The sequence below is a fragment of the Glaciimonas sp. Gout2 genome, from assembly GCF_035018905.1.
GTDB lineage: Bacteria > Pseudomonadota > Gammaproteobacteria > Burkholderiales > Burkholderiaceae_D > Glaciimonas.
This window is the reverse complement of the sequence record NZ_JASJXA010000035.1, coordinates 1-46,313: the sequence shown is the minus strand read 5'-3', so window position 1 is coordinate 46,313 and position 46,313 is coordinate 1. Positions and strand designations below refer to the sequence as shown.

Genomic DNA, 46,313 nt, shown 5'->3' with positions numbered 1-46,313 from the left:
CATCTATTGTCAATAAATAACTTTAAAATATTATTTAGATATCTGTGCCAGTAAATTTAAATTTTCCACGTATAAAAATTATCTTCAGGAAATATTATTTAAAATTTGCACGTATAAATGTAACGCGGGAAATAATTTCTTATATTTTCTTTAAAAAAATTTTTTTTAGGAAATATTATTCTTATCGATAGATTGTAAAAATGTTATACGGGAAATATTTTTAATAATATATGACGGGCCATAAAGAGACATAAAATAGACCATTAAGAAAATGTGCAAATAACCACTAATATTATCTTCACGTGATGATATTATCAAAAAATGTAAAGGTGCAATATTGTCAGAACTTAAGGGTGCTGAAACATTTTGAATGTCGCAAATTTTCGGCGACTTATCTGGAATGTTTAACGGATCGTACCCAATTCGATATTGCTATTGAGATAAGTAGCCTAAGGTTGTCCTGTGCGTATTCATGCATTGGCCACGGATTTTTTGGCCGAATTAAGTATGTATGGAGAACGTTAGCTTATGTTGGATTTAATACCTCGGCTTTTATCTTTTTCAGTCGTAATATGGAAATACAAGTGGTATGCGACCTCCATTGCATGGGTAGTTTTTTTGGTTGGTGGTGGTGTGATTTATGGACTACCTAATGATTTTCAGGCGTCTGCTCGCGTGTACGTCGACACCCAAAGTATCCTGAAGCCTTTGTTATCGGGAATGACTAGCGTCCCGAACGTTGAACAGCAAGTTTCAATCATGAGCCACACGCTGTTGAGTCGACCCAATCTTGAGCGTGTCATGCGTATGACAGACTTGGATATCAAGGCCAAAAATATTGACGACAAAGAGAAGTTGACTGATGAACTGGCCACACAAATTAAAATAACGCAAACAGGGCGCGATGACATTTACACCATCACTTATAACAATCAAAATCCTAAGCTTGGCAAAGATGTTGTTCAGTCCTTGTTGACCATTTTTGTAGAAGGTAGTGTCGGCGACAAAAAGCAAGACTCGGACAAGGCAGTACGTTTTATTGAAGAGCAGATCAAAGGCTACGAAGATAAGTTAAATGCAGCTGAAAATGCAGTAAAAGAATTCAAACAAAAAAATGCTGGTTTGCTGCCTCGTCAAGGTAGCGATTACGAGACGCAGTTGCAACTATCCGCTGATGCATTAAGTTTGGCCCAGCTCGATTTGAAAGAGGCAGAGCAAGCGCGCAATGCGATTAAACGTCAGGTCTCCGGCGAAGCGCCGGGCGGCAATCAAGAGAATGATCCTGCAATTGTATTAAATCCGCAGATGGATGCGCGTATCCAGTTGCTAACCAAGCGCCTGGATGATTTGCGTATGCAATTTACGGAACAATATCCAGATGTTATCGCTACTAAGCGCCTGATTGCCGAGCTTGAAACGCGTAGAGCTGAAGAGGCCAGAACAGGCAAGCGTGGGATTGACCCCGGTGCGAATTACAGCCCTATGTTGCAGCAATTGAGCGTCGCATTATCTGCGGCAGAGGCAAAAGTTGCCAGCATGAGAGCGCGGACAGGCGAGTATGCCGCTCGCTATGCGCGACTGAAGGCGCAAAACGGGGCTGCGCCCGATATAGACGCCCAGTTTGCCCAACTCAATCGTGATTATCAGATTAATAAAGAAAATTATGAAAAACTTGTTGGACGCCGCGACGCCGCCAAGTTATCTGGGGATCTTAGTTCGGCAACGGACTTGCTGACATTTCGCGTTATCGATCCTCCTACCGTTCCAATCTTACCTGTTGGTCCGAACCGACTTAAACTATTTTCGATTTTATTCGTCGCTGCCTTGGCAGCTGGCGTCGGATTGACGTTACTTATAAGTCAAATTCGACCCACCTTCCTAAGTCAGAGTGAACTTCTGGAAGCTACCGGTATTCCGGTATTAGGCGCAGTGACCATGAATTGGACTGTTGATGAAAGTGCCCGGCGCAAAAAAAGTGCCATCGGATTTAGTGCATCCTTTGCGGGATTCATCATTCTTTATTTCGGCGTGATGTTGGTGTTGTTATTCAAAGCACATGGCTAAGCAGACACCATCTGCTGCCATAAAACGGTCTAGCTTATCAGGCCAGGCGTACGGCCTAGCGTAATTGAACAAGATTGGGAGTTTGGATGAGCATTATTGAGAGAGCGGCGGCCCGGCTCGACGCAAAAAAAGGGATGGAACCTTCGCCCAGTAAAGTATCAAGAAGTCCGACGCTGCAAGTTATTGAGCCGAACGATGAGCCTATCACGCGGCTCCCTCAATTACCTGCGGGTAAGGTGATAGAAATTGATCTCGCAAGATTAAGTAAATTGGGTTTTATTACAGCGGGAGGTGCCAGTTCGCTGGTAGCGGAACAGTTTAGAGTCATTAAACGTCCGCTCATTAAAAGAGCATTTAATCCAAAAAGTAGCGCCACTAATCCCGGCAATCTAATCATGGTTACCAGCGCTTTACCTGGCGAAGGGAAAACGTTTTGCGCTATTAATCTGGCGATGAGCATTGCGATGGAGATGGATCATACCGTTTTGCTTGTTGACGCAGATATCGCGCACCCGTCGGTATTGAAAACCCTCGGCATAGAAGCAGATAGTGGCCTCCTGGACATACTGCTTGAACAGAATCTTAATGTCGCAGATGTGCTATTGAAATCCAACGTCGATACGCTGACGATATTGCCTTCTGGAAAAAGTAAACAGCATGCTACGGAGTTGCTGGCAAGTCACGCCATGAGTTTGTTGCTAAAAGAAATTGCCAGCAGGTATTCAGATCGGATCGTGATTTTTGATTCTCCGCCATTACTGCTGACCAGCTCCGCTCATGCATTAGCCAGTCAGATGGGGCAAATCGTGGTTGTGGTGGAAGCAGAAACGACAAGTCAGCATGCTGTGCAGGCATCTCTCAAACAACTTGAGGGATGTTCGAACGTCAATTTGGTGTACAACAAAAGTAGGGTGTTTCCTGGCCAGGAGAGCTATGGATATGGGGAATACTATTAGTAACCGGCCTTTCAGCAGGACTTATTTTCATCCTATGTTCCCACTGAAAATCATGTCAACCGCAGTTGCACTGGTTCTGTCTTCAGTCACCTTCGCCGCGGAGTGGTCCATCATACCCAGCCTGGGCGTCAATGAGACTTATACGGATAACGTTAATCTTGCTCCAAAATCGTTCGCAAAAAGCGATTATATTACTGAAATTTCGCCTTCAATTGTTTTGGTTAAGACTGGTCGATATTTAAGAGTGAATGTGGAAGATATCGTCCAGGAAGTTATTTATTCAGACAAAAGCACCGGTTCAAAATTTACCAATCAGCTGCATGCAACAGTCAAAGCTGAGCTGATTGACGAACTCTTTTTTGTCGATAGCGCGGCCTCAGAGAGTCAGCAAAATATTTCTGCGTTCGGTGCACAGCCGACGAATAACATCTACGCAACCAACAATCGTACTAATGTGCGAACGTTTAATTTTAGTCCTTACTTAGCGCATACATTCGATACGTTTGCTGCTGCAGAATTACGATATGCCGTTGATTCGGTGGCTGCCAGCAGCGGTGCCTTAGCAAGCAGTCACTCAGATACAACGTCGTTCCATGTGAACAGCGGACCTGCATTCCGACTACTTGGGTGGGGTTGGCAATATAGCGACCGCATCACGCATTACCCGACGTTGAGCAGCGTCAAGTTGGCAAGCACATCGGGTAACCTCAGCTATTTGCTTCTCCCAGTGTTGAAGTTGACTGCCACCGTCGGTTACGATCGTGACGACTACCCAAGCATAGGTAAATTAACCAATGGCTTTTCCTGGACGACGGGTTTTGCATTGGCCGTGAATCAGCGGACCAGTCTGGTGGCAACGGTCGGCCGGCGATATTATGGCGATACATTTTCGCTTGCCGCGACTACGCGCAGTCGCACCGCGATCTGGGATATCAGCTACAACGATACAGTCACGACGACACAGTCTCAGTTTGGACTGCCTGCCGCGATTGATACGTCCGCCTATTTGAATCGTTTATTGTCGGGGACGCTAGCCGACCCGGTGCAGCGACAGCAGGCGGTTAACAACATTATTCAGAATGCTGGTCTGCCCGGCTCTCTGAACAATTCAACCAACTACTTTACCAATGCCGTATTTCTCCAAAAACAGTTACAGGCATCCGTCGCGATCATCAGCCCCAAAACTACGCTAGTGGTCAGTCTTTTCGACGTCCAGCGCGAGCCCCTGTCAACTGCGCAAAATAACGGTATTTCTTTGAGCAATGACAAGACCAATCAAGTGGGTGGAAGTGTCGTGTTAGGTAGACGGCTTACTTCGCAAATAAACGCAAATATTAGCTTACTCGCCTCTCGGGTCGAGTCACTCACAAGCGGACGGGTTGATCACACGCAAACGCTGCGTCTGGACATCGTGAAACAGTTTTCTGCCAAGCTCAAAGGCACTGTCGAACTCAGTAGAAGTCAGGGCGAATCAAATCAGGCTGGTATTGGATATCGGGCAAATACGATTGCGGGATTTTTTAATGTCCAGTTATAACCGGAGTTTAGCAACCAATGTATGAAACATATTACGGCTTGCGAGATAAACCCTTTCGTCTCGTCCCTGATCCAGCTTTCTTCTTTGCTAGCAAAGGACACAAGCGCGCCTTGAGTTATCTCGAATACGGGATATCGCAAGGTGAAGGCTTCATCGTTATTACAGGTGAAGTCGGAGCAGGGAAAACGACGCTTGTACGTAATCTTTTCAAGAAATTTGAATCAACAAAAATCGTCGCAGCGCATCTGGCTAATACCCATCTTGATCCAGATAATATCTTGAAAGTGGTAGCGGGCGCATTCGGGATGTCATGTGAAGGCGTCAGTAAAGCGACTTTGTTGATGGAGCTCGAAAAATTCCTACAGCAATCCCATCTAAATGGGCTGCAGGCATTGCTGGTAGTTGATGAAGCTCAAAACCTTACGCCGAAGACGCTCGAAGAACTAAGGATGCTGTCTAATTTTCAGGTTGGCGACAAATCGTTACTTCAAACATTTTTGCTCGGACAACCAGAATTCCGTAAAACGCTTCATAGCCAGGGCATGGAGCAATTGCGCCAACGCGTGATCGCCACCTATCATTTGGGCCCAATGGATGTCGAAGAAACCCAGGCCTATATAGAGCATCGGTTACGTACCGTAGGCTGGCAGGGCGAACCGTCCTTTAGCAAAGAGGCATTCTTTGAGATTTTCGCTTATTCGGGAGGAATTCCTCGAAAGATCAATACCTTGTGTGACCGTCTTTTTCTGATGGGCTATCTCGAAGAGCTTCAAGCATTTGGCACGTCCGAAGTCAAGGAAGTGATTCGGGATATTGAACAGGAATTTAGTCTTCCTGTTGAGGCTAGCGATATCGAAGCAGGTACCACGCTTGTGGCGACGGAGAGCGTAAATCCTACTGATGGTCTGCAAGATATGTATGAAAAATTATACAAATTGGAGCAGACCATGCTCACTCTCTTAACGGCGCTTAACAGTATTAATTTCCCATCACCGATTGAAAATATTCCAGTCGAAAATAATCAATGAAATCTATTTCATCGGCTCAGAATTTTTTTTGGGGTGCGGTAGATATACGTATGGTGGACCCGTCCTTCACAGGGAAATGATATGAATCAGGCATCCAATAAAGCATTGATCCGCAATGCAATGACCATCGACGTGGAAGATTATTTCCAGGTATCGGCTTTTGCGTCGACTATTCCCAGAGATAGCTGGCCGTCGATATCTTGCCGGGTTGAGCGAAATATTGACCTGATACTGACAATTCTTAACGACCACAACATCAAGGCCACCTTTTTTACTCTGGGCTGGATTGCGGAACGCTATCCAGCGATGGTGAAGCGTCTAGTTGACAGTGGCCATGAATTAGCGAGTCATGGATATGGCCATCGCAGAGCGAGCGACCAGGACGCTGGCGCTTTTCTGTCTGATATTACGCGTAGCAAAAAGGTGCTGGAGGATATCGGTGGACAGCCTGTTTTAGGATATCGGGCGCCAAGTTTTTCGATTGCTAACGGCAATCTTTGGGCGTTAGATCTGTTACACGATGCAGGTTATCGCTATAGTTCCAGTATTTATCCGGTCAAGCATGATCATTACGGCATGCCGGATGCCCCGCGTTTTGCCTTTTATCCTAATGGCAAAGATGGATTGCTCGAATTACCCATTAGCACCGTGCGCGCGTTCAACAGAAATTTCCCTGCTGGTGGCGGCGGATTTTTTCGTTTCTTTCCTTATGCTATGTCGCGCTGGCTCTTGCGACAGGTCAATAGCCAGGATCAGCAGTCGGCGATATTTTATTTTCATCCTTGGGAGCTTGACCCTGCACAACCGCGCCAGAGGGGCATCGGCTTGAAAACCCATTTTCGGCACTACGTGAATCTGCATCGCACGGAGGCGCGAATTAATGCTTTGGCGCGTGATTTTCAATGGGATCGGATGGACCGTATTTTTCTGGATAACAAATGAACCTGATCGCAGAAGCTGTGCGGCCGACAGCGGCGCATTTGGTTCCATCAGCGCCTGTTTTTACAGTCCGTATGATGCAGCATGCGGACGTCGAAAAGTGGGATAAATTTGTGTTGGCATGTCCTCACACAAGTTTCTTCCACCGCGCTGGTTGGAAGCATGTTATCGAACGTGCATTTGGTCATCGAACATATTTTCTATATGTTGAATGCGAGGGTCGCATTCAAGGCGTACTGCCGCTGGCACAAATCAAGAGTCTTCTTTTTGGGCATTCATTGAGTTCCCTGCCATTTTGTGTTTACGGTGGAATTGCGGCAAGCTCACCTGCGGCGGCTGACGCATTAGATCGTGCGGCACAAAAGCTTGCCGAAAAATTAAATGTCGATTACCTCGAATATCGCCATCATCACCCTCAACATCCAGAGTGGCCTACAAAAAGTCTTTACGTGACCTTTCGTAAGGATATCTATGCGGATGACGAAAAAAATATGTTGGCCATTCCCCGCAAACAGCGCGCAATGGTTCGTAAGGGTATCAAGGCCAATTTACAAAGTAGCATTGATCGAAGTGTGAATCGTTTTTTTGCGGCTTATTCCGCCAGTGTGCATCGCCTCGGAACACCTGTATTTTCGAAGAAATATTTCCGACTGTTAAAAGAGACTTTTGCCGAAAATTGCGAAATCCTGACAATAACCAAGGAGGGGCGGACCATCAGCAGCGTCATGAGTTTTTACTTCCGTGATGAGGTGCTACCTTACTATGGCGGCGGCACCGCCGAAGCCCGGGACGTTGCAGGGAATGATTTCATGTATTGGGAGTTAATGCGATACGCTGTAAAAAAAGGTATTCGCGTTTTCGATTTTGGCCGTAGCAAGCAGGGCACGGGAGCTTTCGATTTTAAGAAAAACTGGGGATTCGAACCGCAACCGTTGCACTACGAGTACCAGTTGCGCCGCGCTCAGTCGATCCCTGATACCAATCCGTTGAATCCAAAATACCAGTTAATGATCAAGGTGTGGCAACGTTTGCCCTTGTGCGTTGCCAACGTGATCGGCCCGCATATTGTGAAGAATCTGGGATAAAGCGTGGAACATCTCCTCTTTTTAGTTCATCGTATTCCCTATCCCCCTAACAAGGGTGACAAAATTCGTTCCTATCATTTGTTAAAGCATCTGGCGCAGCGCTATCACGTGCATCTCGGCACTTTCGTCGATGATCCTGACGATTGGCAATACGTTGATAAGGTAAAACAACTTTGCGACGATACGCATTTTGCCGCGTTGAACTCGCGTATGGCGCGGCTGCGCAGCCTTGGTGCGCTCGGTGGGAATCGTGCACTCAGTCTCGATTACTATCGCGATCCCGGGTTACATGCATGGGTGAAGAGGGTATTGGCGAATAATCCGATTAGTCGGGTCCTCGTATTTTCGTCCGCGATGGCCCAATATGCAGGGAGCGCGCAATTGACTCGACGGGTTATTGATTTTGTCGATGTCGACTCGGATAAGTGGCGCCAATATTCGGAAAAAAAATCATGGTTTATGCGGTGGCTATATCGACGTGAAGCCCGCCAACTTCTATCTTACGAGCAACAAGTCTCTCGCAATTTCGATACATCCTTATTTGTGTCGGCACCCGAGGCTGATTTATTCCGCCAACTTGCACCCGATAGTGCGCACAAAATTGGGTTCTTCAATAACGGTGTAGATACAGATTATTTTTCACCAGAACATCTATTTCCGAATCCATATCAGCCAAACCAGCTAGTTATGGTGTTTACCGGGGCAATGGATTATTGGCCGAATATCGATGCAGTGCGATGGTTTGCGTATCACATCCTGCCAGCGATACGTGTCGAGAATCCAACCGCACTTTTCTATATTGTTGGGGCCAGACCGTCGCCGCAGGTGCAAGAACTGGCGAATTTTCCCGGGATACAGGTGACCGGCTCCGTGCCTGATGTACGTCCTTATTTGGCGCATGCACATTTAGCTGTGGCACCGTTGCGTATTGCGCGCGGTATTCAGAATAAGGTGTTGGAAGCAATGGCGATGGCGAAGCCCGTGCTGGTTTCTTCGCAAGCATTCGAGGGGATTGATGCTATGCCCAATCGGGAGCTTATGCTGGCAGAGAGCGCTGAGCAGTTCGTCACAATGGCGACAGACTTACTTCAGCGATGTAATGTCGAACACGACAATCTGGGCGCGCGCGCAAGGGAAAAAGTTAAAGCGACTTACGGCTGGGCGAACAAACTTAGCATTGTCGATGGTCTGCTCGACATAAATATGCCACCTACATTTATATAATTGATCGCCACTATATGCACTCTCAGACTTTGGTATACACCGATCGATCATTTATCCTAAAAGCAATCCTGATTGTTTTCACATTCCTTTTGCCATTTTTGATTTATTTCGATACGGCGCGATCGATTGTGATGATTTGGAATAGTTCGGAAACTTTCACCCATCAGTACAGTATTTTGCCGATTAGTCTTTGGCTGATCTGGCAGCGTCGAGAAGTCTTGGCGCAGATGAAGCCGGAACCATATTACCCAACAATGCTCCTTTTGGCATTCTGCGGATTTGTCTGGCTTTTGGGTAATCTGGCCGATGTTCAAGTGGTCCGGCAATTTGCCTTTGTGGTGATGATCATCCTTGCTGTCGTCTCCGTGTTGGGGCGCCGTATTTCCGCCTCGATTGCCTTCCCGTTGTGTTTTCTCTTGCTAGCGGTTCCGTTCGGTGAGATTTTTATCGCACCCTTAATCGAGTTTACGGCAAATTTCACCGTCGCAGCGTTACGTGTAACCGGTATTCCTGTATTGCGCGAGGGAAATAGCTTTTCCATTCCATCTGGTCGCTGGTCGGTAATCGAAGCATGCAGTGGCATTCGTTACCTGATTGCCTCTGCCACGCTAGGTTGCCTCTATGCGTATCAGACTTATCGGTCACCTGTGCGACGTGCCATATTTATTCTCATTTCAATTCTGGTTCCCATTATTGCAAATGGTTTGCGCGCTTACATGATTGTGATGATTGGGCACCTGAGCGGCATGAAGCTTGCGGTTGGCGTGGATCATTTGATTTATGGTTGGTTATTCTTCGGTCTTGTCATGTTCCTGATGTTCCAGATCGGTAGTTTTTGGCATGAGGGACCACAAAAAGTATCGGCAAAAATAAAATCAAATAACGCCATTCCTGCGCAGAGCAGTAGTCCTGGTCCCGTCCATATCGGAAAGTTAATAGTTTCCACTGCATGCATTCTGGTCTGCCTCGGGATATGGCCATTGTTTGCGCATATTATGGGGCAAACGAGGAACACTCCGCTACAGGCCGATCTGAGTAACGTGCATGTGAGCTGGCAGGATGCGCCTGCGTTCACAACCTGGAAACCGGCTGTCAATCCATCCAATGCAGAACTTTATCGTTTCTTTCGGAGTGGTACGCAGACGGTGGGAGTATCGATTCACTATTACCGCAACCAGCATCCAGGGGCGACACTCATTAGTTCCGCAAATCGCGTGCTGCCCGAAAAAGATGAAGTTTGGACGCAACTAAACGCGTCGAATCGTACGGAATCCATACTGGGACGTGAAATTTCGGTTCGGGAAGAGATGATTCAGAGCGCATCTGGCTCTGTGCTGATGTGGCGCTGGTACTGGATAAATGGGCATCTTACTGCGAACGACTACAAGGGGAAATTGCTTCAGGCTCAGGGCAAGCTACTCATGCAAGGCGACGATGGCGCGGCCTTGATTGTGTTCGCCCCGTATTCGGATAAACCTGAGATCGCGCGTCAGGCTTTGCATGATTTCCTGAGTGAAAATTTGACGCCATTGGAAACCACACTTGCCAATAATAAAAAACATTAGAGCCGGAATAGAGCCTGTGATCTTGACGACTAACATTCCCCTCGTGGTGCACCTGCTTTACCGGCTGGATTTCGGCGGTCTTGAAACATTGATGGTTGACTGCATCAATCGCATGCCTGCGGATAAATATCGCCATGCCGTTGTTTGCCTCACGGATTACACCGCGTTTTCTGAGAAGATTACTAAACCGAATGTGCGTATCTTTTCCCTGCATAAACCGGCTGGTCTGGGCCTAAGCGCACATCTGAAGTTGTGGCGTCTGCTACGTCAATTAAGGCCGACGATTTTGCATACCTATAATTTGTCTGCGCTTGAATATGGGGTGACTGCTGCGATGGCAAACGTACCCGTTCGCGTCCATGGTGAGCATGGCCGCGATGCCAGCGATCCAGACGGGACCAATCAAAGACATAACCGATTGCGGCGCTGGTTGCTGCCTTTTTACGACTGCTATTACGCGGTCTCGACGGATTTGTGCAATTGGCTCACAACGACCATCGGCGTGCCGGATAAAAAAAATCTCTTACTGGCAAACGGTATTGATACAGATACGTTCCACCCACCCTCGGGGGCGCAAAGTATGCTTTCTGAAAAACTGCCAGCGGGCAGCTTTGTAATCGGCACCGTGGGCCGGTTGCAGGATGTCAAAAATCATGCAGGATTGATTGATGCCTTCATTCTCTTGCTCACTCTGATACCCGAAAAAAAATCACAATTACGACTAGCGATTGTCGGCGATGGACCACTCCTACCTTTACTTAAGGAAAAAATTACCGCGGCAGGTCTCGCTGATCAGATATGGTTATCTGGCGCGCGCACCGACGTTGCGGAAATCATGCGGACATTTTCTCTCTTTGTCCTGTCCTCAATTGCGGAAGGAACGCCCATCACCATCCTGGAGGCGATGGCGACGGGCTTGCCGGTTCTCTCTACCCGGGTCGGTGGCGTGCCTGAAGTAGTGGTCGAAAATATCACCGGCACGCTGGTGTCCGCATCCGATCCAGTAGCGTTGGCCAACGCCATGGCGTGGTATGTCAATCATCCCGATCTTGTTATTCAACATGGGGTTGCCGGTAAAGCGCGTGTCGAAAAACAATATGGCATGGCAGCAATGCTGGCGTCTTACACCAACATGTATGACGACATGTCTACCGCAAAAAAAATCACTTTGGGACGTGGATAAATCATGTGCGGAATAGTGGGAATTTTTGATACGTCAGGTAAACGAATTATTGACCGTGCATTGCTCGTGCGGATGAACGAGACACAACATCATCGCGGACCGGACGCGGGCGGCTATCACGTTGAAGCAGGGATCGGCCTTGGCCACCGTCGCTTGGCTATCGTCGATCCTTCCAGTGGTCAGCAACCTTTGTTTAATGAAGATGGCAGCGTGGTCGTGACGTTCAACGGCATGATCTATAACTTCAAAGAGCTGATGACGGAACTAACCTCGTTCGGTCATGTGTTCCGCACACGTTGCGATACCGAGGTTATTGTGCACGCCTGGGAGCAATGGGGTGCAGCCTGTGTTACACATTTCCGCGGCATGTTTGCTTTCGGGTTATGGGACAGAAACCGACAAACTTTATTTGTGGCCCGTGACCGGCTTGGTATCAAACCGTTGTTCTATGGATTGTTACCGGATGGTCAGTTTGTATTTGGATCGGAATTGAAATCCTTGCTTGCGGTTTCTTCGTTACCACGCGCTATTGATCCCTGCGCGGTAGAAGATTATTTTGCTTACGGTTATATACCAGAGCCACGTACGATTTTCAAGGCGGTACACAAGCTTCAGCCAGGCCACACGATCACGTTGTCACCTGGCGATGCAATACCGCACCAGCGTGAGTATTGGGACGTCCCGTTCAGATTGGCAGCACCGCAGCCTCAAGCCGAGATGGAAGCAGAATTAATTGAACGCCTGCGCGAAACCGTGAGTGTCCATTTGGTCACGGACGTGGCGCTTGGTGGATTTCTATCGGGTGGTGTTGATTCCAGTGCGATAGTCGCCATGATGGCGCAGTTGACTAACACGCCAGTTACTACTTGTTCGATTGGATTTAGCGATTTGGCCTATGACGAATCGCACTATGCGGCGCAAGTTGCTGCGCAGTTCCAAACGCAACACACTACCGAGACAGTCAATAAAGATGACTACGGACTTATCGACATACTCGCCAATCTTTACGACGAACCTTATGCCGATAGTTCCGCGATTCCTACCTACCGTGTTTGTCAATTAGCCAGACAGCGCGTCAAGGTAGCCCTGTCGGGCGATGGTGGTGATGAAAATTTTGCCGGATACCGACGTTATAAATATGCTATGGCCGAACAGCGTGTGCGTTCATTACTGCCAACGGGCCTGCGCAAACCAGTTTTTGGCTTTCTTGGAAAACACTATCCTAAGGCTGATTGGGCACCGCGCGTACTGCGCGCCAAGACCACCTTTGAGGCACTGGCGCAGGATGCGGTGGAAGGTTACTTCCATGGGGTCTCGATTATGCCGGATCAAGTTCGCAAGCAGCTCTTTAGCAAACCATTCCGTCAGGATCTTCAAGGTTATCAAGCCATCGAAGTCATGCGTGGTCATGCAGCGCAAGCACCGACCGAGGATCCGTTATCGTTGCTCCAGTATCTGGATTTGAAGACTTATTTGCCCGGGGATATTCTGACTAAAGTAGATCGTGCCAGCATGGCGCATGCGCTCGAAGTGCGCGTGCCGTTGCTTGATCATACCTTTGTGGAATGGGTATCCAGTCTGCCATCGTCACTGAAATTAAATGGCAACGAGGGTAAATATATTTTTAAGAAATCGCTGGAGGCAACGCTTACCGATGATATTTTATATCGAAAAAAAATGGGTTTTTCTATCCCATTGGCAACTTGGTTTCGCGGCCCGCTTCGGGAGGTTATAAGCGAGACTTTACTCGGACCACTTCTAGCTGATACCGGAATTTTTGATATGCAATTTTTGAATAAGATGGTTGAGCAACACCTGGCCGGACGGCGTGACTACAGTACTCCGCTGTGGGCGTTGCTGATGTTTGCCTCCTTTCTGCGCAATGTGTTGAAAGAAAGTAGTAGTGATGTGGCGATTCTGTCTTCGGAACTTGCCTGATCTTTGCACTTATCTACAAAGAAACCATGCGAACTAACCATATTGTCGATCATGTGATTTTACAATCTCCGAGATGTCCGGCGGTCTATAAAGGTGTTAAGTAATTATGGGTATTAAGTGATAAAACTACTGACGTTTAGTACGCTGTTCCCGAATGCTGAACGGCCGCAACACGGTATATTTGTGCAAACTCGTCTGCGCCATCTGGTCGCCAGTGGTGAAGTAGTAGCGCGCGTTGTGGCCCCTGTGCCGTGGTTTCCATTTTCGCACCCACGCTTTGGAAACTACGCCCATTTTGCCAAAGTACCTCACCAGGAAACATTGTTTGGTATTGATGTCTCGCACCCGCGCTATTTGCTAGTACCAAAGATAGGTATGACAGTAGGTCCTTATCTTATGGCCCAAGCGATGAAGCCTGTACTGTCCCGTATCATCGATGATGGGTATGATTTTGATGTGATAGACGCGCATTACTTTTATCCTGATGGTGTTGCTGCGGCGATGCTTGGCCGTTATTTCAATAAGCCGGTTGTTATCACGGCGCGCGGTTCAGACATTACGCTGATTCCGCATCATCAAATACCCCGCAAAATGATCCAGTGGGCGGCAAATCAAGCTGCTGGTGTTATTACAGTATGCGAAGCGTTAAAAGCAGAAATAACGACGCTCGGTGTGAAAGCAGATCGTATCGTGGCTTTACGCAATGGGGTGGATCTCAATCTGTTTCAGCCGATAGATCGTGAAGCGACGCGCAAAGTACTTGGCCTGAATCAATTCACATTACTATCAGTGGGTAATTTGTTACCGGTCAAAGGACATGACTTGGTCATAGCGTCTTTGCCATTGCTAAAAGAGGCCCGATTGATGATCGCCGGCCGGGGTCCGGAACTACAGCGATTACAAGCGCTTGCTGCAGATCTTGGGGTTACCGAGCGGGTCACGTTTCTTGGTCCTTTGCCACAGGCTGAATTACGAACTTACTATGGCGCTGCTGATGCCCTGGTTTTAGCATCAAGCAGGGAAGGGTGGGCTAACGTATTGTTGGAATCGATGGCATGCGGCACACCCGTAGTTGCCAGCAATGTGTGGGGAACACCAGAAGTCGTCGCCTCCCCGGATGCTGGTGTGTTAATGCGTGATCGTACCGCGGCCGGTGTTGCAACAGCAGTGCGAGCACTGCAAGCTGGCTATCCGAACCGTGCTGCTACGCGCCGTTATGCTGAGCAGTTTAGTTGGGATCAGACCACTGCAGGACAACTTAAACTGTTTCGCAACATACTCAGAAATGGCGAAATATGAAGATCCTCTATCACCATCGAACTCGCTCAATGGATGGCCAAAATGTGCACATCGAAGAAATGATCGGTGCGTTACGTGCGCTAGGGCACGAGGTGATTATCGTCGCACCGCTCAGCGCGAAAATGGATGCATTCGGTGCTGATAGCGGACTAATGAGCTGGTTCAAGCGTCACCTACCGAAGTTTGTCTACGAACTGATGGAACTGGCGTATTCACTGGTAGCGTATCGCCAATTGGCGCAGGCTATACGGCTGCATAAACCTGATTGTTTATATGAGCGCTACAACCTGCTACTCCTGTCTGGAATCTGGATCAAGCGCAAATATCGATTACCCATGCTGCTCGAAATTAATGCGCCGATTTTTGAAGAGCGCGCACATTATGATGGACTTTCACTAAAATGGCTGGCACGCTGGTCGCAAACCTATGTATGGCGCGGGGCAGATTATGTATTGCCAGTCACTGGCGTACTGGCCGATATCGTTGCATCATATGGCGTGGACCGCAGTCGCATACTCGTGATACCGAACGGCATCAACGTCGACCGATTCGACCAGACGATGGATCCGCAAGTGGCTAAAACAGCGCTCGGATTACAGGACAAAATGGTGCTGGGTTTCACCGGATTCGTACGGGACTGGCATGGGCTGGATAAAGTAATTGCCATGCTCGCTCTGGGTGGGGAAGGAGCAGAAGACACCTTAACATCTAACAGGCATTTGTTAGTCGTCGGCGACGGCCCGGCCCGCGCCCAGCTCGAGCATCAGGCGGCCATGCTGAACATCAGCGACCGCATCACCTTTACCGGCGTTGTCAATCGTGACCAGGTTGCGCGCTATGTTGCTGCCTTTGATATCGCATTACAACCTGCGGTAGTGGCTTATGCGTCGCCCTTGAAACTGTTCGAATATCTGGCATTGGGCAAGGCTATTGTTGGACCGGATCAACCAAATATAACGGAGATACTTACTGACGGCTATAACGCTGTTTTGTTTGACCCGGACCATACGGATGGACTTCCTGTCGCTATCGAACGTCTATGCGCCGACATCGGACTACGTCACGAAGTTGGAGGAAATGCGCGTAGAACGATTGCAGACCAAGGCTTGACATGGAATGCCAACGCGGTACGCGTAGCAAAGTTATTTAAAAGTATGCTGGTTTATGCGTGACTACCTCCTATTCGGTGTTGTGTTCATATTGCTGTGGCGGACGTTTCAAAGCCCGATGATTGGCGTTTTGACCTTCACCTGGTTGAGCCTGATGAACCCGCACCGGCTAACATATGGCGCAGCCTATGACTTCCCGTTTGCGGCAATTGTCGTAGTGGTTACGTTGATCGCTCTCGTGTTTTCAAAGGACAAGTGGCGATTATCAATGACACCGGTGACGGTCACATTAATTCTATTCATGGTCTGGATGACGGCGACAAGTTTTGTTGCTTTGGAACCTGATCTGGTATGGACTGAATGGAACCGTGTTATGAAGACCCTTTTCATGACCTTGATTACGATCATCGTGATCAAATCCAAAAAGGACATCATTGCATTGGCTTGGGTAGTGGGACTCTCCGTAGCCTTTTACGGCCTGAAAGGTGGAATTTTTACGCTAGTCTCCGGAGGTAATTATCACGTCTATGGACCAGACGGCAGCTATATTGCCGATAACAACGCCTTAGCCTTGGCGTTCATTGCTATTCTCCCGATTGTGCGGTTTCTGCAACTTCAAGCTACCAAGGGATGGATGCGGTTGGGCATGGGCGGCGTAGCCATATTGACCGCTATTTCGGCAGCAGGGTCCTACTCTCGAGGGGCGCTGGTTGCGGCGGCGGCAATGTTTTTTTTCTTGTGGATCAAGAGTAAACAGAAATTTAAAACTGGTATTGCCCTTGTTTTGGTCGCGACCATCGTATTTATGGTGATGCCCGGGGAGTGGTTTGCAAGAATGCAGACCATCGATGACTACAAAACGGATGACTCTTCTTTAGGCCGTATCAACGCCTGGTATTTTGCATTAAATGTTGCAAAACAAAATTTTATGGGTGGCGGTTTTAGCATATTTACACCCAAAATGTTTTTCATCTACGCGCCTGATCCGCGTAACCATCATGCTGCCCATAGTATTTATTTCCAGGTGCTTGGCGAACATGGATATATTGGACTCATATTTTTTATTTTGCTGTTGATCTTTTCCTGGCGCACGGGTACTCGCATCCTTGCATTTTGCAAAGGGAAAGAAGGGCTGAAATGGGCATCTGATCTTGCTGCAATGTGCCAGGTCAGCATGGTCGGATTTGCGGTTGGTGGTGGATTTCTGGCCTTGGCTTATTACGATTTGTATTATTTTGTGGTCGCTTTATTAGTCGGACTTGAAAAATTGCTGCTTTTACCAACAAGGCAAGAGGCCAAAAATAAAGGTTTGCCGATTGTGGCAACCGACATCGGACGAAATGGCGAGGTGTTGGCAGATGAAAAAAATGTGTGACCCTTTTGCCGTGTTGAAAACTTTATCATGAATCGATTTTCTGTGAAACGTCTAGTCAAGCTTGTGCTACGCAAGGCACTCTATGATCTGGGATTACTCGGATTGCTCCATCGTTTTCGCAACTCCCGGACACTGACTACCTTCATGTTTCATCGCGTGCTGCCGCGAGACTCGGACGCTTATCGTCATGCGGAGAAAGAATTTACCTTTTCTGTTGAAGGGTTTTCCGCATGTCTGGACTTTATTCAACGACACTATCAAATCATTAGTCTGCGCGATGTGGAGGAGGCAAAGCAGACTGGACGCTTTCTACCTGACCGAGCGGCTCTGATCACCTTTGATGATGGCTGGCTTGATACTATCAAATATGCCTATCCAGAACTTAAACGCAGAGGCCTCTCAGGCGTGGTTTTTATTGCATCAGAGGTCCTTGGGTCATCAAGCGAGCAATGGTGGCAAGATGCATTGGTACGGGTGTTCGCAGAACCACAGTCCGCGTTGGACTTGGCGCGTGAACTTGGTCTTGATTTACGCTTATCTGAACAAGCAGGATCCCAGCGAAATCATGCCATGGCTGCTACTCTTGCCCAGCGTCCACTTGCTAACAGGTTAGACATACTCTTCCGTTACTCCCAAGACCTTGGCCTTGGTCAACAAATGATGCGTCGCACTGATCTCATCGATCTTGATCGTGCCGTATTGGCGTTAGCGGCACACGGACATACTCACGCACCGCTAACGGCAATTTCTGATCCCAAAGCCGACTTGCAGAGGGCACATGACATGATTCTCGAGCAGGGTGGAACTGCCAGCCTTTCTTTTCCCCATGGCACATACAATAAAGCGCTGGTCGACATAGCTGAGGATATTGGCTTTTCCACCCTTTTTTCGAGCGATCCCTGGCTTACCGACACGCGTCGCGCGCAGTTGTTGCCGCGCGTCCTTGGGCGCATTCACCTTCCCGAAAACGAATGGACCTGCAACGGTGGACATATTTCGTTTCCGCAACTTGCTACCTTTCTTTTCTTCCGTCCGATTGTTGGTAACGATTGTTAATCATATTAGTCGGTATATGTATATTGCCAGGCGACGTTGACGTCAAACATATAGGTCTTTTATGACTTCCGAAAAAATAGGAGAAAATGGTTTGAAAGGAATTTATTTTAGACGATTTCCAATACTGGATTTGCCTCAACATCTCTTTAATGCATGGCTTAAGATTACCCAAGAAAACAGCGCTTTTCATAGTCCGTTTTTCTCTCCCTATTTTGCACAGGCAGTTGCTGAAGCAGTAAGTGGGAAATGTTTTGTCACGGTAAAAATGCGACGTGATTCCGCTGTAGGATTTTTCCCATTTCAATTTACACATATTTTGTTAGGTAGGGCAGAAAGAATAGGGCTACATTTATCCGATCATAATGGGATCATCACATCAGAAGCATTAATACCTGGCGAGCTTGCGAGGATGTTGCAAGTTTCAGGAATTCATCAGTATTCATTCGATCATTTACATGCTTCCCAGTCTGCTTTGGGTCTGGATACTTCCTTCATTCGAGAGGGAACAACGATTTCTTTACCTGATGGATTTGATGCATATTGGGAAGAAAGAGAAAAAATCGTACCGAAATTTGCTAAAGATACGTTGCGATGTGTACAAAAAATTTCGAAAGAAAAAGGCGAGCTCAGTTTACAATTTCATTCAACGGATGTGAATGATCTAGACTATTTAATCGAAATGAAAAGGCTTCAATATCTCTCAACCGGCGTCCCAAACAGTCTGGAAAATGCGTGGACAAAAAGATGTTTGAGTCTTTTGCAGGCAACGCAGGGGACGGAATTTCGAGGTGTCTTGTCGAAAGTATATGCGGGCAATCATTTTATTAGTTCGCACTTTGGACTAATGTCGAATGGCGTTTTGCATTATTGGTTTCCTGTGTACGATCCGACTTATTCATCGTATTCGCCAGGGAGATTGCTGCTCTATTTATTGGCCAAGAACGCGGGTCCACTCGGCATTCGTTGTATCGATAATGGTATGGGGACGCAACGCCACAAATCTGATTTTGCGAATAAAACTTACCGACTTGGCGTGGGAAGCTTTAGACGCAATACGCCCCAATGCGTAATGTTGAGAGCGCAGGATTATTTCCAGTATCGTGCCCAAAGAAACACGCTTTTGCGTGAAGTACGTTGAACCATTCAAACTACAATCTCGTTTTGAGCATTCTCCGTCAAGCATAACTTGCGATATGAAATCGTCATATTTCTTACATCGCTCAAAAATAAATCCATTGAAAGTGCTAGTTTTTTCTTTTTGGCGGCAAGCTTGAGTTTAATGGCATCGCGATTGGTAATGATATCTGTCATTTTTTCAAAAAGAATTTCTTCACTTAGATCGTAAACACTTACGCAAAAATTCTCCATGCCAATTAATTTATTAAATCCAAAATTTTTAGAATCGTAGGCGATATTCAGAGTCGGCACTCCAGCATTAAAACTGAGAATATTAGAGTGCATCATTTGACATAAAACAACGTCTAAATTTCCATACGCGTCCACGAGGTCGCCACCATGCTCATCGATAACGTCAATTTTAATACCTGAAAATTTGAGTAATTTCACGATCAAAAATTCTTCATCAGAATGAATAAGGTAATAAAATTTCACTTTGAATTTGTTTTGAATAGACTGAAGGAGCGCTACATATATGTGTAGATTTTTTTTAAGAATCGCCTCCACGAAGGGGCCATGAAAAGCGAGATTAACACCTATCGAAATATGCTCAGACGTAGTCCGGTATGGAGAATCGTTAGCCTTCAAAAAAACTGCAGGATCACATAATAATCGTGGTTTTTTCAAGCCAAGTGAGCGTAGAAAATTGAAGGTTAATTCACATCTTACTGCAAGCAAATCCACCCGATCATCTAGCTTGGTGAAAGCATCTCTGAGCGAATTGTTAATATCGAAATCAAATTGTTCTGATGGGTTATTGAAATTCACCCCCGATCCGAAGACAACTAACGGGCATGTTATTTTTTGAAAATAATCAACGTCCGATAGGAACGAAGGGCTTAACTTCTTCTCTTTATTGAATACCCAATAACCGCCACCTGCTATTACAAAAAGAGAGGCACAACTATTGATTCTCTCGATCGCATCGTCGCTGAGTTGTCCCCATTCGCTTTCTACAAACTCAAGTTGAAAATCATGGAAACGTGCTTGCAACAATTCTTTGATTGCGAGCTTGATCGCGATATCTCCCCGATTGCAATAGATTCGGGATGCATAGTTATAACCTTTGAATAGAAATTTTTTGCTGACCGCCCATGCAGTCCAGTCAAAGGCTTTACGAATCACACGTTTTATTTTTCTTTGGGCGGTAATCGGAAAATCCATGTTTTCCTTGCTAGTAGGTATTGCTACATGCAAATGGATTTGTAATTTTTTAATATTTCTAACCGCCACAGGTCCTCCTGGAATCGACACTCTTTTATTGTGAAAACCGGTTACTTGGTACTGCTTGTTGGTAATCACAAATCTCACTTGGTAAAATTGTTTTTACTGCTAACGGATGTATTGCGATATTTCGACGGCTACTTTATTTAACCATCCTGAGCGGGATTATTTATTCGACCATCAGCGCATCCTGAGTCTCCTCAATGATTGGGAATGGCCTATTCAACGTCATCAAATACTGAATAAGTAATCTACGCGGCGTTCTGGCCCAAGGGTCAAATCTTGGTAGCTGGAATATGGGGGTGTGATTCGAAGCTGCACCTAAGGCCGTCGTCACCGCACCTTTAAATCTCGCCGCTTGCACTAAGCGCACATGGCTCGGCTTGATATCACGACCGGGAACGCCATTCGGATATGAGAAAAGATTGACCGGTTCTCGTAGGACGTCCTCCAGCATCTCCTTTGAGCGTACGATTTCGATGCGGGCGTCTGCATCGGTGCAACATGCAAGAATGGGATGGTTGACGGTGTGGGCGCCGATGGCAAATCCCTTTGATTGCAGTGCTTTCAAATCATGAGTAGTAAACAGCGGATAATTTGGCTTGAGGTTTAGCGCGGCCTCGCAGGAGGAAATGACGTTATCGCGTTGGATAGTTGGTAGGTATTTGATTGCCTTAAGGATATTATCGGCGTCCTGGATCATTTTATGATCCAAATATAAGCCGTGTGCCATTAAAGGTGCAATTAATGGGGTGCGATCTGTTTCGGTTAATCTCAAAATACTATAAAGCCGCTCGAACCAGAGCGCCCGACCCTCTAGTTGGCAAGTCGATATAAAGAAGGTCGCCGGAATGGCGCTTTTTTCTAAAACAGGGACCACGCCGGATAGCCAGTTTGGATAACCGTCATCGAAGGTGATTGCTGCAGCAAAGCGCGGGAGATCTTTGCGCTGGAGACGTTCGATGCCCTCGGCCAAGGGCAGTATGTTGAAATTTTCTAACAGAATAGCGATCAGGCTTTGAAAGTCACGCAGTGAAAATTCACCCTGGTATCCGGTATCGGATTCGCCTGGTACCTTGTGGAAGGTGAAAATCGTTAAGGCGTGATCAGGGCTTCCGGTTAGTCCACCGCATATTATGGTAGATACCATGCGTGCCCAAAGAGGCGTCCCCATCGCTATTGGCATCTCGCCGTTGCGGTTATCGGGCTTTTCAGTTTGAGCCTTGGCTTTGGCCGCTGATTTGGTGGAAATACTTTTGATTGGACTTGCTTCTATCCCCGAGAGACTGGACTGTTGTAGGGGCGCTGGACGCTGTTTGTCAGCGTTCCCGCTCTTTATGGATTTGAAGCCAGCAAGCGCGCAATACACGAGAGATTTGGTCCTGTGCGCACCACCGGTAAACGCTTTCAGGAACGATGTGCGAGCGATGTCCGGATCGCCACGCCAATAATGGGAATAGCCGTGGCTAAAATGCGTCATGGCGACTCGCAGATTAAATTCCCGCTTGGATAGTTGCGAGCCGTCAGGATTGGACAGGCCCCAACGTGCGCGCGCCGTTTCCAAAAGGCTAGCCAAATGGTTGTCTGGGACAAGCCGACCCATGGCGCTTGCAGAATGTATGCGGTACAAGGCCACCGGTCCGGCAAGAGAATGCATCTCGGCAACTTGAGAAGCACGCAGCCAGAATTCATAATCTTCTCCGATGCGCATGGTCTCGTTAAAGCCACCAATCTGGCGGTAAATATCTTGGCGAATTACCGCTGTATTCATTCCCACAAGCAAGCCGCCTAATAGTCGGGTATACAGCCAGCCTGACCGTACCGGGTCGATGCCCCTCAACGTTGAACAATTTGAAGAAAGTGTTTCTGCTGGAGTAAATACGCCGCTTTGATCACACTGCCAGCGGATGAATTCGCCAAAGACAACACCGACTTCGGGGTGACGCTCGAAGTGGTTGATTTGTGCTGCCAACTTGCCAGGAAACCAAATATCGTCAGCATCGAGAAATGCAAAATACTTTCCTTTTGCAAGTTTCATCCCGGCATTCCGCGCACTCGACACCCCTTGACCATCCAGACGAATGACACGAATGCGGGGATCCTGATCGCATAGCGTTTCATAAGCGAAATCGTCCGAGCCATCGTCAATCACCAGAATTTCGACATCGCCCCAAACTTGGCAGGTCACGCTATCGATCGCTTCCTGAATATAGTCTTTGCCATTTCGAACAGGAATAATAACTGACACCGACGGCAGTTGAAAAGAAGGAATCAGCGGCTGCATTTTTAGTAGCTCCAAGAGAGGCAAGATCGATACCTGCACCTCACGTTTATATTAGTAGATCGGCCTCCACTGTCGGCCTGGGAATTGACTAGTGGGATTGTCAAAGAGTGGCTTTTATAGGCGAAGTGCTTTGAAGCTACGCAGTTCATTTGACTCTATCGAATTTGCACCGTTTTAATTTTGGTGAAAAAGGTGTGATATGCCGTTTTTATTTCACCCGACAAAGGATGCCTAAAAAAGAATACTGCCCCGATCCACGCAGGCGTAAGGAAAGCCAAAGTAATGACCAGACGAACGAATGGTGTTTGATAACCATTCAGCAATCGTACCGCTAATGTTGCGCACAGAACCATGATGATGGAGATCGCCAAACTGCCGCGAGTTGATTTGAGGATGACGGATGGGGAAAGGTTGATGTAGCGACGGGCCAGATAAAGGTAGCCGGGAATCGAAAAAAACTCAGCAACAACGATGATCCAGGAAAAAGAAATCAGATCATTCTTAAAAATCAGCAGCACCAAGATGATTTTGACAATCAGACTGCTTGCCATCGGAAAAGCGCTCCAGTAAGGACGCCCTATACCTGTTAGCGCCGGTTGCATGAAAGCGAATGTAGCCTGCACAGCACACGCGATGCAGAGCATTGGTACGATCGGTGCGCATTCCACCCAGGCCGGTCCGTACAAAAATGCAATGAGGTCTGGTGCCAGTGAGGCAGTTATCGCGAGCGCCGACCATATGAGGCCGGTTAGCAAGGTTATCGCACGGGCAACCTCGACCGCCAGGTCGCGGCCCTCATGATGGGTCTTGGCCAGATATGGCAGGGCCATGTAATTAATCGTCGGACCGGCAATAGTGTTGAAGATGTTGACGACTGAGTTTGATCGGCTAAATAGTCCAACATTTTTGGGGCCGCTCATTCTTCCCAGCACGATATCGGGAACGGCATTGTCTATGGCTCTGATCGTGGAGCTAAGCATCGCTCCCATGCCAAAATGCGCAACAGCACGCCAGCCACGAAAGGATGGTAGCCATGGCAATCCTTTCGGACGCAATACGGTGAAAACCAAACCGGTGACAATGATATTCGCCAGATTTGCCCAGGCCATAGTCATGTAGCTGAATCCGTGATAGGCCAGAATCAGAGAGGTCGACACGTATACAGGGGTGCTGATCAATGAGACAAGGGCTGATTTTTCAGCTTGGAACTCGCGTCCCAGAACAGCTTGCGGTATTGCCCCCAAGGGGATAAAGTAAAATCCGATGGCGAGAACCCGCATGACCTCGCCGACGCCAGGTTGTTTGAAAAATTCTGCGACATAGTTGCTGACAAAATATAGCAAAGTAGCAATCATCCATGATGAGGTCACTAAGACGCCGGTGGCAGAACGTATTATCTCGGGAGTCAGTACCTTTGCTCGCCGTATGTAGGATGTGACGCCAAAATCGCGAAAAACGTGCGAGAAGTTAACAACGACTGATGTCATTGAAAATATTCCGATTTCTGCCGGCGTGAGGACGCGTGCCAGGACGATGATTAGAAAAAAATTAATGACATTCGCCCCGTTTGACGCAAAAAACTGAATGGCGATTGTTTTACGAAGAGATTTCATTTTATGAGAAACGGAAGATCCGAGAGCCCGAAGCAAACCATCGTCATAAAAACGTACTTAACGAAATTCGTTAACCTCAATACCACCGAAGATAAGTCCGAGAACGTATTCGTTTGCTGGATCGACAGCACGACCGGAATCGCAAATAGACACTTCCCGTAGTAACGGAGATTGTCGAGTGGAGGAATACAGGGCATTTGAAGCGTCAGATAGTCATCCAGCCTTCGATGTTTGATGAGACTCGTCCTCAATGTTTGTCCTGAATCGAAAAAGTAATAGTTGAAAATAATTGAACTTGAGAAACACAGTTTTTCGAGGAGAGTAATGTGTGAATATTGTAGTCTGAGTTTATGTTAAATATGGATTTTTTATAATCGAGGGAATTAAATTCTGATGAATTAATGCAGATATCACTGCTAGCGCGATGTATGTTTATTTCAAATTGTGGTTTTCCATAATGGTCGCGCTTCAATAGCGACTTTGCACCCGCTTCTTCGTTGATCAGGCTGAACTGAAAACGCGTATTTGAAGTGGGGAAGAAAAAGGTCGCATGCCGTCATGTAGATATTCAGTGAATTATTCCGTTATAAAGTTGCTTGATGCGTCGCCGGCCAAAATGATCTGCGGCCGACATGGCACCTCGCAAAGTCCGTAGATTAAAAGCAATGATGCCCCACCGTTCTCGTCGATGCGACATCCAGTCTTTCTTATAGGCATCATCTCCGGTCAGATAGTCTACTTCCCGCACCTTATCAATGTCGATCACCTGTTGCATCAGCCTGCTTGTCAATATTGTGCCGATGGATAATTTGGTAAAACGTTCGTTATAGGCGAGTTTATAAATTGATGCGACGCGATGATGAACGATCCAGATTTGTGCTGCCGCTGGCTGATCGTCGACATAAGCGATCCCCAATCGTAACGCGCCTTGTTTGGCGCATGAACGTATCAGACCGGGAATAAATGTAGGAAAAACTTCATTCTCTTTCCAACTGGAGCGGTAAATTTCTTCATAATCAGTGATGCTCTTTTCGATGTCTTTGGCGTCGCAAACAATTTCGATACGCAAGCGCTTCGCATCCACCAGTTGTCTTGATCTGCGCGTTATGGTGTTGCGCAGTTTGGATGACAAGCCATTGAAATATGCCTGATAGTCACGTCCATTAACGTCCAGATACCAATTGCCAAAACAAAAATAGCGCTGTATTGGCATGCTTGCAGCCTGAAATCCGGCTAGAAGGCAGGCGAATGTCTTGCCATCAACATCGAGAGGATGCAGATCGATGGTATCCCACTGCGGCTTGTCGTTTGCCGCTGCGCGAAGGAGGGCGGTTAGCATTTCGGCAGTTTGCGTGTCAGATGGCATGCCCACGGGTCCAAATAGCGGGGTATAGTAATTGGCCAATGCGGTCAGTCGACGCGTGCCAAAAAACCTATTTCGATTCACCTTGTGACACATCGGAAGCAGCAGACGTTCTACGCCTGACTCGATGCAATAAAGTCGCAGGCGATGCCGATGACTTAACGCCGTCTCCGCAAGATGCTCAAACCAGGGCAACGTCGAGAAGAAGTCAATGCCGTCGACGCCACTCTGTACCTTGGCAAATAAATCTCGATAAGGCAAAGGCATATCTTCAAAGCGCGCATGCGTTGTCAAAGTGCACCTGTCTGTTGAGGCGATATCGGTCACGCTATATAGTCGGCGCAAGGTTACGGACGTACCACGCCATTGCCTGTTTGAGACCTTCACCTATGCGATGTGTTGGCTCAAAGCCGAGCAACGTTCTCGCCTTGGTGATGTCCGCCTGAGAGTTTCTGATGTCGCCTGCTCGAAAACCGACATACTGAGGCCGATGTTCGTGCAGATGCGGAAATTTCTCCAGTAGTAGTAAACGCATCATTTCGTGAAGTTGATTCAGACTGGTACGGTCATTTAGGGCGACGTTGTACACCTGATTGGCCGCGTCCTTATCTGCTGTCGCAGCAAGCAGATTGGCTTGAATCACATTCTCGATAAAGCAGAAGTCTCGACTGGTTTCGCCATCGCCGTTGATATACAGGGGCTGATTGTTAATAAGTGCAGCGATCCACTGTGGGATCACGGCTGCATAAGCGCCGTTCGGATCTTGTCTTGGACCAAAGATGTTGAAGTAGCGTAACCCGATTGTTTCGATGCCATAGCAGCGGGCAAAGACATTAGCGTACAACTCATTGACATATTTGGTGACAGCGTAAGGCGAAAGAGGATTGCCGATGACTGACTCTACCTTCGGTAAAGCAGCGTGATCACCATAGGTGGAGCTTGACGCAGCATAGACAAAGCGTTTCACCAATGCATCGCGAGAGGCAACCAATATATTGAGGAAGCCGGTGACGTTGTTGGCGTTAGTCAAAATGGGGTCTTCGATCGAGCGCGAGACAGAACCCAATGCGGCGTGATGGAGAACATAATCGACCTCCTTGCAAGCAATCGCACAGTCCTCTAATTTGCGTATGTCCCCTTCCATGAATGCAAAATTCTGCCATTTATCTGCGCCGACCGCCTCTCGTACCTGGTCCAGATTATGTTGATGACCGGTCGAAAAATTGTCTAGTCCAGTGACCTTCTGATTAAGTCGTAGCAATGCCTCCAGCAGATTGGAGCCGATAAACCCTGCGACGCCTGTAATTAACCAGTGGTATTGATGGGCTGCCAGATGTTGCTTAACTTCCTGAAATTTTTTCATTTTTTTAGTGGTAATTATTACAATCGCCAGACAGTAAAGCCAGCCTCTCGCAATCCGACGTGATCGAAGTGCGATTTCACATCAATAAAACAGCCTTTGTCATTCAGTTTGGATTGAATGTCGGTAAGCGACTTGGATAAAAGTTCCCTGTGTGACACAGCGGCTACAATCGCATCGGCAGGCGGTAGGTTTTCCCAGGTTTCCAATGTGATGCCGTATTCGTGTTGCGCATCTTCGGCTAACGCAGCAGGATCGTGAACATGCACTTCCACCCCGTACGACTGCAACTCCAAAATGATATCAACCACCTTGGAGTTACGAATGTCCGGGCAGTTTTCTTTAAACGTCAGTCCTAATACGTTGACCTTTGAGCCCTTGATATGGAAGCCGGCCGCAATCATCGATTTCACCGTTTTCTCTGCTACGAATTTTGCCATCCCATCATTGATCCGCCGACCCGCTAATATTACTTGAGGGTGATAACCAATCATCTCTGCCTTGTGTGTCAGATAATAGGGATCGACGCCGATGCAATGCCCACCGACAAGGCCTGGTCGGAAGGGTAAGAAATTCCATTTTGTTCCTGCCGCCTCCAGTACTTCCAGCGTGTCGATGCCGATTTTGTCAAATATGATGGCAAGTTCATTCATCAGTGCAATATTCAGATCGCGCTGGGTATTTTCGATCACCTTTGCCGCTTCGGCGACTTTGATACTAGAGGCGCGATGGACCCCTGCGGTGATGATTGATTCGTAAAGTTCTGCAACCTGTTCCAGCGTAGCGAGATCATCCCCCGATACCACTTTTAAAATGGTGGTCAGCGTATGTTCTTTGTCGCCGGGGTTAATTCGTTCCGGTGAAAAACCGACGTGAAAGTCTTGCTTCCATTTCAGCCCCGAATACTTTTCCAGAATGGGAACACAGACCTCCTCTGTGGCACCGGGATAGACGGTGGATTCATAGACAACGATCACACCACGCTTCATGTGGCGCCCAACTGTTTGACTAGCGGCTTTGAGCGGCGTGAAGTCGGGATTATGCGCAATATCAACTGGTGTCGGTACTGAAATAATAATGAAATCTGCTTCCGACAATTGAGATGAATCGACTGTCACACTTAAGTGTCTCGCTGCGCGTAATTCCTCCGTCGAGACTTCACCGGTTGGATCAATGCAACGTGCATAACTTGTGATCTTGCGGCTCGAGAGATCAAGTCCGATGGTCTTCCGTTTTTTACCGAATTCTACCGCCAATGGTAGTCCCACATATCCCAGACCAACCACTGCAACTACGCTCATAGCCAACTCCACATTAAAATTTATTTGAACTATCTGCTGTCATGCAGGAAATCATTTTTCCAGAGGGAAATGTTGCGGCATTATTGCGCTCGAAAATTGCCTGTGAAACACAGATAAACAGGTTTTTCAAAGTAATCGACCGTCTTATTGTTTGTTTAATTCGGGTGAGAGAAAATTTTCTTTCTGAGGATCAATTTAGCATGTTTCTATTTATTTTTATGCCATATTTTTTATTCCACAAAATTGGGCACATTGGTGTAACTCAAGAAATAATGAAGCTTTGGTGAACCATATTTATTGCGTTAAACATGCTGAAAAATTTTCAAAAGCGCCGTAGCGCTGGCCACCCGTTTGGGGTGCATCGCACAGGTCATTGATCGTCTTATCAGAGACCAGGCGCGCCGGTAGTTTTTCCTTCCATAAAAAATTCATGGCCATGGGATTCAAAAATAAATCGCGCGCAGGATGTTTTCCAAGATACAAACTGGTCGCACTGGTTGTGAGATTTTCGGTGGCGCGCATTAACCCGCCATCTCGCGTCCGTATCAGACCATCGACCAGATTGCCTTGAATATCGGCGGTGCTCTCAGCAAAACGTACCGAAATGCCACCGGTATCGATCAGGGTGTTGTGAAGTATTTTGCTCGTTGCGGCACGGTTCAAATAGATACCATCGTCTGAACATGAAGCAATCAGATTTGATTGAATAATGCTGCCATCCTGCTCCGTAATACACCTCTCGTCACGGCAATATTGTGGTCCGGTACCGCCGCCACCGAGAGAGAGTCCGACACGTTGACCAGGCGAGCTGGGTAGCAGATATTCGCACACTATAATATTTTGCTCGATACGATTATCCGAGCCGCCGCCCTTAACGAAAGCGCCATAGCTAACCTGATTGCCGTCAGCCTTCATGAAATCGGTGATCAGGTTGTGTGAAATGCGCCAATGACTAGCGGCAACCAGATCGACCAGTGTCACGGGATTATCGGTCTGACGCACGCTTGTATTCGTTAGCGTATTACCGTCAATGAGTCCGTTGTCCGGAAAGTGGTGGTCCTCGCCGTTGATTTTAAAATGCGCGTTGAAATCCACAATCGTATTGTTACGCGCAATAAAATAGGTGGCATTCCCAACGATATGGAAGGCATGTTCACAGTCTGTCTGGGGTGTGCACACACCGCGAATATTCAGATTTTCAAATGTCCAATACGGTTCGGATACCTTAAAGCCTTCAACCATCTTAAAATCTAGAAAGACCGTATCCGGACGCACGGCGCGCACTGTGATTCGTGCCGTCGATGAACCGACCTGGTTAATTGCGATCGTATGGTCGAAGTGGTATCGCCCCGGCAGCAGGGTTATCACCTCTCCGGCATGCGCCTGCTTGAGAGCTTCGACAAATTCTGCTGGCGTGGAGACCAGCTTATCGGCGTTTGAATCTGACGAGGGTAGAGGTTGTAGTGCACGATGTTGCGCACCAATTCGCCACATGAGTGGAATTGGCGGCAAGGGATTGCCTCGATCCGCTGCGAGCAACGTTTGGGCCAACCAATTTCCCACATTTGTAATCAAGGGATTGTGACCGGATGCCCGATGTGTGATGTACGGAGACAATTCTCGGGGTGGGACGTTTAATTTTTCAAGGAAAAATATCACTACGATGGCCGTTGTCAGGGTCGCGTACACCAACGCCCAACAAAATCGTTTCGACCATTTCGAGTTCCAGCGCAGTGTCATCATTTAGTTCACATCGAGTTGAGATACCAGACCAGCCCAAGCCATTCGTAAGTTGCGTAGTACGAACGACGTAGGCCTTCGGCGCTGGGCAGTAAAGAGGGTAGAGACAGTCGGTCAAATTTACTTCGGCCGAAAAACATAGTGGGTGCGGCGACAACTACCAGACCAGCTTGCTCAAACATCATTTTCGCCCGCGGCATGTGCATTGCATCGGTCACTAGCAATATTCGCTGAACACTATCCTGGCGCAGAATTTTGGCCGAAAACAGCGCGTTTTCGGCAGTCGTATTGGATATTCCCTCGATCCATTTAACCGGAGTGCGAAAATCTTCGCGCAAGGCGATTGCCATAGCATCTGCTTTTCCTGAACTATAAGCGGTCACGTTGCCCCCCGATACCAGAATCGGCAAGTTGGTCTGATGCTGCAATCTGGCTGCATAGCGTAATCGGGCGAGTGCAATATAGTCGGGAATATCAGCGCGTCCGTATTCCTCTGCGTGCTCAAGCCGTCCAGCTGCGAGCACTACAATTGCTTGCGCTTTGGTTTGAGTCGATACGAGCGGGGTCGTCAACTTTTCCAGTGGAAGTACCAAAAAATTTGCACCGATTTCGGTACATAAAAAGAACAACGCTATGACCGCTCCTGCGGTAATCCAGCGCCCAAAGCGCGGTTGCCATCGTGCTATTAGAAGCCCAGTTGCCATCAGAAGAAATAAGCTGAACGGAGGCAACATTAACGCATGCGCCATACTAGGCAACCAATGGGAGGCGTTCATGAAAATCCGTGAAAAAGTGAAAATGAGGAAGAAGGTTTGAGAGGCTGTAGTTGTTCTCGATGAAGCTGATTACTTCTCTAACATAGCGGCGCAAATTGTAGCTCTTAATCCGCTATCAGATGTTGCGTTTTTGCTTTTCTATGTCTGAAAGTTACCGGCCTCGCTGAAAGTTTCCAGCGTTCAATAGAATCAACATCTTGTGTGATGGACGTGACAATTCGTACATCCGCTTGTTTGTTCTGTACTGATTGCTCAACTACTTCGGGAGGATAAATACGCAGCAGCTTTCTGCATCAGAGGAAGAAGCGGGCGCAGCTTAAATTCGTTGAAAAACTGTCTTGACTATCGGGTCCGCTTATCATGAAAAAAGCCCGCTCGATGCGGGCTTTGATGATGTAGTAAGGTCTATTAAATTATTTTTTTGCTGATTTGCGGCGTGCTGCAGCGAAGCCCATCAGGCCAAGTCCCAGCAGGGCGATCGACGTTGGTTCTGGCACATTTGTAGCGCCGGCGGCAACGGTAAAGTTGTCTATGAATATGAAGTCATAGGATGTTGACGTGATTAAGGTTGCATATGAGATGTCGGCGTCAGCCAATCCCACATAGTCTCCAGCATTCGAGCCGTGGGTAATCGGAAGGACGAAAGATTCAATTGCCGCATTGAGTGAATTAAACGCAGTAAGGGTCCATACATCATCGGATGCACCCCAGTTAAATGCAAACGCACTTACGGGTGCGGCAAATGCAAATTTGATGCTGGATGTTGCACCAGCGTTGTTATCCAGATAACGGGTACCCCTTCCGTTATAGTTGCTGTGGTAGTCGTTATTAGTGCGAAGTGACCCGCCCACCCCTGAAAAGGTTACGCCACCCGTGGATAGGGACGAGAAAGTGGCATCCGATTGATCATCAAATGTAATCGTTGATGTAGCACCTGGAACAACAGGATTTCCAAATCCATCAACACCGCTGATCTGGCTTGCGTGGACCAAGGGCGTTACTAACAATATTGCAGCGACAAATCCAAAAAATTTTTTCATATTATTCCTAAAGAGATTTATTTTAAATATTTCCACTTTAGAAATAATAAGCATTTTTCATGCCTAATAAATTTTCTTTATAAATCAAGGGTTTAAGGAAAAATAAATTTTGTGGTCCTCAAAAGGTGTAAAGTTTATCGACACATTCCATGTATGTTGAAATGCTGTGATGCGCCGTCAGATAAGACATTGCGTGATGGCTCGGGCGGACATTGTCGAAAGGCTCAATCGAAAGCAAGCGACAAATGCGCCAAAATCCATTCGTATGCGGTCGCACTAAAATTGCGACCGCATCGCACCGTTATTTTTGCTATTGAGAAGCGCAGACAAAGCTTTGCGCGGTGTTAACATCGCCGGCGCCTTTATATTTTGGCCACTCGGGATATTCACACAAAGGCCTGGTGCGGCCTGGGACACCAGCTGTATCAGCGACGATCTGCATTGGAGGGACTGTGCCTTTTTCTACCCAGTTTTCAAGCGTTGTGAGCGAATCCCACGCCGCATTAAACACGCTACTTGCCGCATGACCGTAGCCAGGAATTTCGTAGAAGCGCATAAAGCTGTTGACCTTCACTGCACCCATCGTCTTGCGCACGCGGGAAAAGTATTGTTCGGTGGCCCTTGTGCTCACCAACGCATCATATAATCCGTGCGCCATCAAAATTTTCCCGCCCTTGCTTTGGAACGCAGACAGATCAGTTTTATTCAGATCCTGAATTTCGGTCAGTTCCACAATGCGCGCCTGTAATGCTCCGGGGTTCTGGGGATCAAGCGTTAGTGAATTGAATTGAGGATCACGCGTCACAAAATATTTGACCCATTGATCCCAAAAAGTGCCGTTGTAAGGAGGACTGGAAGTCGCCGTGATCGGCGGCATCGGGTTCGCTGGTTGTTCGATGCCAAGGGAAAGGGTGAGCACCGTGGGCTGAAGCGCCTTAGTGCCTGCCGTGCCCGGAATCCCAAAATCCGTACCCCATGTATTAAAACCGGGATACGTTGTTTCTCCGCTGGCCAACGTGTAGTGCAGATCAAGTGGCGTATTGATCACATTGAAAGAGGTAATCTGCGCATCGGAAAGACAGGTATCGCCTGTATCGGCACCGCCTTCGCACCTTATCGGCGTGCCGTTTAGCGTCGCTCTCGATGGATTAAAAATGGCGTTGCAGGCTCGCTCGTTACTGATCAGACCGTCGCTGACGCCGTCGAGCATGTCGCATGCAGCGATAGCGGCGTCGTACAAAACTTTGCGCTTGGCGCGGTTAGGATAAGCGCCCGGTTGAGAGAGTTGCCGGGTGATCCGTCCGAATTGCAGATCCAGACTGGCAGCGTTCCATGCGGGATAAAGAACGATCGCGCCATCAAAGTCCGCTGGCCAGTTTTGCACTGCGATCAAGGCCTCACGTCCGCCGGTTGATCCACCCGCAAAATAAGTCTTTTGAATAGGGGTTGCATAGCGGGCTTTAATGATGGCGATCGCTGTGTCATGGGTTTTCTTTAATGCATCACTGGAAAAGTTTTTCAGCGCCTCATCGTTCATGCCAAAAGTCCCATCGCGGCTGCCATTCGCATTCGCCTGATGCCCCGAATCGCTGCCAAAGGTTGCGTAGCCGCGTCCAAGTGGTATTTGTTGGTCTACAGGGCCTGCCGGAACGTTGCCGGTTCCTTGCGCGATGGTACCGTTATATCCCCCGCCTCCAAACATCATTGCTTTGCTGTTCCAGTTGGTCGGGAGGTTAATCTGAAACTGAATGTTGGGCGCGTGCGCGTCCAAAGGATGGATAGCGCCAAGCACTTTGCAATACTCTCCGACTGCGGCAGGACCGGCTCCAGATGCGGGAACGGTTACGCTGCTGGTAACCAGCGCGCCCGTGGTTGGCAAGCCGATTGACGTAGCGGGAATGTTCATGCCGTTTAACTGTGCGCAGGCCAAGGTAACCTTAGCGGGTGAGGAAGGGCGGTCAATATGACCTCCAGCGCATCCTGCGACGCCCAGACTTGTCATCGCAGCTAACGTTAATAGTCGTGCAAAAGATTGGCTACTTCGTAATTTCATGTGCTGTCTCTCAATCTCGAAGAATTTTTTATAGTCCACACGTTAAAGATACCATCGTCCCGACTCGCTCTCAGCCAAGTTTCTTTATCGTAAAACAGTTATGTTTAAATTGATAATGCTTTCGCGCTTTATCGGCATGTCGCCAAATGGCTCAACAAACACGCAGATTGTATTCACGTTGAGGTGCACTTGTGCACACCCGCACTCAATTGAGTTCTGGCAATGCAATGACCGAAGGATTTAAATGGTTTGGAAGCGGACTTGGCTCACGGAAGCGACCAACGCAACGGGATGGCCTGCACCTATCTGTGGCGAAATCCTTTTTGTTTCTCTTATTATCTTATTTTTTTAGGAAAGGCTTGCAGTTTTTTGTGTGTCAGAACGCTCTAGGATATGACAAATCAAACTTTCGTTCTTGTCCTAGCGACAGATAAAGGGCGCGGTGATAATTTAGAGAAGCAAACGCATTAAATGATTACCCTACCGTAGCTTTGAGCTGTTGTCGTTTGTGTCTAGCAGGATGTAGTTGCGGTTTTTTCCTTGCGAGAGACAAGCAGCCTGCATCAGCTTCATTTTTATATCTTCGTTCAGCTATTACCAAACAGTTTTTACCGACATGGCTTCACAAAATGCACCATTAATTTGCCGTAATAGGTGTAGAAAAGTCAGTGTTCACAGCCTCTAAGTTGTTTGTCGTTAACTGTCATTAAATTCATCAAAGGATGCTCATGTTTCGTATCACTCCTACCCGAACGCCTTCAACTTCTCTCGGGAGTTCCACGACACGTCACGGTACTGCTTCCGAATTTAGCGCTCGCGTCACAAGGTGTAACGGTTTTGACGCATCACCGCATAAAGTGAAGGCATCCCATTATGCAAAAGCGCCAAGGCAAACGCGCAGGCAACGCATTGATATGGAAATTAAAAGCGAAGAAATAAATAAAAAAAAGATAGAAATTGAAATGAATGCATTGCGAGCTGGTTACGCTGAGTTTTATGATGTTCCTGAATTGGTTTCTGGTGTTGAAGCACGGGCCACCACAGAACCGATCAACAAAACAGGATTCGCGTTTGCAGTCCTATTAGCGATAAATGCATGTAAACCAGCGCAATTATTAAAAGTGTATTGTGCGCAGACGGGAACGCGTTTTTCTGGCTTTCCGAATACCACTATAGACCCTAATCTGCCTACGCCTGTTAAAGGCCCGAACAATGGTACGGCTGCGGTCGCGACCTCACATCTCCCCTCATTGGGAGAAATCGGAAACGGCCTGCTAACGTATGGAAAGTATGTATACGACAGCCTGCCGACGTGGCCGAAGCCTCGGATGACGGGTGTTGATTGCGCTAGACTTGACGATTTTAATGAAGCCTATTGGAGGCCCAGTAACGAAAAGCACAAAATAGAGCTTCCTTATGGGAATGAAAGTACTTCTACCGCACTATCCAACATAACTGTCGAATCTTCCTCTGGTTCCGATATCACCAACACTGCAAAACCTTCTTTTAACATAAGTGATGCTTATTTTTTGATCGACACGGGAGCAATCGTGAGCGGGATAAACGCTTACCACCGCTGGCCTGCGAATATTCCGCAGGACGAACGATTGAAGGGACTGGCACTTGAACGCCAGAATTACAAATCAGATATTTATCAACTCCTGGACGCGTTCGCACCATTAATATCACGCACATGGGGGGGCGATGCAATTGTGGACCAATACGAGTACACGGTGTTGCAATACGCGATGCAAGCCCAGCATCCCAAGGATGATAATCATGTTTCTGCGTATGATCCCGCGGAACCCCAGGCGGCCAGACCGCAAGCAGAATTGCGGAACGAGGTTGCGCAGTTATTCTTCAATGCTTTAGCGCAGATAAATGGGCCATCAGGCGATCAGGCCTTAGAAAATTTCATACACAGTAGCGTGACCACCGAACTGGCAACTAACCCAACGCTGGATGCATTGTCCAAGCTTACTGTGCGTACCGAAGCAGCGATTCGTAAGCGGCTAGAGCTGCACGTACCCTTACTCAATACCGCCGATCGTCACTGGTTGAACACGCTCTCAAAGTGGTTTGTCGAGGCGGCATTGCGTGCGATTGATCCTTTGCTCAGCGCGCAACTTAATATTGATGACCCGGACTTTCGTGACACGACCTACTTAAGTTACGATGGCACATTAATGAGCATAGGCGCGGGTTTTATTAATCAATTCCCACCAAAATTCAGGTCAGCTCTTACTCCCGCCGCTCTGCGTGAAGCGGGACTGCATAGTTTGATCGATTTGTCTCCTGCGGCATGGCCTTTGACAACAGCGCCTGCACTGATACGTTTCTGTAATTCGCTTACAAAAAATACGCCAAATGAACGTCTTGGAAGTCATGTTGAGCGGATGAAATCCGGACTAGCTTCTCTGATGACACCCTTACTTCCAAAGATCCGGCTCATGCAGGCAGTCCAGGAAAAGGGGGAGCATTTCTCGTGGATTATTAATGATCGGAGTACTGAAAATGTGCTTCACAAACAGCAATCGAAGAATGCGTTAGAAGAACTTTTACTCAGTAAATATAATTTATATAATTTTGGCTTGGCGCAATTGCCAATAACCGATCGTAATAATTTAATTCGTTCAGGTAAGGTTGCTCATTTGGAAGTGTTTTTACCAAGAGTAATTTTATATGACGCGCAACACGCTGATATCTCTTATAAAGCTGCATTTACTGCAACATCTGGCTTGATCATACGAACCGGATCGATAAACGACGCGGTATCTTCCGACTATTATTTGTTTTCCGAAGAGCGCTCATGGGGGGCACCCGTTGTTTCCAAAATTACGGAGCAAATACAGCAAGCTGGTGGGGTCACGGAGTATGTGAACAAGCATCATGCCAGCTTCACAAGCGGCATTCGGTTCCCTCCGTCCGATCACACCACCTTCGAGGCTCCCTCGATCTTTGGTTTTGCAACAAATCTAGACGAAATCGCCTTCGTGGTGAGTGAATTACAGATATTTCCCGCAGCAATTCATAAAAGAATTCCACAGACGTCGCCCTCGCAACCGCATCCTCAGACCTGGACTGAAGAAATCTTTCATTCTAATATTTATGCGCTTGGAAAATTCATTATTGGATTGATTCCAGAGGGTAATTGCGTGATCGCCATCCTTGATACAGCTGAAATGATCGCACTGCCCGCAAAAACCGATGAGGGACGAGCGGAACAAGGAATGGCGATAGGAACAGATGCACTATTTTGTTTCACCGGATTGATTAAAATAAACGAGGCGCAGTACCTTATACCGTCTGTTCGAGCTGCTTTTAACTACGGAAGTGCAGACGAATTTGCGACATCTCAGGTCGAAAAGCATTTATCAGAGCAAATGCCAAAAACAGGCCCAGTGGCCGATCTGGCGGATGAAAAAATCAAACCGGGGGAGCGCGCGCACGTCGCTACAAAGCCTGAAGATTTACACTTTAGAACTGGTATTTCCGAATTTTTCGATACCGCGCCCGTCATAGTCGAGGCGCTCCCGAACAAAATTTCAGTTCAGGGAAATACCCTCAATGTGCCGCACAACTTATCTCCCAAAGGGCTCATCCAGAAGTCTGATGGTGGGCCGATATATCTGGTTATGGCGTTAGATCATTCAGGAAAAAGAGTGAGTTACCTCTGGAATGAATCGGAAGAAAAATTGGAATTGCAGACTGAGCAATGGCTTCAGGGATATGGACATTTGATCGATGAAGATCCACAAATTTTGTGGATGTTCATAAAAAACTTTCCAAAACGCGTATCTTCGGCAGGCATAGCTGAGATGCTGTATGACAACAAACGTCTCAACGGGGTACGCAAAGTTGAGTATCAGAGTTTTTTTGATCATACGCCGGAGCAGGTAGAGCGCGGTGTCTACAGCATAGGAGACCGCGAGTATATACAGCTTAAAGGCGAATTCTATTTGCTGGAGAAGGAAATCAAAGCCGACGGGGAGCGTCGTATTATGGGAGAAGGTATTCCAAAAGACTTACGCCTTGATATGAAATATGACGGCGTTAACTGGCACGTAACAAATAATCATTTGATTACCCCTGTCACCAGTCTTCCTGAGACTATTGTCTCTTTTAACGAAGCCTTGGAACAAGGATTCAACTTACCAGAAGGTTGGTCAACATCGACGATGTACATTGATAACTCTAATCCTGATCAATTTGTCCTCAGCTTTCAGGATAAGAGCGGTAAGACCCAATATCGTTATGGCCCAGACAGAAAAAATGCATTCGAAGAACTTTCTGCTGGTGAATTTGAAGAAAAACAATGCAGGGCGAGGCGAGCGCCACCCGAAGGTCCCAAAGCAAGTTGCAGTGCGCTAAACTTTAAGATCGCCCCCCTACCGCGAGAGTCCGCGCGTACAAAGGCAATAAACCAGCTTGTTGCAATGGATGTTGAAACGCGTCCTTATTATGAGCGTCCGTTACTGCGACTGGAAATGAGTCGCGACGTTGAAAAAATTCGAAAATTGTTTCACAATAATCCGCACATTACACAACTTTTTTTCATTTTAACCACGAGAATGAATAAAGGGGAAAAATTAATGTCGCCGAGGGTAATCAACGAAATGAAGACGTTTAAATGGGGAGGTGACGGCATACCAAAAGATCGGTTACTAAGCCTAACGAATTTTTGGGGCGAAATGAAGTTACGGCTCGCACGTGAGCCCAATGATGATTTTGGAGGGCAGGCCGCGGTGTTGCAAGATATCTGTGAGTCGAGCCTAAGACTTTGCAATAACCAGCGGACCTTTAGTGAACTGAAAGATATTTACAACACAAAAGTAAACACGTTGAATCAGTTAAGTGACGAATACGAAATCAATTATGTCAAACCGCAACAAAGAATCACAACGCGCTTATGGAAAAGGGTATTTGGTCCTCCTTTAACCTCAGAGGTTACCAGGGCTGCGGGCTGGACATTCGAGATACGCGCGAAAGGTTTGTCCGAAATACGTCATACTTTTGGACCATACTTTGCCGATGATATTAGCGCCGCATATGCCAACAGCCATGAACTTACGGGACAGTTGCTGGACTGGTCAAAGATTGCGCCTGAATCATTTTGGGAGCAAGTTGCTGCGTATTTTCACGTTGCCCCGGAAAAGATAACGTCAGGGTACAAAGATGAAATCATACGAATACTCTCAAAATTTAAGGGTTATGCTGCCCCAGTGCGTATCGATAAATTACGCATTATCTCGCCGTTGGTCAGCCCAGAGGGGATACGGTATCGATATAACATGCAAAAACACATAGAAGGCATTCCTCAAGAAACGGCACTCTTTGCCGACGAGGTTTTAGCCTACACGCACGAAAATGGCCTGAAACGGGGTGAGCTTTATCTAACGACTACAACATTTTTATCACCAATCAATCACCCCACTGCCTTACAGGAAACCTTACAACATGAGATATCACATTTAGCAATACCCGACGGTAAACAGGAAATTTATCTAACTGGCGACAGATCAAAATATGGGTACTGCTCAGAAAACGGGCTACGTCGGCAAGCAGACGTGTTACTCAGTTCGCCGGCCGCATTTCTGAGATATGTGAAAGGACTATCTCACGCAAAAAGGAGTTTTCTGAGGCATTTCCAGAAAGTATTGCCATCCAGCTTCAGTCAGTATTTACCTGAGGGTGTCAATACGCATATTAGTCATGAGCGCTTTAGGGGCTTTATAAAAAAAGTGTTCGAAGGGCCGGCTGATGAAAAAATTAAAGCATTTATGATGCCAGATCTATTTGTCGCATGGCTTCAGCATATGTCAAAAGCTTTACCCAAAACAGGTGCTGAACAAGCAGAATTGAGACATAAGCGCGACGCTTCACCTGACGATATGAATGCTCGAGTCACAAAACTTCTGGTACGTGAATTGTTTGAAACTAGTAGCGATACCACACCCTAAACAACAAGTTTAATATTCTGAGATATATCGCTTGGGTTTAACCCACGAGGTCACCGCAGAATTATTTGACGGCTGCGCAAAAGGGCGGCGACATTGCTGACCTTTTGTTTGTGTACAGAATGATTTCTGAAGCTCAGACTAACTTGATCTTGCTGTGCTGGACGCGCAGGCACCCCACGGCCTAAACGTCAGCGCCATCGCGTGATGGCCAGTAAATAAAACGCCCCGATCACAACTATGATCGGAGCGTCAAATCAAGAAGCTAAGGGAGAGCCTGATGCCGCTGGCACGTTAGCACGATCGCTCATTCCATCAATCCGACGCGCAGCCATCTCCGTGAGCATCTGCGATGACATCAACGCGAGCCGCAACAAGCGCTCCGTGGCAATGATATCGAGCGTCGGTGCCGTATCGGTATCTCTATCCGAATTGCTTGAATGCGCCAAATCAATACAGGTCGAGATACCTTCGCAGACGTCCACCGTCATGGCAAAAAACTGCGCGTGCGGATTTGTTTGATGGTGAGAAGGCAGCCATGAAAATGGCTTGTGATAAGCCTCCGGAAATTCCGCTTCGTCGGATGGCGTGATTGGCGGCTTGCTCATGATTGTGCCGCCGTGACGAATTGCGGGTGGGCGAGGTTAGACGTGGTGGTGCGAGACATTGCGGACTCCTTGGATAGGATGAAACCGCGCCCCGCTGCTAAACGGGGTGGGCGGCAAATGGCAGGGTTAGCAGACCAGTATCCAAAGCAACCGGCAGGCCGAAGCCTCCCCACCATTGCCCCCCAAAAAGGCGCAACAAAGGTGAGTGCACAAAAAAACGGCAGTGCGCCGTTTTTTTGTGCACTTTGGATAAGTCAGGCTGCTAAACCCGTTCCCTTTTTTGTAGGGACGAAAACAGTATAGAGCATTGGTGTGATTTTGCGAAGATTTGATTGTTTGGCGGCAGGGCGGTACGTTGATCGACTTATTTATCCAATGGCGTCTTTATAAGGCCTGACAATTTCGGTAAAGCTTTGGCTGCGATGTCTTATATTTTGATGGCATGACTTTAATCAATCCTGTGTTTATCTCGCAAAAATGACGACGTGTTGTATTTGGATTCGTCTTAGTTGCGCGTCATCGACAGTTCTGGTGATTAAAGACATTGATATATTGATCAATCACTTAGCGGGGAAGGGCGTGCAGGGCGCTACGAACAACGTGTCGGAATTTTTTACATTCGGCGTCAGGCTTGTCCAGACATCTCAATCGCGCTGATGTAGAGGTTATAGATAAGTAGATGATTCTTAAAGAGAATCACCCAAAAAACGCTCCGTACTCAGAGTTTTGGCATAGTTCTTCCTATTTTTCTGAATATCGGCATGTGAAGCCAATATCCTCGTTGAATAAGATAAGACGTGGATTTATTCGGAGTTGAGTTTATATTTTGAGGGAATGAAAAGTGAAAATTTTTTTGAAAAGAACGCTTGAAGTACTCGGAGCTGCGGCGTTAATGAGTGTCCTGCTAGTTGGCACTGCCAGCGCATCCGTTATTGGATATCGCTCGGGTGTTGGTGGTTTTGGTGGCCTCGGTGGTGGTTCGGGCTTTGACGCCCTTTTTGCAGCAGCTGGTGACACGGTTGCTTTAACAGATTTCAACAGTGCAAGCGCTGTGAGTTCTGCGACTGGGCTATGGATGAATGGCGGTACAAATGTTTTAAATGGCACGGAACAAAGCAACCTGCTCAGTTTTTTGAACTCTGGTGGGCGTGCCGTGTATGTGACTGATCGTTCTGATTCTGGGCCGTGGTCAGTGTCGACAGCCTCCATCCTGGGATTATTTGGCGCTGCAGATATCCATACCGGCGGTGATAACGGAACTTATGCAACTATAGGGAGCAACGCATTGGTGGCCGGTGTCACAAATATAAAGTTCAATACCTGGTCAGCTGTCGATCCAACGAAAGCGAGCCCGACGTTGCTAACGGCAAATGGTATGGCGGCCGTTTATAACGTTGGCCTTGGACAGCTTCTGTTCATTGGTGATACTAACTGGCAGAATGGTTCTATTGGTGCAGACGGTACTAGCGGCGCAGACGATGCAGCGTTCGCTAACAATATAGTTTCGTGGCTTGGCACTGAAAGAACCGCTGTTCCCGAGCCAGGCTCGATCGCACTTTTTGGTGTTGCGTTAGCAGGTTTAGTATTTGTCCGTCGTCGTAAAGTATAGTCGATTGCAATTTGCAATTTGCAATTTAGATGAAAGGATTCAGCACAACCGGTTGAGTCCTTTTACTCTTCTTTCAGCGACAGTCGGTATAATTTTCTGTTCCCACCGCACAAAAAAAGCCCCGAATTTCGGGGCTTTTTAATCATAGCTGCATAGCCAACTATCGCGCGATTAGTCAGTGAAATCGCAGGACTTTTATCTGCAATCAAGCAAGATCGTAACGATCCAGGTTCATCACCTTAGTCCAGGCTGCAACAAAGTCATGCACCATTGCTTGCTGCGCGTCGCTGCTGGCATACACTTCGGCGATAGCGCGCAGTTGGGAGTTGGAGCCGAACACGAGATCAGCCACCGTACCTGTCCATTTGGGTTCGCCTGTTGCCCGATCAAGCCCTTCCAATACGCCTTCAGACGTAGTTGACTTCTGCCACTTCGTGCTCATGTCGAGCAAGTTCACGAAGAAATCATTGGTCAATGTTTCGGACTGTTTGGTCAACACCCCGTGCTTGGTTTGTCCGAAGTTTGTATTCAACGCGCGCATGCCACCGATCAGTACTGTCATCTCGGGAGCACTGAGCGTCATCAAGTTAGCCCGATCCACCAGTAGTTCAGCCGCTGATCCTTCAAGTCCCTTGCGGAGGTAGTTGCGAAACCCATCTGCTACTGGTTCCAGTGGCGCGAATGAGTGCGCATCGGTCTGCTCTTGTGAAGCATCTGTGCGCCCTGGCGAGAAGGGAACCGTGATGTCGTGGCCGCCCTTTTTTGCCGCTGCCTCAACGGCAGCGCTGCCGCCCAGAACGATTAAATCCGCGAGAGAAATCTTTTTGCCGCCCGATTGCGCGCCATTGAAATTCTTCTGGATTACTTCCAGGGCCTGAAGCACCTTGGCCAATTCAACCGGTTGATTCACCTCCCAGTCCTTCTGCGGCGCAAGGCGAATGCGCGCACCGTTGGCACCGCCGCGCTTGTCACTTCCGCGGAACGTTGCCGCCGACGCCCAGGCAGTCGTGACCAGTTGAGAGATGGACAGTCCTGATGCGAGGACGGCAGCTTTCAGTGCCGCAATGTCCTGCTCACCGACCAATTCATGATCGACTGACGGAAGCGGGTCTTGCCACAGCAACTGTCCCTTCGGAACAAGCGCACCAAGGTAACGCGCGACCGGGCCCATGTCGCGATGGGTCAGCTTGTACCAGGCCTTGGCAAACACTTCTGCGAATTCTTGTGGATTCTGGTGAAAGCGGCGAGAAATCTTTTCATAGGCAGGGTCGATCCGCAACGAGAGGTCGGTGGTCAACATAAATGGCGCATTCCGCTTCGTTGAATCGTGGGCATCCGGTACAGTCCCGGCTCCCGCACCATTCTTGGGAGTCCACTGGTGGGCACCGGCGGGGCTCTTGGTCAGCTCCCATTCATAACCGAACAGAGTGTCAAAGTAGCTGTTGTCCCACGTAGTTGGTGTGGCAGTCCATGCGCCTTCGAGACCGCTGGTGAACGTGTCGACGCCTTTGCCGCTACCGAAGGAATTTTTCCAGCCTAAGCCTTGCTCTTCGATTTCGGCGCCTTCGGGTTCGCGGCCGACGTGGTCCTCTGACGCTGCGCCATGGCATTTGCCGAAGGTGTGACCGCCCGCGCAGAGCGCGACTGTTTCTTCGTCATTCATGGCCATGCGGGCGAATGTTTCGCGGATATCGCGTGCGGCCAAGAGTGGGTCGGGGTTGCCATTTGGCCCTTGCGGGTTGACGTAAATCAGGCCCATCTGCACCGCACCAAGAGGCTGTTCGAGTTCGCGGTCGCCGCTATAACGTTTGTCGCCAAGCCACGTATCTTCAGAACCCCAATTAATGTCTTCTTGTGGTTCCCATACGTCCTCGCGCCCACCGGCGAAACCGAAGGTCTTGAATCCCATCGACTCCATGGCGACATTTCCCGTGAGAACTATCAGGTCGGCCCATGAGATTTTTTTGCCATACTTTTGCTTGATCGGCCACAGCAAACGTCGTGCTTTGTCGAGGCTGGCGTTATCCGGCCAACTATTGAGGGGCGCAAATCGCTGCGTGCCAAAGCCAGAGCCGCCACGACCATCGGCGATGCGGTATGTGCCTGCGCTGTGCCACGCCATACGGACAAAGAGCGGTCCGTAGTGACCGTAATCCGCAGGCCACCAGTCTTGTGAGTCTGTCATCAACGCATGCAGGTCGTTGACCACCGCCTTCAGGTCGAGACTTTTGAATTCCTCAGCGTAATTGAACGCCTTGCCCATCGGGTCGGAGACGGGCGAATTGTGATGCAGAGTCTTGAGGTTCAGTTGATTTGGCCACCAGTCAGCGTTTGTTCTAGCGCCAGCCATTGGGGATTTGCTGGGACCGCTCGTGAAAGGGCATTGTGGTTCAGTTGACAAGGTTTTCTCCTGAGTTTATTAGCAGTTTGGTACCTGAGGGAGTGTAGACCGTTGATCCCAATTTACATACGTAATATTTTCAATCGGATCGATAGGTAAAGCCGACGGACGAAAGCTGCCGTTAAAGATTCATTGGTCGTTGGGATCAAGAAGCCGTTCGTCAATAGTCTCTCGCTATTTGTCGACTTTTTTTACAGTTATGTTTATAAAAAATTAGTTTGCCTTGTAACACATTGTTTTTTATAGCTAAAAGTTCTTGGCACGAAAAATGCGTAATAGCCGTCGAAGCACCATGAGCAATTACATGACGATTTATATTTTTTAGAGGAATGCGATGAAAACGGGTCTTTTGATAAAAATTTCTGCGCTGGTGCTACTTGCAGCAGCCGGAAGTGCGAACGCTACGGCACAACTGGTTACTAACGGCGGTTTCGAAAATGGGCAATCTGGTTGGAATTTCAATGGAAATGTAAAGGTAACCTCTGGGAATGTTTATGCGCAGTATGGCTGGACCGATGCTAACTATCCTAACGGAAACGTCGCTTTATTTGGTGCCGGCGATATGGCTGGCGGGTCGATCAAACAAGATCTCATTACGGTAGCTGGACAAACGTATGCGCTAAGTTTTGATTATGGAGCAATCACTGGAGGTGGGAGACCTCAAAATTTGAACGTAAGCGTAAATGATATATCGGGACCATCGATCTTCACTTCGCAATACACCGCATATGGTACTGGAAGCCTCGCGCAGTTAATGACCGCGTACGCATTTGACTTCACAGCAATCTCAAACGAAACGGTTATCAATTTCGCTGATGCAAATATTGCGAACGGCAATTCCATTGACGCTACGCTAGATAATGTTTCAGTGACGCCAACTGCTGTGCCGGAACCAGAAACCTATCCGCTATTGCTGACCGGTTTGGTACTGATGGGATTAACTTTGCGTACGCGTCAACGCAAGTAAATAGGTTATCAACAGGACATCGCGGCTTTTTTCTTAAGGAAGAAGTCGATCCTGTTGATCGCACAGCGAATCGAAAAAAATCAGAAGAACAAGAACTGGCGCAAGTTGAATGAGATATCCAATGAAGTGGAATCGGTGACAGACCCTCAGGCGCTCAGCAAAAATTGCAAAACATACTATGCAATGTTGGATCAAGAGATGGGTGGTATAGATATCAACGCGGGAGGAGGGCGCGGTCTGATGCAGATTGCAGATCGATGGGTATTAAAGATTATTATCGGAACGCACTTTTAGTCTGTGCACGTCAACTTGCCGGGTTTTAGACGCTTAACCAGGTTCGATGCGGCAGGGTTTTGCCGCATCGAACAGGCATATCAGACATCGATAATGTTGACTACATCGTTGTATGCGTATTCTGGTCAACGTGACCGCTCATTCTGGCCGATCGTGACCGCTGCGCCTGCGATGTTGTTACGCGGTTAA

General features: G+C 47.8%; 30 protein-coding genes. 18 read left to right on the top strand and 12 right to left on the bottom strand.

The window, feature by feature from the left end:
* Positions 1 to 528 precede the first annotated feature (528 nt).
* The 15 genes from QN379_RS18875 to QN379_RS18805 all read left to right on the top strand — a co-directional run bounded on the left by QN379_RS18875 (position 529) and on the right by QN379_RS18805 (position 19,496).
* Complete coding sequence (locus QN379_RS18875) at positions 529 to 2,064, top strand: XrtA system polysaccharide chain length determinant (RefSeq protein WP_323507312.1); 1,536 nt, start codon at positions 529 to 531, stop codon at positions 2,062 to 2,064.
* Between the two features lie 86 nt (positions 2,065 to 2,150).
* Positions 2,151 to 3,020, top strand: coding sequence for an XrtA-associated tyrosine autokinase (locus tag QN379_RS18870; RefSeq protein ID WP_323507311.1), 870 nt, complete (start codon positions 2,151 to 2,153; stop codon positions 3,018 to 3,020).
* Between the two features lie 52 nt (positions 3,021 to 3,072).
* On the top strand, positions 3,073 to 4,557 hold the full coding sequence (locus tag QN379_RS18865; RefSeq protein WP_322232291.1) for a TIGR03016 family PEP-CTERM system-associated outer membrane protein: 1,485 nt from the start codon (positions 3,073 to 3,075) through the stop codon (positions 4,555 to 4,557).
* Positions 4,558 to 4,574: 17 nt separating this feature from the next.
* A complete protein-coding gene (locus QN379_RS18860) occupies positions 4,575 to 5,585 on the top strand; it encodes an XrtA/PEP-CTERM system-associated ATPase (protein WP_323507310.1) in 1,011 nt (336 codons plus the stop codon).
* Between the two features lie 81 nt (positions 5,586 to 5,666).
* Entirely contained in the window at positions 5,667 to 6,527 is an 861-nt protein-coding gene (locus QN379_RS18855) for an XrtA system polysaccharide deacetylase (RefSeq protein ID WP_323507309.1), read from the top strand.
* Positions 6,524 to 7,609, top strand: coding sequence for a FemAB family XrtA/PEP-CTERM system-associated protein (locus QN379_RS18850; RefSeq protein ID WP_323507308.1), 1,086 nt, complete (start codon positions 6,524 to 6,526; stop codon positions 7,607 to 7,609). The genes QN379_RS18855 and QN379_RS18850 overlap by 4 nt, the downstream gene beginning before the upstream one ends.
* 3 nt (positions 7,610 to 7,612) lie before the next feature.
* Positions 7,613 to 8,833, top strand: coding sequence for a TIGR03087 family PEP-CTERM/XrtA system glycosyltransferase (locus QN379_RS18845; protein ID WP_323507307.1), 1,221 nt, complete (start codon positions 7,613 to 7,615; stop codon positions 8,831 to 8,833).
* Between the two features lie 14 nt (positions 8,834 to 8,847).
* Positions 8,848 to 10,398: an exosortase A gene (xrtA, locus tag QN379_RS18840; protein ID WP_323507306.1), complete on the top strand. Its 1,551-nt coding sequence runs from the start codon at positions 8,848 to 8,850 to the stop codon at positions 10,396 to 10,398.
* 16 nt (positions 10,399 to 10,414) lie between these two features.
* Positions 10,415 to 11,581: a TIGR03088 family PEP-CTERM/XrtA system glycosyltransferase gene (locus tag QN379_RS18835; RefSeq protein ID WP_323507305.1), complete on the top strand. Its 1,167-nt coding sequence runs from the start codon at positions 10,415 to 10,417 to the stop codon at positions 11,579 to 11,581.
* 3 nt (positions 11,582 to 11,584) lie between these two features.
* Positions 11,585 to 13,519 carry an XrtA/PEP-CTERM system amidotransferase gene (locus QN379_RS18830; protein ID WP_323507304.1) on the top strand — a complete coding sequence of 645 codons (1,935 nt, stop codon included), beginning with the start codon at positions 11,585 to 11,587 and terminating at the stop codon, positions 13,517 to 13,519.
* A gap of 120 nt (positions 13,520 to 13,639) precedes the next feature.
* Entirely contained in the window at positions 13,640 to 14,818 is a 1,179-nt protein-coding gene (locus QN379_RS18825; protein WP_322240128.1) for a glycosyltransferase family 4 protein, read from the top strand.
* Positions 14,815 to 15,990 carry a glycosyltransferase family 4 protein gene (locus QN379_RS18820; RefSeq protein ID WP_322232283.1) on the top strand — a complete coding sequence of 392 codons (1,176 nt, stop codon included), beginning with the start codon at positions 14,815 to 14,817 and terminating at the stop codon, positions 15,988 to 15,990. Before QN379_RS18825 ends, QN379_RS18820 begins: the two co-directional genes overlap by 4 nt.
* Positions 15,983 to 17,302 (top strand): putative O-glycosylation ligase, exosortase A system-associated, encoded by a 1,320-nt coding sequence (locus tag QN379_RS18815; protein WP_322232282.1) that lies wholly within the window; start codon positions 15,983 to 15,985, stop codon positions 17,300 to 17,302. The genes QN379_RS18820 and QN379_RS18815 overlap by 8 nt, the downstream gene beginning before the upstream one ends.
* A gap of 27 nt (positions 17,303 to 17,329) precedes the next feature.
* Complete coding sequence (locus QN379_RS18810; RefSeq protein ID WP_323507303.1) at positions 17,330 to 18,358, top strand: polysaccharide deacetylase; 1,029 nt, start codon at positions 17,330 to 17,332, stop codon at positions 18,356 to 18,358.
* 61 nt (positions 18,359 to 18,419) lie between these two features.
* Positions 18,420 to 19,496, top strand: coding sequence for a GNAT family N-acetyltransferase (locus QN379_RS18805; RefSeq protein ID WP_323507302.1), 1,077 nt, complete (start codon positions 18,420 to 18,422; stop codon positions 19,494 to 19,496).
* A 5-nt stretch (positions 19,497 to 19,501) separates the two neighbouring features.
* Here the strand turns inward: QN379_RS18805 and QN379_RS18800 are convergent, their stop codons facing one another.
* From QN379_RS18800 to QN379_RS18755, 10 genes are all read right to left on the bottom strand, one after another.
* Positions 19,502 to 20,836 carry a polysaccharide pyruvyl transferase family protein gene (locus tag QN379_RS18800; RefSeq protein ID WP_323507301.1) on the bottom strand — a complete coding sequence of 445 codons (1,335 nt, stop codon included), beginning with the start codon at positions 20,834 to 20,836 and terminating at the stop codon, positions 19,502 to 19,504.
* Positions 20,837 to 20,927: 91 nt separating this feature from the next.
* A complete protein-coding gene (locus tag QN379_RS18795) occupies positions 20,928 to 23,042 on the bottom strand; it encodes a glycosyltransferase (RefSeq protein ID WP_322232278.1) in 2,115 nt (704 codons plus the stop codon).
* 155 nt (positions 23,043 to 23,197) lie between these two features.
* Positions 23,198 to 24,655, bottom strand: coding sequence for an oligosaccharide flippase family protein (locus QN379_RS18790; RefSeq protein ID WP_322232277.1), 1,458 nt, complete (start codon positions 24,653 to 24,655; stop codon positions 23,198 to 23,200).
* A gap of 568 nt (positions 24,656 to 25,223) precedes the next feature.
* On the bottom strand, positions 25,224 to 26,312 hold the full coding sequence (locus QN379_RS18785) for a GNAT family N-acetyltransferase (protein WP_323507300.1): 1,089 nt from the start codon (positions 26,310 to 26,312) through the stop codon (positions 25,224 to 25,226).
* Positions 26,313 to 26,346: 34 nt separating this feature from the next.
* Complete coding sequence (locus QN379_RS18780) at positions 26,347 to 27,381, bottom strand: SDR family oxidoreductase (protein WP_323507299.1); 1,035 nt, start codon at positions 27,379 to 27,381, stop codon at positions 26,347 to 26,349.
* A gap of 17 nt (positions 27,382 to 27,398) precedes the next feature.
* Positions 27,399 to 28,679, bottom strand: a complete 1,281-nt coding sequence (locus QN379_RS18775; protein ID WP_323507298.1) for a nucleotide sugar dehydrogenase — start codon at positions 28,677 to 28,679, stop codon at positions 27,399 to 27,401.
* Positions 28,680 to 28,973: 294 nt separating this feature from the next.
* Complete coding sequence (locus QN379_RS18770) at positions 28,974 to 30,422, bottom strand: right-handed parallel beta-helix repeat-containing protein (RefSeq protein ID WP_323507297.1); 1,449 nt, start codon at positions 30,420 to 30,422, stop codon at positions 28,974 to 28,976.
* Positions 30,423 to 30,427: 5 nt separating this feature from the next.
* On the bottom strand, positions 30,428 to 31,195 hold the full coding sequence (locus QN379_RS18765; protein WP_323507296.1) for a YdcF family protein: 768 nt from the start codon (positions 31,193 to 31,195) through the stop codon (positions 30,428 to 30,430).
* 413 nt (positions 31,196 to 31,608) lie between these two features.
* Positions 31,609 to 32,289, bottom strand: a complete 681-nt coding sequence (locus QN379_RS18760) for a PEP-CTERM sorting domain-containing protein (RefSeq protein ID WP_323507295.1) — start codon at positions 32,287 to 32,289, stop codon at positions 31,609 to 31,611.
* A 256-nt stretch (positions 32,290 to 32,545) separates the two neighbouring features.
* On the bottom strand, positions 32,546 to 34,288 hold the full coding sequence (locus QN379_RS18755; RefSeq protein WP_323507294.1) for a tannase/feruloyl esterase family alpha/beta hydrolase: 1,743 nt from the start codon (positions 34,286 to 34,288) through the stop codon (positions 32,546 to 32,548).
* A gap of 914 nt (positions 34,289 to 35,202) precedes the next feature.
* Between QN379_RS18755 and QN379_RS18750 the strand changes: the two genes are divergently transcribed.
* A complete protein-coding gene (locus QN379_RS18750) occupies positions 35,203 to 40,248 on the top strand; it encodes a hypothetical protein (RefSeq protein WP_323507293.1) in 5,046 nt (1,681 codons plus the stop codon).
* A 254-nt stretch (positions 40,249 to 40,502) separates the two neighbouring features.
* On the opposite strand, the gene QN379_RS18745 is transcribed toward QN379_RS18750, so the two are convergent.
* The gene (locus QN379_RS18745; RefSeq protein WP_323507292.1) at positions 40,503 to 40,853 is read right to left on the bottom strand and encodes a hypothetical protein; all 351 of its coding nucleotides are present in this window, start codon (positions 40,851 to 40,853) and stop codon (positions 40,503 to 40,505) included.
* 841 nt (positions 40,854 to 41,694) lie between these two features.
* Between QN379_RS18745 and QN379_RS18740 the strand changes: the two genes are divergently transcribed.
* On the top strand, positions 41,695 to 42,462 hold the full coding sequence (locus QN379_RS18740; protein WP_322232267.1) for a PEP-CTERM sorting domain-containing protein: 768 nt from the start codon (positions 41,695 to 41,697) through the stop codon (positions 42,460 to 42,462).
* 205 nt (positions 42,463 to 42,667) lie between these two features.
* Here QN379_RS18740 and katG read toward each other — a convergent pair whose 3' ends face one another.
* Positions 42,668 to 44,863, bottom strand: coding sequence for a catalase/peroxidase HPI (gene katG, locus QN379_RS18735; RefSeq protein WP_322232266.1), 2,196 nt, complete (start codon positions 44,861 to 44,863; stop codon positions 42,668 to 42,670).
* Between the two features lie 334 nt (positions 44,864 to 45,197).
* Here katG and QN379_RS18730 point away from each other — a divergent pair, with 334 nt between their 5' ends.
* Positions 45,198 to 45,830: a DUF642 domain-containing protein gene (locus QN379_RS18730; RefSeq protein ID WP_323507291.1), complete on the top strand. Its 633-nt coding sequence runs from the start codon at positions 45,198 to 45,200 to the stop codon at positions 45,828 to 45,830.
* Positions 45,831 to 46,313 lie beyond the last annotated feature (483 nt).

Coding starts and splice junctions, on each gene's coding strand:
- QN379_RS18790 (WP_322232277.1), bottom strand. CDS start 24,655: ATGAAATCTCTTCGTAAAACAATCGCCATTCAGTTTTTTGCGTCAAAC.
- QN379_RS18795 (WP_322232278.1), bottom strand. CDS start 23,042: ATGCAGCCGCTGATTCCTTCTTTTCAACTGCCGTCGGTGTCAGTTATT.
- QN379_RS18780 (WP_323507299.1), bottom strand. CDS start 27,381: ATGAAAAAATTTCAGGAAGTTAAGCAACATCTGGCAGCCCATCAATAC.
- QN379_RS18875 (WP_323507312.1), top strand. CDS start 529: ATGTTGGATTTAATACCTCGGCTTTTATCTTTTTCAGTCGTAATATGG.
- xrtA (WP_323507306.1), top strand. CDS start 8,848: ATGCACTCTCAGACTTTGGTATACACCGATCGATCATTTATCCTAAAA.
- QN379_RS18855 (WP_323507309.1), top strand. CDS start 5,667: ATGAATCAGGCATCCAATAAAGCATTGATCCGCAATGCAATGACCATC.
- QN379_RS18870 (WP_323507311.1), top strand. CDS start 2,151: ATGAGCATTATTGAGAGAGCGGCGGCCCGGCTCGACGCAAAAAAAGGG.
- QN379_RS18860 (WP_323507310.1), top strand. CDS start 4,575: ATGTATGAAACATATTACGGCTTGCGAGATAAACCCTTTCGTCTCGTC.
- QN379_RS18850 (WP_323507308.1), top strand. CDS start 6,524: ATGAACCTGATCGCAGAAGCTGTGCGGCCGACAGCGGCGCATTTGGTT.
- QN379_RS18750 (WP_323507293.1), top strand. CDS start 35,203: ATGGAAATTAAAAGCGAAGAAATAAATAAAAAAAAGATAGAAATTGAA.
- QN379_RS18865 (WP_322232291.1), top strand. CDS start 3,073: ATGTCAACCGCAGTTGCACTGGTTCTGTCTTCAGTCACCTTCGCCGCG.
- QN379_RS18805 (WP_323507302.1), top strand. CDS start 18,420: ATGACTTCCGAAAAAATAGGAGAAAATGGTTTGAAAGGAATTTATTTT.
- QN379_RS18770 (WP_323507297.1), bottom strand. CDS start 30,422: ATGATGACACTGCGCTGGAACTCGAAATGGTCGAAACGATTTTGTTGG.
- QN379_RS18820 (WP_322232283.1), top strand. CDS start 14,815: ATGAAGATCCTCTATCACCATCGAACTCGCTCAATGGATGGCCAAAAT.
- QN379_RS18765 (WP_323507296.1), bottom strand. CDS start 31,195: ATGAACGCCTCCCATTGGTTGCCTAGTATGGCGCATGCGTTAATGTTG.
- QN379_RS18755 (WP_323507294.1), bottom strand. CDS start 34,288: ATGAAATTACGAAGTAGCCAATCTTTTGCACGACTATTAACGTTAGCT.
- QN379_RS18815 (WP_322232282.1), top strand. CDS start 15,983: ATGCGTGACTACCTCCTATTCGGTGTTGTGTTCATATTGCTGTGGCGG.
- QN379_RS18730 (WP_323507291.1), top strand. CDS start 45,198: ATGAAAACGGGTCTTTTGATAAAAATTTCTGCGCTGGTGCTACTTGCA.
- QN379_RS18830 (WP_323507304.1), top strand. CDS start 11,585: ATGTGCGGAATAGTGGGAATTTTTGATACGTCAGGTAAACGAATTATT.
- QN379_RS18775 (WP_323507298.1), bottom strand. CDS start 28,679: ATGAGCGTAGTTGCAGTGGTTGGTCTGGGATATGTGGGACTACCATTG.
- QN379_RS18745 (WP_323507292.1), bottom strand. CDS start 40,853: ATGAGCAAGCCGCCAATCACGCCATCCGACGAAGCGGAATTTCCGGAG.
- QN379_RS18810 (WP_323507303.1), top strand. CDS start 17,330: ATGAATCGATTTTCTGTGAAACGTCTAGTCAAGCTTGTGCTACGCAAG.
- QN379_RS18760 (WP_323507295.1), bottom strand. CDS start 32,289: ATGCTTATTATTTCTAAAGTGGAAATATTTAAAATAAATCTCTTTAGG.